This is a genomic window from Mucilaginibacter sp. UYP27, assembly GCF_040547175.1.
Classification (GTDB): Bacteria; Bacteroidota; Bacteroidia; order Sphingobacteriales; family Sphingobacteriaceae; genus Mucilaginibacter.
In genome coordinates, this window is the sequence record NZ_JBEPPE010000004.1 from 230561 (window position 1) to 288231 (window position 57671).

48 protein-coding genes, 1 tRNA gene and 1 pseudogene (2 of these 50 running past the window's edge) are annotated in these 57671 nt (G+C 43.6%); 24 read left to right on the forward strand and 26 right to left on the reverse strand.

Features of this window, described 5'->3' with window-relative positions; genetic code table 11:
• The 6 genes in view from ABIB39_RS15215 to ABIB39_RS15240 are tightly spaced (at most 26 nt apart) and all read right to left on the reverse strand, a layout consistent with a single transcriptional unit that may run on beyond the window.
• Positions 1 to 428, reverse strand: the start of a protein-coding gene (locus tag ABIB39_RS15215) for a sterol desaturase family protein (protein ID WP_354431019.1). Its footprint begins 532 nt before the window's first position; 428 of the gene's 960 nt are visible here — the first part of the coding sequence; it begins with the start codon at positions 426 to 428; its stop codon lies beyond the left edge, outside the window.
• Positions 412 to 618 (reverse strand): hypothetical protein, encoded by a 207-nt coding sequence (locus ABIB39_RS15220; protein ID WP_354431020.1) that lies wholly within the window; start codon positions 616 to 618, stop codon positions 412 to 414. Before ABIB39_RS15220 ends, ABIB39_RS15215 begins: the two co-directional genes overlap by 17 nt.
• A gap of 4 nt (positions 619 to 622) precedes the next feature.
• Entirely contained in the window at positions 623 to 781 is a 159-nt protein-coding gene (locus ABIB39_RS15225) for a hypothetical protein (RefSeq protein ID WP_354431021.1), read from the reverse strand.
• Between the two features lie 26 nt (positions 782 to 807).
• Positions 808 to 2283 carry a RagB/SusD family nutrient uptake outer membrane protein gene (locus ABIB39_RS15230; protein ID WP_354431022.1) on the reverse strand — a complete coding sequence of 492 codons (1476 nt, stop codon included), beginning with the start codon at positions 2281 to 2283 and terminating at the stop codon, positions 808 to 810.
• Positions 2284 to 2294: 11 nt separating this feature from the next.
• Entirely contained in the window at positions 2295 to 4391 is a 2097-nt protein-coding gene (locus tag ABIB39_RS15235; RefSeq protein ID WP_354431164.1) for a SusC/RagA family TonB-linked outer membrane protein, read from the reverse strand.
• Entirely contained in the window at positions 4343 to 5428 is a 1086-nt protein-coding gene (locus ABIB39_RS15240; RefSeq protein ID WP_354431023.1) for a TonB-dependent receptor plug domain-containing protein, read from the reverse strand. The genes ABIB39_RS15235 and ABIB39_RS15240 overlap by 49 nt, the downstream gene beginning before the upstream one ends.
• Positions 5429 to 6305: 877 nt before the next feature.
• Between ABIB39_RS15240 and ABIB39_RS15245 the strand changes: the two genes are divergently transcribed.
• On the forward strand, positions 6306 to 9458 hold the full coding sequence (locus ABIB39_RS15245) for a SusC/RagA family TonB-linked outer membrane protein (RefSeq protein ID WP_354431024.1): 3153 nt from the start codon (positions 6306 to 6308) through the stop codon (positions 9456 to 9458).
• A 28-nt stretch (positions 9459 to 9486) separates the two neighbouring features.
• On the forward strand, positions 9487 to 11064 hold the full coding sequence (locus ABIB39_RS15250) for a SusD/RagB family nutrient-binding outer membrane lipoprotein (RefSeq protein WP_354431025.1): 1578 nt from the start codon (positions 9487 to 9489) through the stop codon (positions 11062 to 11064).
• Between the two features lie 170 nt (positions 11065 to 11234).
• Here ABIB39_RS15250 and ABIB39_RS15255 read toward each other — a convergent pair.
• Positions 11235 to 11321, reverse strand: a tRNA-Ser gene (locus ABIB39_RS15255).
• A gap of 85 nt (positions 11322 to 11406) precedes the next feature.
• Complete coding sequence (locus ABIB39_RS15260; RefSeq protein ID WP_354431026.1) at positions 11407 to 13473, reverse strand: HD family phosphohydrolase; 2067 nt, start codon at positions 13471 to 13473, stop codon at positions 11407 to 11409.
• Between the two features lie 115 nt (positions 13474 to 13588).
• On the opposite strand from ABIB39_RS15260, the gene ABIB39_RS15265 reads away from it, so the two are divergent.
• The 16 genes from ABIB39_RS15265 to ABIB39_RS15340 all read left to right on the forward strand — a co-directional run bounded on the left by ABIB39_RS15265 (position 13589) and on the right by ABIB39_RS15340 (position 33424).
• The gene (locus ABIB39_RS15265; RefSeq protein WP_354431027.1) at positions 13589 to 14446 is read left to right on the forward strand and encodes an SPFH domain-containing protein; all 858 of its coding nucleotides are present in this window, start codon (positions 13589 to 13591) and stop codon (positions 14444 to 14446) included.
• 4 nt (positions 14447 to 14450) lie between these two features.
• Positions 14451 to 14978 (forward strand): hypothetical protein, encoded by a 528-nt coding sequence (locus tag ABIB39_RS15270; RefSeq protein ID WP_354431028.1) that lies wholly within the window; start codon positions 14451 to 14453, stop codon positions 14976 to 14978.
• 6 nt (positions 14979 to 14984) lie between these two features.
• A complete protein-coding gene (locus ABIB39_RS15275) occupies positions 14985 to 15155 on the forward strand; it encodes a type II toxin-antitoxin system antitoxin (RefSeq protein WP_354431029.1) in 171 nt (56 codons plus the stop codon).
• Positions 15156 to 15252: 97 nt separating this feature from the next.
• Entirely contained in the window at positions 15253 to 16431 is a 1179-nt protein-coding gene (locus tag ABIB39_RS15280; RefSeq protein WP_354431030.1) for an acetyl-CoA C-acyltransferase, read from the forward strand.
• Between the two features lie 67 nt (positions 16432 to 16498).
• Positions 16499 to 17419, forward strand: a complete 921-nt coding sequence (locus ABIB39_RS15285) for a hypothetical protein (protein ID WP_354431031.1) — start codon at positions 16499 to 16501, stop codon at positions 17417 to 17419.
• 114 nt (positions 17420 to 17533) lie between these two features.
• Positions 17534 to 19027 carry a POT-type proton-dependent oligopeptide transporter gene (locus ABIB39_RS15290; protein WP_354431032.1) on the forward strand — a complete coding sequence of 498 codons (1494 nt, stop codon included), beginning with the start codon at positions 17534 to 17536 and terminating at the stop codon, positions 19025 to 19027.
• Between the two features lie 120 nt (positions 19028 to 19147).
• The gene (locus ABIB39_RS15295; RefSeq protein ID WP_354431033.1) at positions 19148 to 19879 is read left to right on the forward strand and encodes a polyprenol monophosphomannose synthase; all 732 of its coding nucleotides are present in this window, start codon (positions 19148 to 19150) and stop codon (positions 19877 to 19879) included.
• Positions 19880 to 19994: 115 nt separating this feature from the next.
• Complete coding sequence (gene ruvB, locus ABIB39_RS15300) at positions 19995 to 21017, forward strand: Holliday junction branch migration DNA helicase RuvB (RefSeq protein ID WP_354431034.1); 1023 nt, start codon at positions 19995 to 19997, stop codon at positions 21015 to 21017.
• A gap of 166 nt (positions 21018 to 21183) precedes the next feature.
• Positions 21184 to 21777, forward strand: a complete 594-nt coding sequence (locus tag ABIB39_RS15305) for an RNA polymerase sigma factor (protein ID WP_354431035.1) — start codon at positions 21184 to 21186, stop codon at positions 21775 to 21777.
• Between the two features lie 93 nt (positions 21778 to 21870).
• Entirely contained in the window at positions 21871 to 23067 is a 1197-nt protein-coding gene (locus ABIB39_RS15310; RefSeq protein WP_354431036.1) for a FecR family protein, read from the forward strand.
• Between the two features lie 261 nt (positions 23068 to 23328).
• Positions 23329 to 26736, forward strand: coding sequence for a SusC/RagA family TonB-linked outer membrane protein (locus ABIB39_RS15315; RefSeq protein WP_354431037.1), 3408 nt, complete (start codon positions 23329 to 23331; stop codon positions 26734 to 26736).
• A gap of 24 nt (positions 26737 to 26760) precedes the next feature.
• The gene (locus tag ABIB39_RS15320; protein WP_354431038.1) at positions 26761 to 28263 is read left to right on the forward strand and encodes a RagB/SusD family nutrient uptake outer membrane protein; all 1503 of its coding nucleotides are present in this window, start codon (positions 26761 to 26763) and stop codon (positions 28261 to 28263) included.
• Positions 28264 to 28345: 82 nt separating this feature from the next.
• Complete coding sequence (locus tag ABIB39_RS15325) at positions 28346 to 30628, forward strand: GH92 family glycosyl hydrolase (protein ID WP_354431039.1); 2283 nt, start codon at positions 28346 to 28348, stop codon at positions 30626 to 30628.
• A 16-nt stretch (positions 30629 to 30644) separates the two neighbouring features.
• Positions 30645 to 31775, forward strand: a complete 1131-nt coding sequence (locus ABIB39_RS15330) for a Gfo/Idh/MocA family protein (RefSeq protein WP_354431040.1) — start codon at positions 30645 to 30647, stop codon at positions 31773 to 31775.
• 188 nt (positions 31776 to 31963) lie between these two features.
• Positions 31964 to 32875 carry a polysaccharide deacetylase family protein gene (locus tag ABIB39_RS15335; protein WP_354431041.1) on the forward strand — a complete coding sequence of 304 codons (912 nt, stop codon included), beginning with the start codon at positions 31964 to 31966 and terminating at the stop codon, positions 32873 to 32875.
• A 342-nt stretch (positions 32876 to 33217) separates the two neighbouring features.
• Positions 33218 to 33424, forward strand: a complete 207-nt coding sequence (locus ABIB39_RS15340) for a nuclear transport factor 2-like protein (protein ID WP_354431042.1) — start codon at positions 33218 to 33220, stop codon at positions 33422 to 33424.
• Positions 33425 to 33518: 94 nt separating this feature from the next.
• Here ABIB39_RS15340 and ABIB39_RS15345 read toward each other — a convergent pair whose 3' ends face one another.
• On the reverse strand, positions 33519 to 33752 hold the full coding sequence (locus ABIB39_RS15345) for a hypothetical protein (RefSeq protein ID WP_354431043.1): 234 nt from the start codon (positions 33750 to 33752) through the stop codon (positions 33519 to 33521).
• 13 nt (positions 33753 to 33765) lie between these two features.
• Positions 33766 to 34155 (reverse strand): SpoIIAA family protein, encoded by a 390-nt coding sequence (locus tag ABIB39_RS15350; RefSeq protein WP_354431044.1) that lies wholly within the window; start codon positions 34153 to 34155, stop codon positions 33766 to 33768.
• 128 nt (positions 34156 to 34283) lie between these two features.
• On the opposite strand from ABIB39_RS15350, the gene queG reads away from it, so the two are divergent.
• The gene (gene queG / locus ABIB39_RS15355) at positions 34284 to 35219 is read left to right on the forward strand and encodes a tRNA epoxyqueuosine(34) reductase QueG (RefSeq protein WP_354431045.1); all 936 of its coding nucleotides are present in this window, start codon (positions 34284 to 34286) and stop codon (positions 35217 to 35219) included.
• Between the two features lie 151 nt (positions 35220 to 35370).
• Here the strand turns inward: queG and ABIB39_RS15360 are convergent, their stop codons facing one another.
• Complete coding sequence (locus tag ABIB39_RS15360; RefSeq protein WP_354431046.1) at positions 35371 to 36384, reverse strand: exonuclease domain-containing protein; 1014 nt, start codon at positions 36382 to 36384, stop codon at positions 35371 to 35373.
• A gap of 119 nt (positions 36385 to 36503) precedes the next feature.
• Between ABIB39_RS15360 and ABIB39_RS15365 the strand changes: the two genes are divergently transcribed.
• Positions 36504 to 38474, forward strand: a complete 1971-nt coding sequence (locus ABIB39_RS15365; protein WP_354431047.1) for a DUF3858 domain-containing protein — start codon at positions 36504 to 36506, stop codon at positions 38472 to 38474.
• Positions 38474 to 40381, forward strand: coding sequence for a DUF3857 domain-containing protein (locus ABIB39_RS15370; protein WP_354431048.1), 1908 nt, complete (start codon positions 38474 to 38476; stop codon positions 40379 to 40381). Before ABIB39_RS15365 ends, ABIB39_RS15370 begins: the two co-directional genes overlap by 1 nt.
• Here the strand turns inward: ABIB39_RS15370 and ABIB39_RS15375 are convergent.
• The 8 genes and pseudogenes from ABIB39_RS15375 to ABIB39_RS15410 form a co-directional block, all read right to left on the reverse strand.
• A complete protein-coding gene (locus ABIB39_RS15375; protein WP_354431049.1) occupies positions 40378 to 40500 on the reverse strand; it encodes a hypothetical protein in 123 nt (40 codons plus the stop codon). The two genes, ABIB39_RS15370 and ABIB39_RS15375, sit on opposite strands and share 4 nt — an antisense overlap.
• Positions 40501 to 40535: 35 nt before the next feature.
• Positions 40536 to 41123, reverse strand: coding sequence for a C40 family peptidase (locus ABIB39_RS15380; protein ID WP_354431050.1), 588 nt, complete (start codon positions 41121 to 41123; stop codon positions 40536 to 40538).
• A 144-nt stretch (positions 41124 to 41267) separates the two neighbouring features.
• Positions 41268 to 43877 carry a DNA mismatch repair protein MutS gene (gene mutS / locus ABIB39_RS15385; protein WP_354431051.1) on the reverse strand — a complete coding sequence of 870 codons (2610 nt, stop codon included), beginning with the start codon at positions 43875 to 43877 and terminating at the stop codon, positions 41268 to 41270.
• Between the two features lie 488 nt (positions 43878 to 44365).
• Positions 44366 to 44848: a hypothetical protein gene (locus ABIB39_RS15390; protein ID WP_354431052.1), complete on the reverse strand. Its 483-nt coding sequence runs from the start codon at positions 44846 to 44848 to the stop codon at positions 44366 to 44368.
• Between the two features lie 23 nt (positions 44849 to 44871).
• Positions 44872 to 45132, reverse strand: a pseudogene (locus tag ABIB39_RS15395) (phytanoyl-CoA dioxygenase family protein); the annotation flags it as partial.
• A 15-nt stretch (positions 45133 to 45147) separates the two neighbouring features.
• Complete coding sequence (locus tag ABIB39_RS15400; protein WP_354431053.1) at positions 45148 to 45615, reverse strand: phytanoyl-CoA dioxygenase family protein; 468 nt, start codon at positions 45613 to 45615, stop codon at positions 45148 to 45150.
• A gap of 356 nt (positions 45616 to 45971) precedes the next feature.
• Entirely contained in the window at positions 45972 to 48437 is a 2466-nt protein-coding gene (ccsA, locus tag ABIB39_RS15405; RefSeq protein WP_354431054.1) for a cytochrome c biogenesis protein CcsA, read from the reverse strand.
• A gap of 13 nt (positions 48438 to 48450) precedes the next feature.
• Positions 48451 to 48864 (reverse strand): cytochrome c maturation protein CcmE domain-containing protein, encoded by a 414-nt coding sequence (locus ABIB39_RS15410; protein ID WP_354431055.1) that lies wholly within the window; start codon positions 48862 to 48864, stop codon positions 48451 to 48453.
• Positions 48865 to 49662: 798 nt separating this feature from the next.
• On the opposite strand from ABIB39_RS15410, the gene ABIB39_RS15415 reads away from it, so the two are divergent.
• A complete protein-coding gene (locus tag ABIB39_RS15415) occupies positions 49663 to 50301 on the forward strand; it encodes an NAD(P)-dependent oxidoreductase (RefSeq protein ID WP_354431056.1) in 639 nt (212 codons plus the stop codon).
• A gap of 38 nt (positions 50302 to 50339) precedes the next feature.
• Here ABIB39_RS15415 and ABIB39_RS15420 read toward each other — a convergent pair whose 3' ends face one another.
• The 6 genes from ABIB39_RS15420 to ABIB39_RS15445 form a co-directional block, all read right to left on the reverse strand.
• Complete coding sequence (locus ABIB39_RS15420; protein WP_354431057.1) at positions 50340 to 51101, reverse strand: hypothetical protein; 762 nt, start codon at positions 51099 to 51101, stop codon at positions 50340 to 50342.
• A 97-nt stretch (positions 51102 to 51198) separates the two neighbouring features.
• Positions 51199 to 52635: a Glu/Leu/Phe/Val family dehydrogenase gene (locus ABIB39_RS15425; RefSeq protein ID WP_354431058.1), complete on the reverse strand. Its 1437-nt coding sequence runs from the start codon at positions 52633 to 52635 to the stop codon at positions 51199 to 51201.
• A gap of 158 nt (positions 52636 to 52793) precedes the next feature.
• Positions 52794 to 52994 (reverse strand): CcmD family protein, encoded by a 201-nt coding sequence (locus ABIB39_RS15430; RefSeq protein ID WP_354431059.1) that lies wholly within the window; start codon positions 52992 to 52994, stop codon positions 52794 to 52796.
• A 1-nt stretch (position 52995) separates the two neighbouring features.
• Positions 52996 to 53661 carry a cytochrome c biogenesis protein CcsA gene (ccsA, locus tag ABIB39_RS15435; protein ID WP_354431165.1) on the reverse strand — a complete coding sequence of 222 codons (666 nt, stop codon included), beginning with the start codon at positions 53659 to 53661 and terminating at the stop codon, positions 52996 to 52998.
• Positions 53662 to 53978: 317 nt separating this feature from the next.
• The gene (locus tag ABIB39_RS15440; protein WP_354431060.1) at positions 53979 to 55169 is read right to left on the reverse strand and encodes a carboxypeptidase-like regulatory domain-containing protein; all 1191 of its coding nucleotides are present in this window, start codon (positions 55167 to 55169) and stop codon (positions 53979 to 53981) included.
• 29 nt (positions 55170 to 55198) lie between these two features.
• A complete protein-coding gene (locus ABIB39_RS15445) occupies positions 55199 to 55882 on the reverse strand; it encodes a heme exporter protein CcmB (protein ID WP_354431061.1) in 684 nt (227 codons plus the stop codon).
• A 204-nt stretch (positions 55883 to 56086) separates the two neighbouring features.
• Here ABIB39_RS15445 and ABIB39_RS15450 point away from each other — a divergent pair, with 204 nt between their 5' ends.
• Positions 56087 to 56899 (forward strand): SDR family NAD(P)-dependent oxidoreductase, encoded by an 813-nt coding sequence (locus ABIB39_RS15450; protein ID WP_354431062.1) that lies wholly within the window; start codon positions 56087 to 56089, stop codon positions 56897 to 56899.
• Positions 56899 to 57402, forward strand: coding sequence for a methylated-DNA--[protein]-cysteine S-methyltransferase (locus ABIB39_RS15455; protein ID WP_354431063.1), 504 nt, complete (start codon positions 56899 to 56901; stop codon positions 57400 to 57402). Before ABIB39_RS15450 ends, ABIB39_RS15455 begins: the two co-directional genes overlap by 1 nt.
• Here the strand turns inward: ABIB39_RS15455 and ABIB39_RS15460 are convergent.
• Positions 57386 to 57671: the 3' portion of a hybrid sensor histidine kinase/response regulator gene (locus ABIB39_RS15460; protein ID WP_354431064.1), read on the reverse strand. It continues 1667 nt past the right edge of the window; 286 of the gene's 1953 nt are visible here — the last part of the coding sequence; its start codon lies off the right edge, out of view; its stop codon occupies positions 57386 to 57388. The genes ABIB39_RS15455 and ABIB39_RS15460 overlap by 17 nt on opposite strands.

A 57671-nucleotide genomic window follows, 5' to 3' on the forward strand; every position in this document is an offset into this window, starting at 1 on the left:
AACGTATAAATGGCGTTTTGCCTGCTGGCCATAGCCATGCCCATGTACGATGCCGAGTGGTGCGTACGGTGAAAACGCCATAACCATGGTATCTCATGATGCAGGCGGTGATACCAATATTGGGTAAGATCATCTGCCACTGCTATGATTGCGCAACCCCACCAAAATGGCACCCAGCTAAAGTCGTTTTTAAAAGCAGGTAATACCTGCGGTAAAAATTTCAATCCAAAATAAGCCACCGCAGGGCGAATGATAAGCCGCGGCAAGGTAAAACAGGCGATATCTACAAACCTTTCATTTTTTGGCCATTTGCCTTTGTACAGGCCGAACGAAAATTCGGCTATGCCTATAAAAAACACGAGGAACGGAAACCCGAACCCATTCAGGTTTTCGATCACTTTCTTAAAAAACTCAATCGTTGCTTCCATTTTCTGTATTGCTTTTTTTGTCTATTGATGTGTTAATTTCTTTTGATTGCCCTTTTTTTTGGTGTTCCCAAGGGCGCTCACCGGTAAAGTAAAAAGTGACGAACATGGCCAGGATAGGCAGTATAAAAATGAACAGGCTCAGGGAAACGTTCTTCACTATCCTTTGCCTGGTTGCGGTTTCTATTTGCATAATGCTATGGTTTAATTTGCGTGTGTTGTTTATTATTATCTACTTTACTAAGTAACCTCGGCGTAAGCCACAGCCCGCCAAAAATGAGGATGAAGGGTACTATGGTGACAATGATGCCCACCAGTATCTTCTTTGCTAAAATGTTTACATCTGATAGCGTCATAATATTTAGTTTTAATGAAAAATTTATTAATAGCCGGGGTTTTGTGTGAGTAAAGGGTTTTGCTGAATTTCTACCAGTGTTATCGGATACAAATTATTTTTCGCGCTTGCTGCAGATTTTGCAGGCAGCGTATGCAGGGCATCAACCAGGTAAGTCCCTCCTCTCCTAACCAGGTCAAACCAACGGTGGCCTTCCTGTATAAACTCTTTACGCCGCTCTAAAAACACTGAATCGCGAAAGGCAGATTGGCTTAAGCCAGTAGTAAGCGCATCCACATGTGAGCGGTTGCGAACCTGATCGATTGCCTTGTAAGCATCCGTAGTAGGGCCGTTCAGTTCATTAAGTACTTCGGCATATAGCAGTAGCACATCTGCGTATCTTAATACAGGATAATTTATGCCGCTTTGTGTTTGGGTGGTTAATGGCGATAAGCTGTAATCAACAAACTTGTTAAAGTATGGCGTGTAGGCATTGCTGTAAACCACTGTTTTGCCGGTGGCGCCATTAAATACTTCGCTGTAGAAAGTCACGTCACGGCGGCTGTCTGCTGTAGTAAATAACTTCACCAGGTTTTGGTCTGCCGGGATATCAATTGGCAGTGTGCCCGGGTTGAACGACGAAAAGCTTTGACTCAGGTTTTGGGTGCTGTTAACAGCGCCAAGATTGCTTTCAAACTGTACCGAAAAGATATGCTCTACCCCGTTTTTAGTCGGCTTTTGAAATACATCCCGGTAATTGGTGAACAAAGCATAACCATAACCACCATTAATAACCGTTTCCAACTCTTTTTGGGCTGCGGGCCAGTCCTTACGGGTTACATAAACCTTTGCAAGTAATGTATGCGCTGCACCGCTTGATGCCCTGCCTTTATCAGCCCCGCTGTATGTTTTGGGTAAGTTGGTGGCATCTTTCAGGTCGGCTATGATCTGCGTGTAAACGCCGTCTACAGATGTACGCGGAACCTTCAGATCGCTTAGCTTAATAGATGTAGGATCGTGCAACACAAGCGGCACAGCGCCGTATAGCCTTACCAGATTAAAATAAAGCAAGCCGCGCAAAAACTTAGCTTCGCGCACCAATCTTGCCCTCGTAGTGGTATCAAACTGTATAGCGGGGATCTTATCTACGGCAATGTTAGCCCGGTTAATGCCGAAGTATAATTGCTGCCATACTTTTTGGACCCGGCTATTAGCCGATATAAAGGTTGCGGTGCCCAAGGCCCGGACATCGGGGTTTGTATTGCTTGGGCTATAAACCTGGTTATCGCTCCCGTTCTCTACCAATAAGTTTAATTGGCGGCCATAAAGCGGAAAATCTCCGGCAGGGTCGCTATTTAGTGTGCTATAAGCCGCGTTAACTGCCGATACGGCATCTGATTGTGTTTTATAGAACTGATCTGCAACAATTATGGAATTGGGATCCTCATTCAGTTTTTTGCACGATGTTAATGCAAACGCTAAAGCTGATATTGTAACTACTATATTTTGTATGCTATTTTTCATAGTTGGGCTAATTAAAAGGTGACATTTAAACCCGCAAGAAACGTCCTGACTGACGGGTAACTCCCGTAATCGATACCTTGCTTGGTGTTGTCATTATCATAAAAATTCACTTCAGGGTCAAGGCCGCTGTATTTGGTGATGGTGGCCAGGTTTTGGGCCGATACATAAACGCGAAGCTGCTTGGCATGTATTTTTGAAAGCAACCCGCTGCTAAAGTTGTAACCAAACGATGCGTTCTTTAACCTTAAGTAAGAGCCATTCTCTACATATCTGTCCGTAACCTGTGGTACAGGGGCGTTTGTTGCTCGTTGTACGGTACCGTTAGGGTTGCTTGGGCTCCAACGATTAAGTAACGTCGCCGATGAGTTAAGCGTAAGCGTAGGCCGCTCCAACGTTTGCTGCAACAGGTTAAAAATTTTATTTCCGTATGATCCCTGCAAGTAAACCGAAAGATCTATATGCCCATAGGTGAATGTATTGGTGATGCTACCTGTAAATTTTGGTTGGGCACTGCCGAGGCTGTGGCGGTCGTCGGTTGTAACGGTGCCATCGCCATTGGTATCAACAAATTTGGTATCGCCTACCTGTTGTGGTACGCCGGTAAGCAGCGGTACATGGTTGGTTATATCTGTAGCGGTAAGCAAACCGTTTGTGCCATATCCCCAAAAAGTGCCTACCGGCTGGCCTATTTTAACAATAACCGGCGATTGCCTGCCCGTTGGTGCAAGCGGGAAATAACTGCTAACGTTTGGCCCAAGGTTTAATACTTTGTTACGGTTAGCTGCTATAACAATATTGGTTTTCCACGAAAAAGAATTGGTTTTAATGTTATCAGTATTTAAGCTAAATTCTATCCCCTTGTTTTCTACACTACCCACATTTTGTAACGAACTGGCATAACCTGTATAAAGTGGCAATGGAACATTTAATAGCAGGTCGGTTGTTTTTTTGTAGTAAGCATCAAATACGAGGTTAACGCGGTTATCAAACAAACCGAGGTCGAAACCGGCGTCATATTGGGTAGTAGTTTCCCATTTAAGGTCAGGGTTTGCCAATTGTAAAGGGGCAATACCTGTAACCAGCGTGCTGTTAAAATAATAGTTGGTTGGAGCCAGTGTAACCAGCGAACTATAGGCTGGCACTTCGGAGTTACCGGTTTGGCCCGCGCTTAACCTAAGCTTAAGGTTACTTATGGTTTTGCTTTGCGATAGAAACGCCTCCTTATTTATATTCCACGACACACCGATTGAAGGGAAGAAACCCCATTTGTTATTAGCGCCAAGTTTCGAAGAACCGTCTATACGTTCGGAAATGGTAACATTATACTTATGTTCAAATGAGTAGTTTATTCGCCCCAAATAAGAATTTAACGACGAACTGCGGCCGCTTGATGTTGGCAAATTGGCAACACCGGCATAAGACAGGTTATTGAACGAGGTAAGATCGTTAGGGAATTTTTGGGCGATAGCTACCGATGAGGCTGCCTGCTCATACTGGGTGGTGTAACCTGCCAGTACGTTTAAGTAATGCTTTTCTGCATAGGTATGGTTGTATGTTAAAGTATTCTCATTAAGCCAGCTATTAGCGTATCCTGAGCCTATGGAGGCATAACCTTGCGCGGCATACCCGTTTGAACTGCCGGCGGGCGAGCCAGCATAAGACGGCGCATAATAGTTTTGCGTGGTATTTAACAGGTCGGCGCCAACGGTTACTTTCAACACCAGGTCGCTTAATAGTTTGTATTCGCCTGCTATGTTGCCCAACGTGCGGGTTAAGTACGCCGTATTTATTGTTGATTTAATATCCTGAAGCGGATTGGTTGGTGTAGCATTGAAAGGATTACTTGTATTAAAACTGCCATCAGTATTACGGATGGGCGCGATAGGGCTGGTATTAACTAAATTGGCATACGCGCCTCCAAAACCTATACTGTTGTAGCTGCTGCCATATAATTTATTTTGTGTAGAGCGGCTGGCGAAGATGTTGGCCGATACCAGGAATTTGTCGCTAACATTTCGTTCGACATTTACCCGCTCGCTAAAGCGTTCAAATCCGGTGTTTAAAAGCGTACCATCCTGTTTGAAATAATTGCCCCCGATATAAGGTATCTCGACTTCTCATCACCACCCGAAACGGAAAGCTCAGCATTATACTGCGGGGCATTGCGAAGTGCCGCGCTTTGCCAATCAGATCCGTTCCCAAAGGCAGTAACCTGGGCATCTGTATAGGTTTTAGCAACATTATCACTCAGGTTTATATCGTTTATTAACGATGCCCATTGTGAGCCATTTAACAGATCGAGCTTTTTGGCTATGCGTTGCTGACCCGCGTAGGTGCTGAAGCTTACATTGTTGGTGCCCTTTTTACCACGGCGGGTGGTAATAATTACCACACCATTTGCCCCCCGCGAACCATATATAGCTGTAGCCGAGGCATCCTTTAACACCTCTATCGATTCAATATCACTGGGGTTGATGGTAGATAGCGCGTTAGCGCTTGGCCCGTTAGAACCGATGTTAACGTTATCGTTGTTGTTATAGATAATAAAGCCATCGATAACATACAGCGGCGAGTTACCAAATGAGATAGAGTTACCTCCCCTGATGCGGATAGTTGCCGAGCTACCCGGCTGCCCGGAGTTTTGCGTTACTGCCACGCCGGATACCGAGCCTTGCAAAAGATTATCGAACGATGCTGCAGGTTGGTTAAGCAGTGTTTTAGATACAGATGCTACTGAACCGGTGATGTCGCTGCGTTTTTGGGTTCCGTACCCTACTACAACCACATCGTTCAGTTGGTTAATATTTTCTACAAGACTAATGGTAACTGGGCTGCCACTGGCTATAACTTCGCGGGTTTTGTAACCCAAATAGCTTATAGATAAGGTATAAGGAAAGCGCTGACCGGTAATCAACTGAAATTTGCCATTTAGATCTGTAGCAGCGGCATTGGTAGTCCCCTTGATGCGGATAACTGCACCCGGAACGGGTTGCTTTGTGGTAGAATCGAGCACCGTGCCCTCCAACCGGGAATTAATAGTTGGCTGTGGTTCGGTTTGTGCGAAAGAGGCTATTGGTAATAAGAGCAGTACGAATAATTTGAGAAACTTTAAGGCTCTATTTTTTCCATGGATATAATATTCCATATCTTTAAAAAGTTTATTTGATGTTATGCATTAGTAAACCCGGATGAAGATTAGTGAGTGATTGCCGTTACAGAGCTGATCTTTCATCTACACAACCGGCAAGGCTTCCTTGCCGGTTTTTTTTATAAAAACTTATTTCATTTGTGGTGAGTTCTTGTTTAAGTAGCATCAATCCGTTGGGCTGCGCCCTATTGAAATGCTGAACCAGGAAAAATTAAATGGAAAGGGTTGCGTTTTAACAGCAACAACAGACGCCTGCCTTACTAGGCATTAGCATCGGGGTAAGAATGAAATTTGATCCTTTAAGCGGATGTAAACTGTTCATCAGTGTAGATTTTACACTGCAAATATAAATATCTTTCTAATAACTACAAGTTCTATAGAATTTATATTATAATTTATAATGAAACGGTGATAGTTGTTTACTCTATTACAATTATATGCCGTTAATTCTCTGATTACCGACAATCACCTATAAAATTTGCAGTAAAAAAAAGTTCACAAGCTTAAAATCTTACTAACTCTAATAAACTTATTAAATTTTTTAAAAAAGTTTGGATTTAACATCAATTATTAATTATATTTGGTAATAACGTAAATTTAATGCCAAATTAATACAAATTCTTATCACAATATGTTTAATCTTAGCAGTTTACTAAGGCATTACAGCTTTAAACGAGGCAGTTAACAACAATTAACCAAGCCCACCCGATCAAATTATTACGATGGTTGAGCAATGCTTACCAGTACCAACTTAATAATGGCCTTAAATGAGCCAACAGGGACTTTTTTTGATTTTTTTTTAAAAAAGCGTTGCAACAAACAAATAATCACATACAAAAACTAACAAATCTCTTATCAACTAACAAAACAACAAATGAAAAAAAAATTTTTACTAATCCTCTTTCTTCCCGGGGTTACTTGTGGGGCTTATGCCGCAAACCACAATGTTGGCTCCATTAAGGGAAACTTTGGGTTGCATGTACGTGCAACCGGCAATGCATCAACCGCAGCACCTATTAAGGTAACTGTAAGAGACAACACCGGCCAGCCATTACCTGGCGTAACAGTCAAAATTAAAGGCACAGGTATTGGTGGCCAAACTGATGTAAATGGTGCAGTTACCATAAATGCGCAAATTGGCGATATTTTGGTGTTTAGCTACATAGGTTATGTAACACAGGAAGCCAAATTAATAACCGGCGCTGACCTAAGCATTGCACTTGCCGAAGATTCTAAAGTACTGGGCGAGGTTGTAGTAACCGCGTTAGGCATTAAAAAAGAGCGTCGTTCTTTAGGTTATTCGGTAAGCGAAGTTAAAGGCGAAGACCTTACCAAGGCGCGCGAACCAAATTTTGTTAATGCCTTAGTTGGTAAGGTAGCCGGCGTAAACGTAAGTAACATGTCTGGCGGGCCTGGTGCATCTACAAATATCCTTATTCGTGGCGTATCCAGCATCTCGCAAACAAACCAACCGTTATATGTGGTTAACGGCGTGCCTATTGAAAGCCAGCCGGGTGGTGTTGCAAGTTATCTGTCGGGCAAAGGAAACAACAATGGTGGTAGCCAATATGATAACTCGTCGGACAATGGAGATGCTATTAGTAACATTAACCCCGATGATATCGAAAGCATATCAGTACTTAAAGGTGCAGCCGCGGCAGCATTGTACGGTTCGCGCGCAAAAGCAGGGGTTATACTCATAACTACAAAGACAGCTAAAAGCAATAGTGTAGAATTTAACTCTAACTATGTTGCCGAAACCATTATTGACCCAACCCACTGGCAATACCAATACGGCCAGGGTGCTACCAACACAGCGCCCAAAACCTTACAGGAAGCATTTCAATCAGGCCAATCAAGTTATGGTGCGCCTTTTAGTTCAACCACAAGCGCCGTACAGTTTGATGGCGTTATCAGGCCTTACACTGCTCAAAAAGGCAATCTTGATAAATTTTACAGAACAGGTAACACGTTAACAAACACTGTAGCATTTAATAAAATGTTTGACGGTGGTTCTGTTCGTTTATCAGCCAGCGATATGCATAATAATTCAGTTGTGCCAAATTCGGGGCTTAACAGGCAAACTTTTGATTTAAACGGCAGCTATGATATTAATAAACACCTTGTTATAAATGCAAGGGCCAATTACATATTAGAGCAGGGTAACAATCGCCCGTATGTTGGTGATGGTGCCGGTAACCCTAACTTCAACGCATGGTTTCTACCAACAAGCGTAGATATCAATACCTTAAAAGGTGTTAACAACGGCAGCATTGCCAACGGTAACGAATATGGTTACAGCGCCAACACTTATGCAACAAATCCATGGTTTGCTGCTCAAAATTTTGTTAACAATACTAAAAGGGTAAGGCTGTTATCAAATGTTAGCTTACGCTATAATTTTGATGGCGGTGCCTTTATCCAAGGCCGTGTAGGAAGTGATACTTATAATGATCGTATAACCGGTATCGTACCTACAGGTACAGCTTATCGTTTAAATGGTTCAATATCAGAAGAATCTACTAACGTAAAGGATATTACCGCAGATGTATTAATTGGTAAACCTTTTAAAATAAACAGCGATTTCACCATCACACCAAACGCAGGTGCAAGTTATCGCAGAACACGCTCGGAGTCTATCGTTAACGGTGGCGACAATTTTGCCGTACCATTTGTTTATAATTTAACAAATGCAATCAGCAATAAATCAGTAAGCTATTATCCCGGCGATCTTGAAACACAGGCTGTTTACGGAACCCTGGAGGTGTCATACAAAAACTTATTATACATTACAGGAACAGGGCGCAATGACTGGTTCTCGACATTAGCAACTCCCGGCAAGGATAATAAGTTAGGTAAGTTTTACCCTGCCATAAGCGGTGCGTTCATTTTCTCTGAATTATGGCACCCAAGCTGGTTAAGCAATGGTAAACTGAGGGCCGGTTATGCCGGTGTAGGGCAAGCAACAACGCCGTTTCAAACGCAGCTTAGCTACAATCTAAACAGCGCTATTTTAAATGGTTTACCATTAGGCGGCATTGCCAATGATGCAGTACCAAATAACTCGTTAATTGCATCATATGCTTCTGAGATTGAAATTGGTGCGGAGTTAGGCTTCCTTAATAACAGGATAACAGTTGACATGGCCTGGTATAATAAAAAATCAAAAGATGAGATTGTAAAAGCCCCTGCTTCAGCATCATCCGGCTATAGCGCTGCTGTGTTAAACATTGGTAAATTACAAAACAAAGGTTTCGAATTATTAATTAACGGAACGCCGTTTAAATCAAGCACATTTACTTGGGCTTCCAGCTTTAACGGATCTGTTAACACCAGTAAAGTTATAGAATTAGCCACCGGTACAAACCGATTATTATTGGCAACATCACGTAGCGGTGTTGGTTTTACCCAGCAAGTAGCCGGCTTACCGGCCAACCAGGTAATGGCTTATGATTATGCGTATGATGCAAGCGGCAATATTGCAATTGATCCTAACACAGGGCTACCGTCAAAGGGCGAATTAAAAGCTTATGGTTCTGCTTACGCGAAATGGATAGCGGGCTTTAGCAATACATTCACTTACAAAAGCCTTAGTCTTTCGGTACTTGTTGACGGTAAATGGGGTGGCAAGATCTTCTCTACTACAGATTATTATGGGTACGTTTTTGGCTTGCACGAGGCAACTACTATTAACCGCTTAGGTAACTTTGGCACAACTGCTAAACCTACTAACGCTGCCACCTACTACAATAACCTTGCAAACAATGTTTCGAAATTGTTTGTTCAGGATGCCAGCTTTATCAAATTCCGTTCGGTAACATTGGGTTATACATTACCTGCTAATTTGTTTAAGGGTGCGGTTAAAAGCGCAACGATCAGCTTAGTTGGCCGTAACCTGTTTTACATCATGAAGAAAACAGATAATATCGATCCGGAATCAAGCTATTCGGCTTTTGCACAGGGTATCGAGTCTGGAGGCTTACCTACTACACGCACGTATGGCCTAAACTTAAGTGTTAAATTTTAATGCTGGCTAAATTTTAATTCAAAACAAAATGAAAAAAAATATATTAAAAAATATCGCACTACTTTCTGCGGGGCTTTTGCTTTCTACAAGCTGCACCAAGGATTTTGTGGAAAGGAACACCAACCCGGCTTCCTATAATCAAACTAACTTTGACCCTAACTATCTTTTAACATCTGCGCAATTGGCGTACACGGGCAGTACCGATTTTAGCTACGAAACTTGGCGTGGTAACCTTATATATTGCTCTACCTTTATGCAGGGGTTCTCTACCGTTATAGGTTATTGGGCTGGTGATAAGTATTTGCTGAACGAAGGTTACACCTCTGCATACTGGGGTAATGCTTATTCTGAACAGGTTAAACCAATTGTTGATGTGGTTGAATCTACCAAAGACAAACCTCAGTACAAAAACCTTAACGCTATCGCCCGCATCATGCGTGCATTAGTATTCGAGCGGATAACAGACTTGTATGGTGATGTGCCATACTCTGAAGCTGGCTTAGGTTATTATAGTAAAATATTTTATCCAAAATATGATAAACAAGAAGATATCTATAATGATCTTATTACTCAGGTAACTGCCGCAACAGCTGCACTTGACCCTGCCGGTGATATACCTAAAGGTGATGCTATTTACAAAGGCAATATCGCCCAATGGCAAAAATTTGGGAATACTTTGTTGCTTAGAATAGGTATGCGTTTGTCAAAGGTGAACCCTGATAAAGCAAAAGCTATTGTTACACAAGTAGCTGGCAAAACCCTGACAGAAGCTGATGACGCTTATTTAATTGCTGATGCAACAGGTGGGCGTACCACTATTAACCGTAACAGCCAGGTATTGTTAGGCGATGGCGGCCAGGAAAATTACTATGTAAAATGGTCTAAAACGTTTATAGATAATCTTAAATCTAACAACGATCCCCGTTTATCAGTTTTAGCAGCTACTCAACTGTACGCTAATGATGCTACCAAAACACAAAATCCAAACCCTGTGTTTACAGCTGCTGCACAAAAGGGAATGCCGAATGGTTTAGATTTTGGTACACCGGGCCACATTGTTACTGCCGACCCAAGCTACACAACCTTCCCTGATTATTCGTCGCCAAGCCCTTACATTACCAAAAGGAATGGCCCCACTTTCATTTTAACTTATGCAGAGTCGGAGTTATTATTAGCTGATGCAGCACAACGGTTTAGCGTAGGCGGCGATGCAAAAACACATTATGATGCAGGTGTTAAAGCTGCTATTACCTATTTAAAAGAGTATGATGCCGCAGCTACAATTACCCCGGCAGCAGCACAAGCGTATGTTGATGCACACCCATACAACGCAGCAACCGGCCTACAACAAATTAATACCCAATACTGGATATTAACGAACAGCATGCTTGATTTTTATGAATCATGGTCTAATTGGCGTAGAACGGGCTTCCCTGTGTTAACACCGGTAACATTCCCTAATAATGCTACATCTAATACTATTCCACGCAGGTTCCCATACCCATCCGGAGAAGCAGTAAGCAATCCTGATAATTATACCTCAGCGCATAACGGCGTTGCAGGCGGCGATTTGTTAACCTCACGTGTTTGGTGGGATAAACAATAATATTATCCGCGGCTATTTAAAAGGGCATCCAATATTTGGATGCCCTTTTTTACTTTAAAGATGTATCAGAAAAATGGTTGGATTAGCAATATATAGCGATCTGCAACTACAAATCGCACAAAGCAAAAGCCTGCATATCTTACGATTTGCAGGCTTCTTTTACTTTAAAGCGGTGAAGGAGGGATTCGAACCCTCGGTACAGTTTCCCGTACGTCAGTTTAGCAAACTGATCCTTTCGGCCTCTCAGGCACCTCACCTTAGATTTTTCCGAATTGTCTTCCCTTTTTCAGGGATTGCAAATATAGTAATTAGCTTAAGCTGACAAAAAAATAAATCAGATTTTTAATAATCTATTCTTACATGATAAATACTCATCAGCATCCGCTTAAAAATTTGTTTGATGGTTTCCAGATCTTTCAAAGTTATATTACTGTCATTCAACTGGTTTTGGTCCAGTTTGTATTTTACAATGCGGTCTACCAGTATGCCGATAGATTCTTCGTCGGGTTCTTTTAAGGAGCGTGAAGCAGCCTCCACCGAGTCTGCAAGCATCAAAACACCGGCCTCTTTCGAGAATGGGATAGGCCCGGGATAGCGGAAAATATTCTCGTTAATGAATTTTTCGGGGAAATTCTTCAAAAACGACTGGTAAAAATAATCAACCCGGGTATTACCGTGATGGGTGCGTATAAAATCGATCACGATCTCGGGCAGGTTGGCTTTACGCGCCATCTCAATCCCCTTGCTCACATGGCGAATGATGATCTGCGCGCTTTCTTCATAAGGCAGTTTATCATGCGGGTTAAAGCCCGAACTTTGATTCTCAATAAAAAACAGCGGGTTTTGAATCTTACCGATATCATGGTACAATGCCCCCGCCCTAACCAGTAAAGCATTACCGCCAATAGCAAAAATGGCGTTCTCGGCAAGGTTAGCTACCTGCAACGAGTGCTGGAAGGTTCCCGGCGCACTAAAGGCCATCTCGCGAAGTAGAGGCGCATTGGTATTGGTTAGTTCGATAAGGGTGATGTCTGACGTGATTGCAAATACCTTCTCGAACAAGTAAATTAACGGGTAGGCAAGTAAAGTAAGCAACACACTTACAGCAAATGGTATAAAATCCACCCAGTCTATAGTAGTAAACGTCCCCTCACGCACTAAGGAAATCCCCAGGAAGGAAACGAAATAGGTGAACGTGATTATGAGTGCAGAGATCAGGAATTGTTCCCTACGGATAAGGTTTTTGATGCTATAAATAGATACCATGCCCGCGGTGATCTCATAAAACGCAAACTCAAAACTGTTAGGTACAAAAAAACCTGCTATCATTACCACCAGCAAGTGGATATTCAAAGCCAAACGCGTATCAAACAATATGCGGATGATGATAGGTACGATACAATATGGTATGTAATAGAAATTCGGCAGCTCCAGCTTTATAGCCAGCGAAAGGGTAGCCAGCATGGCGGTAATAACCAGCAATATTAAACTCACTAAACGGTTATCATCATATATATCCCGCCTAAAAAGGTACAGGAACACCATTAATAAAGTTATGGTAATGCCTACCAACAGGAATTGCCCTAACAGCACCAGGCTTCGGTTTCCGTTAGTACGCGCGTTATCTTCAAATGCTTTTTTGTAGGATGCCAGCTTTTGGTAGGCTTCATCGTTTATTACGGATCCTTTGCCTATGATAACATCTCCCTTTTGCACCATGCCACGGGTGGTAGACAAGTTCTCGATCACCTCTTTCTCTAATCGCGCGGTTAATTTGGCATCGTAAGTGAGATTATTTTGTAGTCTATCCTGAACGAGGTTCAGCAAAAACGCTTTATCAAGAGCGGGCACTTTGCTTATTTCAAAATCGCAATAGGCAATAGCACGTTCGCGGGTAAATAGGTCCGATGTGTTTTTATCAATGGCAACATTAGCACTTAAAACTGTAACCGGATAGTTTTTGCCGGCGGTTTGGTACTTTGGGTTAAGTTTAAGTATCCCTTTATCATAGGATGCCTTTAGTATATTATAGCCTGTTTGCAGGTAGGTGTTTTTTAACCGTTCGTTTAAACCGGCATTGTGCCATTTTACTTCAAAGTCGCTTTTAAAACCTTCCTGCTGTTGCAGGCTCATCTCGTCGTCTTTTTGATAGATGGGCGTTACAGTGGCAAGCGCGGCTTTTTGGTCGGTCTCTATCTCGGTATTGGTTTTCAGTATGGCAAAATTGTAAGGCGATACCAGGTCCTTTTGGTTCCAGATCCTGCTCTTCTCGTACTCGTACCCAAATTTTGCTTGCTTAGGCAAAGCATATACAATGATGGCAACGCAAACCAGCATCATAAAAAACTTAACATTTAACGCGTATTTACGCAGTAATGCCTTTTGCCGGGACGATGAAAGTTTTGCCATAGCGCGTGTTAATCCAATCAAAAATAATATAAGTTTCGGTTATCTATTATTTTTCTTGTTTTTGTCAAATCAAAGTTGATATCTTTATGATATCATTTTAAAATCTAACAATATCATGCAAACCGAAAAAATCACCACAGCGCCATCAGGTTATTTAGCCTTTGTTTTAGTACTTGTGCTTATTGCCGCAGCAGCCCTTTCATTCTATTGGGAAGAGCCCGTTGTAGGCGCTATATTATGTGTAGTAAACTTTGTATTTATACTGCCGGGGCTGGCGATAGTAAACCCTAACGAATCTAAAGTGCTTACCCTTTTCGGCAAATATCAGGGCACCGTTAAACAGGATGGCTTTTTTTGGGTGAACCCGTTCACTGTAAAAAAGAAGATATCGCTTAAGGCATTTAACCTTAACGGTCAGCAGCTAAAAGTGAATGATAGCGTTGGTAACCCCATAGAAATCGCCGCTGTTATTGTATGGCAGATAAAAGATACCGCTAAAGCGGTTTTCGCGGTAGAGAACTACCTGCAGTATGTAAATATCCAAAGTGAGGCTGCAGTGCGCCATTTGGCTAACTCGTTCCCTTACGATCATATCGAGGATGAGAATGCCAGCATTACCCTGCGTGGCGGGTCTGAGCAGGTAGGCATCCTGTTGGTACAGGAACTTAACGAGCGCCTTGACCGTGCAGGTATCGAAGTACTGGAGGCACGGATCTCTCACCTGGCTTACGCGCCGGAGATTGCACATGCCATGCTACAACGACAACAAGCATCGGCCATTATCGCCGCCCGCCGCCTTATTGTTGAAGGCGCGGTTGGTATGGTTGAAATGGCCCTTACCAAAATGAAAGAGAAGAATATCATCGAGCTTGACGAAGAACGCAAAGCCGCTATGGTAAGCAACCTGCTTGTTGTGCTTTGTGGCGATAAAAGCGTATCGCCTATTGTAAATACAGGTACTTTATATCACTAACAGTATGGACGAATACAGAGATATAAACCAACTGCGCACTTTTGAACTAACGGTTAACAAAATAGGTTTCTGGAAACCCGAGTTTGAACTTACCGACGGGCAATTTGTATATGCCAAACTGAGGTTCCGCTCAAACTTTAAACGCGATGCTATTATAGAAACCCCGCAAGAAACTTTTACTATTAAACGTAAAGGCTGGTTTAACCGCACAGTATTGGTAAATAAAGGCGAAGACGAAACCATCGGCACTTTGGTGCCCGAAATCTGGAAACGCGATTTTAATCTAAAGATGGACAACGGCTTCGAGGCGACATATCTGTATAAAAAGATGTTTTCAAAATCATTAAGCCTTATCAACGATACGCAGGGTAATATTTTAGACATCACCCAAAAGGCGTTTAGTTTTAAACAACCATATACCGTTACACTTAACCAGGCTGCGCAACAACCCAACACCCCACCCCTGCCATTGCTGGCATTTATGGGCCTGGTAATTATTATGCTTCGGCAGCAGCAGGCTGCAACCCAATAATATAACATGGCAGAAAAAAAAGCTTTTATATTAAGGATAAACCCGGATGTACTCAAGGAGATAGAAACATGGGGTGCCGATGAATTCCGCAGCACCAACGGGCAGATAGAGTATTTGCTGCAGGAGGCCCTCAAAGCACGCAAAAAAACATCCCGCAAAAAGAAAGATTCAGAATAGAAAATACTATGCATGCATAATATTTTCTATTTCTATCGTTACTATTCAAAGTAAAATCTAAATTTGCTTCACCATTATAATAAAACGCACTTTTCTTATGAAAGAAGTATATATCGTATCGGCCACCCGTACCCCTATTGGTAGTTTCGGCGGCAGCCTTGCATCATTATCAGCAACGCAATTGGGCGCTGTGGTTATTAAATCGGCAATTGAAAAGGCAGGTTTGCAACCAACCGATGTGCAGGAAGTATATATGGGCAACGTGTTATCGGCTAACTTAGGCCAGGCGCCTGCAACACAGGCAGCGATATTTGCCGGCTTGCCCTATTTGCCCGCTACAACTGTGAACAAAGTGTGCGCATCAGGTATGAAGGCGATTATGCTGGCAGCCCAAAGCATCGCCAACGGCGATAACGATATAATACTTGCGGGCGGTATGGAAAGCATGAGCAATGTACCTTACTACCTTGATAAAGCCAGAAACGGTTACCGTTTGGGTAACGGGCAGGTCATAGACGGGCTTGTCAAAGATGGTCTTTGGGATGTTTATAACGATTACCACATGGGGGCGGCGGCAGAACTTTGCGCGGTGGACTGCAATGTTACCCGCGAGGAGCAGGATGCCTTCGCTATTGAGTCATACAAACGCGCTCAGGCATCGCAGGCCGATGGTAAATTTAAAACAGAGATAACGCCTGTTGAACTGAAAGATAAAAAAGGCGAAGTAACTTTGTTCAGCAATGACGAAGAACCCGCAGCGGTAAAATTTGATAAGATCCCTACCCTTAAACCGGTGTTTAAAAAAGACGGTACCGTTACTGCGGCCAATGCATCAACCTTAAATGATGGCGCGGCAGCATTGATATTAATGAGCAAAGAAAAAGCCGACGCAATGGGCATTAAGCCCTTAGCTAAAATTATTTCTTTTGCCGATGCACAACAAGCGCCCGAATACTTTACAACCGCCCCCGCAAAGGCTATTCCGTTGGCGTTGCATAAAGCAGGTATTGAAGCCGACCAGATAGATTTTTTCGAGATAAACGAGGCGTTTTCGGTAGTGTCATTAGCTAACAATAAGATCCTCCATTTAGATCCTGCCAAAGTGAACGTGAATGGTGGTGCTGTGGCAATTGGCCACCCACTGGGTGCATCCGGTGCGCGTATAATTGTAACGTTGATACATGTGCTACAGCAAAACGGTGGCAAATTAGGCGCGGCAGGCATTTGTAACGGAGGCGGTGGCGCCAGCGCCATGGTTATCGAAAACTTGTTATAACATGCGTATTTCTTTTTTAATAATTTAGCGGCTTGTTTTACGTTAATATTTATTATAAAAATATTTGATGAAAGGTATATTTATTGCCATTTTCCTACTTTTTACTTTCAGCGCATTATTTGCACAGCACTCTGACGAGGCCAAAGACCTTAAAGAGCTAAAAATTTATCAGGACAGCCTTAAATCGCTCGGCAAAAAATTCATCAATGACCCTGACGACATGGAACGCAAGAACGCCAACTATCGGTTTATCCGAATGCTGGTAGCAGCGCTTAAAGTGCCGCATTCGTTTAATTACCCTTTCGATTCGGTAAAGGCAGTAAGCATTGTTAACTCGCCCGATAACCGTTTCCGCATACTAAGCTGGCATGTAATGAACCAGGACGGCAGCTACCGGTTTTACGGTACAGTGCAAATGAACACCGGCAACAGCTTGTTGATGCATCCGCTGGAAGACTACTCTCCTTTTCTGAAAAATCCCGAGGATTCTGTAACAAACTCAAGTAAATGGTATGGCGCGCAGTATTATAAGATCATCCGTGTAGCATCCGCAAAGCCCTATTACGTTTTATTGGGGTGGAAAGGTAATAATGTAAAATCAACCAAAAAAGTGATAGAAGTTTTATCATTTGATAGAGAGGATAAACTTGCTATGGGTATGCCTGTATTTGACGGCAATAGCAAAACCCGCAAGCGCGTTGTTTTTGAATATACCAGGCAGGCATCAATGCTGTTGCGTTACGTGCCCGATCAAAATCTGATCGTATTTGACCACCTCTCCCCCCCGGATCAGAAACTGAAAGACCGCCCAGAAACCTTTGGCCCCGACCTGAGTTACGATGGATACAAATTAAAGAACGGCCGCTGGGTGTATGTAGAAAACCTGGATATGCGCAACATCCCCGAGGATAAAGACTTAGGTTACGTTGACCCTAAGGCACAGGCAATTATAGACAGAAGCAGTATTCCGATCCGTAAAAAGAATTAAATTTTATTCCGGCGCACAAATCAATACATTGGGGATACCCTGTGTAATAATTTCGGTATAAAATATCGGAATGACTTAATAATAGTATTTTAGACAAAAATTAGTTTTATAAGTATGGCAGAAAGCTTACAAGAAGCCACCCCGGCAAAATCAAAGTCGAGATTCCCAAGGAGTGTTCCATTTATCATCGGTAACGAAGCAGCAGAGCGGTTTAGTTTTTACGGAATGCGGTCTGTACTTACACTGTTTTTAGTAAAACAATTTTTTAATCCTGAAGGTAATGCCGCGTTAACGGATCAGGCAAATGCACACGCCAATAAGTTACACCACCTTTTTGTAATGGTGGCTTATGCTTTGCCTTTTGTAGGTGGTATGATAGCTGATTGGTTTACAGGCAAATACAAGCTTATCCTGTATGTATCAATAATTTACTGTATAGGGCATCTAATGCTTGCCACATTTGATGGTGGCCTTAGTGGTTTTGAATTAGGTTTACTTGTTGTTGCAATTGGTGCCGGCGGTATAAAATCATGTGTATCTGCTAACGTTGGCGATCAGTTTGATGCTACCAACCAGGATCTGCTTTCAAAAGTTTATGGCTGGTTCTATTTCAGTATCAACGCCGGTTCAATGATCTCTACCGTTGCTATTCCCTGGACCTATGAGCACTTTGGGCCTAAATGGGCTTTCGGTATCCCTGGGCTTCTGATGGCACTGGCTACCATCATATTTTTCTCGGGACGTAAAAAATATGTAAAAGTTCCGCCACAAGGCGTTAACCGTAACAACCTGGTATTTATTACCTGGTATGCACTAACGCACTTAAGCCAACGCAAACCGGGGCAGCAAGTGCTTGATATTGCCAAAGAAAGCTACGACCCGGAACGCGTTGAAGGTGTAAAAGCAGTGTACCGGGTTATGACGGTATTCTTTTTCGCGCTGGCATTTTGGGCTGTTTGGGATCAATGTTTGTCTGAGTGGACATTGTACGCCGAAAAAATGGACCGCGTAATTAACCTTGGTTTTACATCATTCACCATATATCCTGGTCAGCTGTCAACTTTTAACACTATATTCCTGCTGCTGTTTATCCCGCTGTTTAACTACGTAATATATCCATGGCTTGATAAACGCGGACTAAAAACAACACCACTGCGCAGGCTTGGTACCGGCCTCGTGTTAACGGCGTTAGCGTTTGTGGTAATCGGCGTTATCCATACCAGCCTTGATCATGGCGGCTCGCCTTCTATTTGGTGGCAGGTATTTGCCTTTATGGTACTTTCGGCAGCCGAAGTGCTTGTATCTATCACAGGTTTGGAATATGCCTATACACATTCACCAAAATCAATGAAAAGCACCATGACAGGGATTTGGTTCCTGGTGGTATCGTTCGGCAACCTAATTACTGCCGTTGTTAACGGGCTTATTGAAGATGGCGGCTGGTGGGCAACCGCTTTAAAAGGCGCCAACTACGAATGGTTTTTTGTGGCATTTATATGCGTGTTTATAATCGCATTCTTAATTATTTCACCGCGCCTAAAAGAACGAAACTACATTACCGACCCTGTTATATTAAATCAGGTAGCATCGGAGACCGAACGACTGTAAGCAAAATATTACTTTTAAAAACAGGAAAGTATCCCACTTTCCTGTTTTTTTATTTTAAAGCCGTTTAAAATTAAATTATTTTAGCAGCGTCCTTAAGAAAACCCAAAATCTACAGCTACTGTGCCTGATAGTATTGTCATTATTCCTACTTACAACGAGAAAGAAAATATCGAGCGAATGATCCGCAAGGTGTTTACACTTCCTCATGATTTCCATGTGCTTATCATTGATGATGGGTCGCCAGATGGTACAGCAAATATCGTAAGGCAGCTTCAACAGGAATACAACGGCAAATTATTTATTGAGGAACGATCTGGCAAGCAGGGTTTAGGCACTGCTTATATCCATGGTTTTAAATGGGCTATTAGTCACCATTACGATTTTATTTTTGAAATGGATGCCGATTTCTCCCACAACCCTGATGATCTTTTACGCCTGCGCCAGGCTTGTATAGATGGAGCGGATGCTGCCATTGGCTCGCGCTACATAAAAGGTGTTAACGTGGTAAACTGGCCCATGAGCCGCGTGCTAATGAGTTTTTTCGCATCGGTTTATGTGCGTTTTATTACGGGGATTGATGTGCAGGATGCCACCGCCGGATTTATGTGTTACAAACGCAAAGTGCTGGAAACCCTAAACCTGAATAAAATAAAGTTTGTGGGCTATGCCTTCCAGATCGAGATGAAATACACTTCAATAAAGCACGGCTTTAAGGTAACCGAAGTACCCATCATATTTACCGACCGTACCGCTGGCACCTCTAAAATGTCTAAAGGTATTTTCAAGGAGGCATTCTTTGGGGTTATCCAAATGAAGATCAACAGCATTTTCAGGAAGTATCCTGAAGGGTGATTAAATTCGAATTTCGGGATGTTCGACTTCGAATTTATTTTCCGAAACCCTAATTTAACTTAACTTTACGCTAACCAAATCCGAAATCGAATATCTGAAATCCGAAATAAATAGCATGAACGAGAACCTCGACCCGGATAGCGAACGCCTTTCTCCAACCGAACGTGATATAGAAAAAGTATTACGGCCTCAGGCGTTTGAAGATTTTACCGGTCAGCATAAAATAATGGCAAACCTGCGCATTTTTGTACAGGCTGCCCGCCAGCGCGGCGAAGCGTTGGATCACGTGCTATTGCACGGCCCTCCGGGGTTAGGCAAAACCACCTTATCTAATATCATCGCTAACGAGATGGGCGTGGGTATTAAAATAACATCCGGTCCGGTGCTTGATAAACCCGGCGATCTTGCAGGCTTACTTACAGGATTAGAAACCGGCGACATACTTTTTATTGATGAGATCCATCGTTTAAGTCCGTTGGTTGAGGAATACCTGTACTCGGCGATGGAGGATTTTAAGATAGATATTATGCTCGAGAGCGGCCCTAACGCACGTTCGGTACAGATTTCTCTTAATCCATTCACACTTGTTGGTGCAACTACACGGTCAGGTTTATTGACAGCCCCCTTACGTGCACGTTTCGGTATTAACAGCAGGCTGGAATATTACGATGCCAAATTACTTACTACAATTGTATTACGTTCAGCCACCATTTTGCGTACCCCTATCAGCGATGAGGGCGCTTACGAAATTGCCCGCCGAAGCCGTGGTACGCCACGTATTGCCAATGCCTTGTTACGCCGCACGCGCGATTTTGCTCAAATAAAAGGCGATGGTAACATTGATACCGCGATTGCCAAGTATGCTTTGAACGCATTGAATGTAGATGAACATGGTTTGGATGAAATGGATAATAAGATCTTATCTACCATTATCGATAAGTTTAAAGGCGGCCCGGTTGGGTTAAAAACCATTGCCACCGCCGTGGGCGAAGAAGAAGGCACCATAGAAGAAGTTTACGAACCTTTTTTGATCCAAGAAGGCTTTTTAATGCGCACAGCCCGGGGCCGCGAGGCCACCGAAAGCGCTTACAGGCATTTGGGCAAAATAAAAATGGGTGGAAACCCCTCATTATTTTAACAAATTAAATCTTCTCTCACCCTTTTATGCTATGATTAATTAATTAAAAATCAAGCAATTACGAATGTGTCATTTTTACACCGGGTGATAATTTTTTAACATTTAAGCATTATTGAGTTGCAGTTGTAGTATATTTTCCATTATTTGCCAGCACCAATTAAGGCCTATGTCTGACTTGATTTTACCTTGTGAAAAAGAGTTACTTTTGAAAGTTGCCGGCGGCGATGAACATGCGTTTAGTGAACTGTTCAACACCCATCATCAACTTTTAGGTACACACATTTACCGCATTACCGATTCTATTGAATTGGCCGAAGAGGTGGTGCAAGATGTATTTTTAAAGATTTGGATAAGCCGCGAAACGCTAACAACCATCCACAATTTCCGAGCGTATTTATTTGTTATCTCCAAAAACCATGCGTTAAACTGCCTGCGCAAATTGGCAAAGGAACGTGTACACCAAAAAACCATAGAAGAGAACGCCGCTAACCTGGTACCCGAAGAAAACCCGGGGCTGGAGGGTTATTACAGTTTATTGGATCAGGCTATCGACCACTTGCCCCCACAGCAGCAAAAGGTATATTTGCTTAGCCGCCACAGCCGATTAAAGTACGATGAGATAGCCAACCAAATGGGACTCTCGCGCGAAACTGTAAAAAAGTATTTACAGGGTGCCACCCATTCGATCACCAGTTTTGTACAGTCGAATATTGATATTTCGGCTATAATTATACTGGCCGCGATGTTTATTAAAAAATAACCGCGAAGCAATACCCCCTTTTTTAACTCCGTTGGTGTCATATAACAAAAGTTCCCCGGCTTTTATACACTACCAGTTATTGAATAACATTTAATGAAAACATCCAGGTTAAGGTTGAGATACCTTTTTGATCACTATTATAGCAAAACGGCCACTCCAAAGGAGCGCGACGAACTATTTGCTGTAATAAATGCCGGCGCAAGCGATGAAGAGCTTTCAATGCTTATCCGCCAGGCCTGGGATGATCTTAGACCCGATGCCCCTTTGTTCAATAACAATAAAACAAGCCAGATGCTCAGTAATATTTTAGGCGCTGAAGGATTGAACAAACAAGTAAAAACTCACAACAATATATTTCTTTGGGGTAAAATATCCACGGCAGCTTTATTATTGATCGTTGTAACGTTTGGCGTTTACACCCTTCTGCACCCACAAAAAGCAGCGCAGCAACCACAAATAGCAAAAGTAAAACGCCCGCATAATGATGCCCTGCCCGGCGGTAATAAAGCATTGCTGACCCTCGCAAACGGCAAAACCATTATTTTGGATAATGCCGAGAACGGCACCCTCGCTAAACAAGGCACAACCCTGATTAAGAAAACTGCTGATGGACAGGTAATTTACAACACAACAGCTTTGGCCGATGCCGGAACTTTACCATCGATAAATACGATTACCACCCCACGTGGCGGCCAATACCAGGTGGTTTTGCCAGACGGAACCAAAGTTTGGTTAAACTCAGCATCATCATTAACGTTCCCAACCCGTTTTACCGGCAAAACAAGGCAGGTAGAAATTACCGGCGAGGCTTACTTTGAGGTAACCAAAAATGCTGCTGTGCCTTTTAAGGTTAAAACAAACCGCGCGGATATAGAAGTTTTAGGCACGCACTTCAATGTAATGGCCTATGATGACGAGGCAACCATGAAAACCACTCTGCTTGAAGGTGCGGTAAATATTACCAGCGGCACTTTCAGCGCGCTACTTAAACCCGGCCAGCAAGCCCAGATCAAAAGATCAGGCCAAAACAAAGTGGTTGACGGTGTGGACGTAGACGACGAAACCGCCTGGAAGAACGGCATTTTTCAGTTTCGCGAAGTTGGTATTGACGCCATACTGCGCCAGGCCGCCCGCTGGTACGCAGTAGATGTTACGTACAAAGGCAAAGTGCCTGATAAGGTTTTTACCGGCCGGATATCGCGTAATGTAAAGGCTTCAGTACTCTTAGATATTTTGAAATACACCGGCATTAACCTAAAAATTGAAGGAAACGAAATTATAGTGCTGTAAAGCCATTAAACAAGCCAAAAAACAATATCAATATACTCAATTATTCACCTCACAAAAACTCCATTATGATGAAAAAAATACACCCCAACAGCTAAGCACGAGGTGGCCCCGATAGCAGCGGTGCATTAGCGAGCTGCAAATTTCAAGCATAAAAAAAACCGGGAAGTGTTTCGACCCACTTTCCCGGCTAAAATGCCTGGGCCCCATAATCATGCAATCGACGAATTGAAAGTTAATGTTTAACCCAAACACAACAAACTTATGAATTTTAATTCTAAGGCTGTGCCTTTGGCATGGTCTAAACTATCCAAAATAATATTGGTTATGAAACTCACTGCCATTTTAATAATTGCAGCCCTTACCAATGTGAGCGCAAAGACATTCAGCCAGACTGTTTCCTTGCGCCAAAAGAACGCTTCTGTAGAAAAAGTTTTACGCCTTATTGAGAAACAAACAGGCTATCATTTCATGTATGATAAAAACGATGTATCAAAAGCAGGCGGCATCAATATCGATGTTGACAAAGTAAGCGTTGACCAGGCATTGGTTATCGCGTTTAAAGATCAGCCCCTCACCTACAAAATTTTCCAGGAAACTATTGTAGTAAAAAAGAAGGACGCTGATAACAACGCTGTTGAAATTAAAGCTGTTGACGTTACCGGTACCGTAAGTGATGCTAAAGGCCCCCTGCCGGGCGTAAACGTTAAGTTAAAAGGCACCACAACGGGCACTACTACGGATGTTAACGGTAAGTACAAGTTAACCGTACCGGAAGGTACCGGCACATTGGTGTTTAGTTTTGTAGGTTATACAACCCAGGAACAGCCAATTAACAACCGCACTGCTATTGATGTGGTTTTGGTGGAATCGCCAAAAGCATTAAGCGAGGTAGTGGTTGTAGGTTATGGCACTTCAAAACGTGTAGACCTTACCGGATCGGTAGGTAGCGTAGGCAGCAAGGCATTGCAGGAAAGGCCTCAAACCAATCTTGAGCAGGAGCTTGCAGGTAAAATTGCCGGCGTAAACGTATCCAGCAACTCGGGTGCACCGGGCGGCGCTACAAAAGTCCGCATCCGTGGTTATACGTCCCTTAACGCAAGCACAAACCCACTTTATGTGGTAGACGGCGTGGTTTGGACAGAAGGCGGTAACGCTATTAATCCAAATGATGTAGAGTCTATCGACGTGCTGAAAGATGCGTCATCAACCGCTATTTACGGTACACGTGGTGCAAACGGCGTTATTTTAGTTACCACTAAACGTGGGACAAGAGGCGGCGCGGGTACTGTTAGCTATGATAGCTACGTAAGCGTTAGCAAAATGGCTAAAAAACTGGATGTGCTTAATGCTAAAGAATTTTTAGCTATTGAAGATCTGGGCTACGCCAATATCCAAAAGTACGATCCTACGGGTTGGGCAGCAGGTAATTATGCATCTAAAGATCCAAAAGTTATCCGCACAGCGCTTATTGGTAAGCTGTTTGACGCTAACTTGCAACCACTTTATGACGTAGACTGGCAGGATGCCACTACCCGTACAGCGGTTAGCCAAAACCATAACCTGGGTTTTACCGGCAATAGCGAAAAAATGAACTACGGTTTCTTTTTAAACTATGCTGATGATCAAGGTATCATTCTTAATAGTTATTTAAAACGTTACAACGCGCGCTTAACATTTGATAACCAGATAAAATCATGGTTAAAAGTAGGCGCTACTTTAAACTACAACGCCCAGGAAGGCCGCGCGCAGGATAACGGCACAGGTGGTAATAACATACCACGTATGTTAGTGGAGATGCCTTCTATCATTCCTATCCGTTACCCTGATGGCAGCTATGGTAAACGTACCGACTACCCTAACCTTGAAGGTGGCGACAACCCGGTTGCACAGGCAAACGAGAATATTCAATTAACCAAAATTCGTGTATTTAGCGGCAACACTTATGCAAACATTAACATTTTGCCAAGTTTACAGTTCCGCAGTGTGTTGGGCGTTACTACATCAGCGAACTACTATCCAAGCTCGCAAACAGGTTTAGTGGGTGGTGCATCTGCAAGCCAGGATTACAGTTCGGCATCAATAAGCGAAGCCAACAATGTATTCTGGCAATGGTCAAACTACTTCACGTACGATAAAACCTTTGCGGGTATCCACAAGATAAACCTTGTAGCGGGTTTCGAGCGTCAAAACTTTAAACAAACAGGTTTTGGTGCATCAACCAGCACATTGTCAGATAATTTTTATAGTTATTACAACCTTGCCGCCGGACAAATCCCCGGCATCCCTACTTCAAACTATGATGCATGGCAAATGCAATCGTTTTTTGCGCGTTTAAATTATAATCTGAAAGAGAAATACCTGTTAACTGTAACAGGTCGCCAGGATGGTTCATCGCGCTTGGGTAAAAACACCAAAAACGGTTTCTTCCCTTCGGCAGCATTGGCCTGGAGGGCATCGCAAGAGTCATTCCTTAAGGATAACAAAACCATTTCTGACCTTAAATTCAGATTAAGCTATGGTTTAACCGGTAACACCGAAATTGGCGAATACCGTTCAACTGCCAACATCGAGACCACCCCTTATGTATTTGGTGGCGCGCAGGCTATTGGTACCCACCAAACCTCTATCGGTAACGAAGAACTTGGATGGGAGAAAAACTCTGAAGTAGATTTTGGTGTATCATTAGGTTTATTTAACAACCGTATTAACATCGAGGCTGACGCATTCCTGAAAAAAACACAAGCGTTATTACTTGATGCACCAATTCCACAATCGAGCGGTTTTGGAAGTGTTTTTAAAAACATTGGTAAATTGCAGAATAAAGGTATCGAACTTGCCATTAATACTACCAATATTAAGTCAAAAGACTTCACCTGGACATCTAACTTTAATATCACGTTCCTAAACACCAAGATCTTAGCGCTTGGCCAAAACAATGATGATATTTTCCTTTCTCCCGGTTTCTTATCAAACTTTAATCTGATGAGAGTTGGTTTATCACCGGGTAGCTTTTACGGTTACACCGTGTTAGGTACATGGAGCACATCAGAAGCCGCGCAGGCAGCCTCTTATAACGGCCTTAAGCCGGGTGACCTTAAAATAAAAGACCTGAACGGCGACGGAAAGATCACCGCGGATGACCGCGAGGTGCTGGGTAAATCAACCCCGGATGGCTTTGGTACATTCAGCAACAACTTCCGTTATAAAGGAATTGAGCTTGGTATCGAGTTACAGTTTAACTATGGTAACCAGATCATGAACCTAACCAAACACTCTGGCCAGGACCGTACAGGCCAGGCCAACAGCTATGCCACTGTATTAGATGCATGGACACCTGATCATCAAAACACATCAATAGCTGAAACCCGCCCTGCTTACGTAGGTTACCAAACTGAGATCTACTCAACTAAGGTAGAAAACGGCAATTTCATTCGCGGCAGGTCAGTTACTTTGGGCTACAACTTTTCTGACAACATCTTAAAACGTTTAAAAGTTAGCCGGTTAAGAGTTTACGCGCAAGCCCAAAACCTGTTCATCATAACCAAATACACAGGTTACGATCCGGAGGTTTCTACCTATAACGGTAGCAGCAATTTTACCCAGGGCATCCAGTTTTACGATTATCCAAAACCAAGGACATTCCTGCTTGGTGTAAATGTTAGTTTCTAATTAAACCATTTAATATATACTATTATGAAGTTTAACTTAAAAAAATACAGGGCCGGTATATTATTACTGATCCTTACAGCATCTGCAAGCAGTTGCAAAAAATACCTCGACGAAGAAAGGCGAGATAACTTTAATAACGAAAACTACTTTACCACAGCTTCGCAAGCGCAAACATTTGTAAACGGTATTTACTCATCGTTATACATGTTTCAAAATGGTGATGCTTACGGCGAGAGCCCGTTCATTACTTTAGAGCTTTTTGCAGGCCATGCAACAACGCTTGGGCAAAGTGTGAATAATAAGCAGGTAATAAACCAAACTACAAGCCCCACAAACCCGGGTTTTGAAACAGTGTGGTCAAACAGTTACGCAGCCATTGCAAATGCTAACGTAGCGCTTAAACGCATTCCCGCCATTACAATGCCGGATGCTGATAAGAAAAAATTGCTTGGCGAAGTTTACTTCATGAGGGCTTTCTTTTACTTTCATTTAGTAAGGTTATACGGCGATGTGCCATTGATAACAGAACCGGTTACCATCACCAGCGAAACCCTTTATCCTGAGCGTTCGCCTATCGCTTCTGTTTATGACCTGATCGTAGCAGACCTTAAAGCCGCTAAAGACTCAGGCTTACCCGATACCGAGCAAACCGGCCGTGTGTCGTTGGGTGCAGTGCGTACGTTATTAGGCAGTGTTTATTTAACTATGGCAGGTTATCCTTTGCAAAAACCAGAGAACTACGCGTTAGCTGCTGCAGAAGTGTTACCAGTTTTAACACAATACAGCTTATTTAACGATTATGCATTTTTGCATGATAACGCCCACAAAAATCAAGGCGAGCTGATCTTCCAGATCAATTACCTGGTGGGTGTTAAAGAAAACGCCATACCGCAGTTAACTATTCCTTTTAACTTACAAGTTGGTGCTTATGGCGATCACTTGGGCGCTATGCTCCCTACCACTCAATTTATTGCCAGCTACCCTGCCGGTGATAAACGCGCTAAAGAAAGAGAGTTTTTCTACAGCAGCTATCCGAAAGATAAAGACCCCTCAACAATAATTACGTTTGAGAAACCCGCGCTTTACAAATTTTTCCATGTAGAGAGTGCTTTAGGTAATGGTAAAAGTGACGAGAATTGGACGCTGTTCCGTTTACCCGAAGCCCAGCTAATTTACGCCGAAGCGCAAAACGAAGCAGACGGCGCCCCTAATGCGACAGCTATTGCCGCGCTCGAAGCTATCCGCGGCCGCGCACAACTTGCTCCGTACGGCGCTTTGTCTCAAACAGCGTTCCGCGAAGCAGTTTGGAAAGAACGTTATCTTGAACTTTGTTATGAGGATAAAGCCTATTTTGATATCCAGCGTACGCATAAGATCTACGTTGTACCAGGCGGTACATTTGCTGAAGCTACATCAACGGCAAATGAGCAGGGTATTACCATGAAATCTCAATATTACCTGTGGCCAATACCACAACGCGAAATTAGCACCAACCCTAAGTTGAAACAAAACGCCGGGTGGCAATAATTTTACAATATAAAAGACTGGCAATACCCGCCAGTCTTTTATATTTACGGCCGGTTTACATCTATTATACTTTAACTGACACATGAAAAAAAGATTTCTTTTTTTAAGTACCTTTTTGTTTGCAGCCTCTTCATTTGCACAGCAGGTAGCCAAAGTAACTGATCCGGTAGAATGGATCAACCCGCTGATGGGAACACAATCAAAATACGACCTGAGTAACGGCAATACCTACCCTGCCATTGCCTTACCATGGGGCATGAACTTCTGGACACCTACTACAGGTAAAATGGGCGACGGGTGGCAGTACACCTACGATGCCTACAAAATAAACGGCTTTAAACAAACCCACCAGCCATCCCCGTGGATGAATGATTACGGGCAGTTTGCTATTATGCCGGTAAGGGGCGAGTTGAAGGTTTCGCAAAAAGGCCGCGAAAGCTGGTTCTCGCACAAGGCAGAAATCGCTAAACCATATTATTACAGCGTTTACCTTGCCGACCATGATATTACTACCGAGATTGCCCCTACCGAGCGTAGCGCGCAATTCAGATTTACTTATCCCCAATCAAACAACTCGTACATTATTGTTGATGCGTTTGATAAGGGATCATACATAAAAGTTATCCCGGGCGAGAAAAAGATAGTTGGTTACTCTACCAAATACGCGCGCGGCCCGCTTAAAAACTTCAAAAACTACTTTGTTATATATGTAGATAAGCCAATTACCACGGCCCAGGTTTACAGCGATACCACACTTAAGGACGGTTTAGAACTTGATGCCAAGCACGCTATGGCTGTTATTGGTTTTAAAACTGCAAAAGGCGAAAAAGTAAACATGAAGGTAGCCTCATCATTCATCAGCATTGAGCAAGCTGAAATAAGCCTTAACAGGGAAGTAGGTAATGATAACTTCGACCAAACCAAGCAAAAAGCAAAAGATGTTTGGAACAAAACTTTAAGCAAACTTGCTGTTGAAGGTGGTTCGGTAGAGCAGGTAAAAACATTTTACTCTTGCCTTTACCGCATGCTGTTCTTCCCAAATAAAATGTACGAACTGGATGCCAAGAACCAACCAATACACTGGAGCGCGCAAAACGGCCAGATATTACCGGGCTACAAATTTGCAGGTACAGGCTTTTGGGATACCTTCAGGGCCTTATATCCGTTCCTGAACCTCGTTTACCCATCTATCAACAAAGAAATGCAAGCCGGATTGGTTAATGATTACAAAGAAGGTGGCTGGCTGCCAGAGTGGAGCAGCCCCGGTTACTCTGATGTAATGGTGGGCAACAACTCCGCCGCCGTAGTATCAGATGCTTACCTAAAAGGTGGCCGCGGTTACGATATCCAAACATTATATCAAGCCCTGTTACATGGCGCCAATAACGATGGCCCTGCTGCTACCGGCCGAGATGGTGTAAATTACTACAACACTTTGGGCTACGTACCTTATGATGTTAAAATAAACGAGAATGCTGCCCGTACATTAGAATATGCTTTTGACGACTTCACTATCTACAAATTGGGTAAGGCATTAAACCGCCCAACAACCGAAACGGAGATTTACCGCAAACGCAGCATGAACTACAAAAACCTGTTTGATGAAGAAACCGGTTTAATGCGTGGTAAAAATAAGGATGGAAAATTCCAGTCGCCGTTTAATCCGTTTAAATGGGGCGATGCCTTTACCGAGGGCAACAGCTGGCACTACACCTGGAGCGTTTTCCATGATATACAAGGCCTGGTTGACCTGATGGGTGGCAAACAAAAATTCAGTGCTAAACTGGATTCAGTTTTCAGTCTTCCCCCTATTTTTGACGATAGCTATTACGGTGAGGTTATCCACGAGATCCGCGAGATGCAGATAGCAGGCATGGGCCAGTACGCGCATGGTAATCAACCCATTCAACATATGACCTACCTGTACAACTACTCGGGCGAGCCATGGAAAACCCAATTGCACGTACGCGATGTGATCAACAAAATGTACCACTCGGCACCAGATGGTTACTGTGGCGACGAGGATAACGGCCAAACCTCTGCCTGGTACGTATTTTCGGCAATGGGCTTCTACCCGGTTACCCCATCCACAGACCAATATGTGTTAGGCGCGCCGCTCTTCAAAAAAGTGATCCTAACTTTAGAGAACGGCAAAACTGTTACTATCAACGCGCCAAAAAACAGTCCTGCAAACAGGTTTGTAACCAGCCTTACAGTTAACGGTAAACCATATACAAACAACTGGTTAAGCCACAAAGCGCTACAGCAGGGCCAGGTTTTAAACTTTGACATGTCGGCTGTGCCTAACAAGGCAAGAGGTACTAAAGCTGCAGACGTGCCTTATTCGCTGTCAAATGAGAAGTAATTCTATCATAAAATTCATGAAGCTTATAATGTGCCTGATACTTGTATCGGGCACATTTATGTCGGTTGCGCAGGTAACACCTACCATTAAACCTGTAACGCCAACAGCAACTGTTACGCCTGTTTTACTTAGCACCCAAAAGATAGGTATAGCAGGTTTGGCTCATGATCATGTACATAACATCCTTGGCGATTACCGCGACGGCAAAGTACTTATTGTAGGCATTGCCGAGGCTGATAAACAACTGCGTGCACGCTACCAAAAACAATACAACCTGCCCGATTCAATTTTTTTCGACGACCTAAAAAAATTGGTCGCCATCAAAAAGCCGGATGTGGTTTTGGGCTATAACCCGGTTGCCAAACACATCGACATTGTTGAGGTTTGCGCACCGCTGGGCATTTCGGTTATGGTAGAAAAACCTTTGGCAGCTACCCTTGCGCAGGCCAGCCGTATGGAATTTTTAGCTTTAAAATACTATATAAAGCTAATGACCAATTACGAAACCACGTGGTACCCATCTTACCAGCACGTGTACGATATAGCCAATATGGATAGCCTTGGGCAGATCCGCAAGATGGTGGTGCACGATGGGCACCAGGGGCCAAAAGAGATTGGTTGCAGTAAGGATTTTACCAACTGGCTTACCGACCCCGAAATGAATGGTGCAGGTGCCCTTAACGATTTTGGCTGCTACGGCGCCGACCTGATGACCTGGTTAATGAACGGGCAAAAACCCATTGCGGTTACGGCTGTAGCTCGCCATTTTAAACTACAAACCTACCCAAAGGTAGAGGATGATGCAACCATCATTGTAGAATACCCAACCGCGACAGGCATTATTGAGGCATCCTGGAACTGGCCATTCTCTATTAAAGATTTGGAAGTATTTGGGGATGAGGGATATATCCATGCTTTAGACAAGGACAATGTAATTACCCGGATAGATAAACATCCTACAACCACTACAGTTGCTCCGCCATTGTTAGCGCCAAATGACCACCCTATCTCCTATTTGCAACAGGTGGTAAATAACAGGCAGCGGGGTATCGCCGACAGGTCTTCACTTAAATATAATATGATAGTGATGCAGATACTGGATGCGGCCAAACGGTCTATTGCAGAAAATAAACGGATAGTACTTTAGTACTATCTTCGAAAATAAAGCCCGCTACTCGCGGGCTTTATTGCTTTTTGGAGCTAACAATGACGACGTTTTTTCACTAAAAACGACTTCGCTTTTCCAAAATACGTATTGTAATAAAATTTATTAACAGTTAATAAATCCCCTTTAGAATTATACTATTTTAGCGGCTTATAAATCATCATTCTTATATGTTAAAGCAATTTTCGGCAGTATTGCCACTTGTACTTTTGGGCATGGTATCGTGCCAGTCAAAACCAACATCGACAGATAAAACTACTGCCGATAGCGCTAAAACAACAACCGAAGAATCTGCATCGGCGCCGGTAAAACTGTCAACCACCCCTATCGATAAAGCTGCCATTTTAGCCCGTAAACAGGTGCCTATAGTTTGTTACCACCAAATCCGCGACTGGAAGGCAACCGACTCTAAAAACGCTAAAGATTACATTGTACAAATAGCTGCTTTTAAAGAGCACATGAAAATGTTGGCAGACAGCGGTTACCACACCATCCTGCCAGATCAATTGTACAATTACCTGGTGGCTGGTGCGCCGCTCCCTAAAAAACCCATCATGTTAACATTTGATGATACCGATGTTGATCAATTTACTATTGCCGCGCCCGAGATGAAGAAATACGGTTTTAAAGGTGTTTTCTTTGTGATGACGGTGTCTATAGGGCGCCCGCATTACATGACCACCGAGATGATCAAAAAATTATCTGATGATGGTAACGTAATATCAAGCCACACCTGGGACCATCACCGCGTAGACAAATACTCGCATAACTCTAACCTGGTGATCAAAGGCCTTAATGGTAAGATCACTAACCGCCCTGTTGACGACTGGGTTACCCAGATAGATAAGCCTACCAAAAAGCTGGAAGAAATTACCGGTAAAAAAATCCAGTACTTTGCCTACCCGTTCGGCGTTTGGAAAAAACCGGTATTGCCGGAGCTTGACAAAAAAGGCTTTAAAATAGCTTTCCAGTTAGCTGATAAACGCGACCCTGATTACCCGTTGCTAACAGTTCGCCGGATCTTGGATAGCGGTTACTGGAGCACCAAAACGTTTGGCAATAGCGTAAGAAATAGTTTCTAAACTTACAAACCGATATTTTAAACCCTCTTTTTCGTAACAGAAAAGAGGGTTTTCTTGTTCATATAAATTCTTATTTATAAAGGATGACAATTACCCTGCGCTCCTGTACATAACGTTGGCTACCGCTTTTACAGCCTGCACAATAAGCCCCAAACAAATGCAGTTAATCAAACCGAGATATCTAAACAGGTTATTAATGAGCATTTCCGTTACCTAAACGACCATGACCTCTAGAGCCTCGTTGCCCAATATGGCGATAAAGCCAAGATAACTACTACTGATTGGGATGGTGAAAGTATTGGCCCAAAAGGCGCCGATGAGATCTTCCACCAGGTATTGTATGTGTCGCCAGATGCCAGGTATTTGGTTGATAACACCATCAATACAGATTCGAGTGTGGTGGTGGAGTATGATGTGGTTGGCCTAAAAGAGAAAGCCGGCAGCCCCGTGCGTTACGATATCCACAGCGCCAGTATCTTTAAGATAAAAGATAACAAAATTGTTGGAGAGGCTACTTATTCAAATTCAAAGTTATATAATAACAGGTAGTGCCATCATAATATTTACACGGTATACCGAGAAGCAACAGCTACGTGGGATTTAAAACAAGAAAGCCTTTCCAAAATGGAAAGGCTTTTCTTTTTTATAAATTCTCGCCTGCGGGGCCCTGCCCTTTATTTGAAGGGTTTTCGTCTGACGGGTTCTCTAACTCTTCGTTATCATTGTCGGGTGTAACGGTCGGTATCTCTTTGGCAAGGTCGTTATTATCCGTTTCCTGCTTTAGGGTATCGTTACCTACATTAGCAACATTTCCTGCTGTATCATGATTCTGACCCTGGCCATTGGCTCTGTCAAATCCTTCTGGTTTATTTTCCATAATATATAAGTGGTTATTTAGATTCTACTGTTTCTTCTTCTTTAGCGGTTACAAAGGCAATGGCCTCATCCAGTTGATGTAAGCTATAACCTTTTGATTTGCCTGGCACAAAGTAGGTAAATGCGTTAGTAAACCATTGTACGCTTTTTTGGTCGCTCACTACGGCTATTTTGTTCCATTTGGTCAAGTTTTTCAGGCCCATTTTAATATCGTCCCACCAGGCACCGGCGGTCCAATTTTGCACGTCTGTTTCCAGTACAAGCAAGTAGTTGATCTCACCCTGTCGCGCCACTAGTTCTTCGATGCGGGGTAATAAAACGGTTTCCAGATCTTGTTTGGTCACCTCGCCTATGGCATGTATGCCAACTACGTGAGGTTCCAGGTCATTTATAAATTGTAGCATGATAGTTTCGTTTACGTAATCCTACCAAAAGCCATACCATTGTTTAAAAAGAAATTTATTTAATGCCTATTTAAAGCGCGCAAGAGCAGTACTATCTTCAAAACAATGGTTTATATTATCTTTGTGCCATGCAGCAAAACCTGTCGGCATATTCGCAAATGATAAAAACCGAGGCTAAAAACCTGGGCTTTTTGTTTTGCGGCATAGCGAGGGCAGCGTTTTTAGAAGATGAGGCCCCACGGTTGGAAAACTGGCTCAACAAAGGTATGCACGGCGAAATGAAGTACATGGAAAACTACTTCGATAAACGCCTGGACCCGCGTTTACTGGTAGATGGCGCTAAATCTGTTATCTCCCTTGGGCTAAATTATTATACCGATACCGCGCAGTTAGACCCATTGGCACCAAAGATCTCTAAATATGCTTACGGTGCTGATTACCATAGTGTAATTAAGGATAAGCTAAAACAGTTACTGGAGATCATTAACCAAAAAATTGGCGAGGTTGGCGGCCGGGCGTTTGTAGATTCGGCACCTGTTTTGGACAAGGCATGGGCTAAAAAAGCAGGCATGGGATGGGTTGGTAAAAACAGTAACCTCATTAGCAAGCAGGCAGGTTCATTCTTCTTTTTAGCAGAACTGATCATAGACATCGAACTGGAGTACGATATTGAGCCTACTGCCGACCATTGCGGCACCTGCACTCGCTGCATAGATGCCTGCCCTACCGATGCCATAGTTGGCCCTTATGTGGTTGATGGCAGCAGATGTATCTCATACCTCACCATCGAATTAAAGAACGAAATCCCTCAGGAGTTTAAAGGCAAAATGGATAACTGGATGTTCGGCTGCGACATTTGCCAGGACGTTTGCCCCTGGAACCGCTTCTCCGTCATCCACAGCGAACCTTCTTTTACTCCACACCCAGAACTTCACGGATTAAAAAAAGAGGACTGGGAGGAGATCACCACCGATGTCTTCCAAAAGGTATTTAAAAATTCGGCCGTAAAACGCACCAAATTTGAAGGTCTAACGAGGAATATTCAGTTTTTAAAAGAAATATAATTAATAACCGTTATTGCGAGGCACGAAGCAATCTTTTTAGGACGATTATACGCCATGCAAAACGGACTTGCTTAAAGAGATTGCTTCGTACCAATGACGCGAATGATGGAGGCGAGCGGAGAAACTAATCACTATTGCCTACCGCTAATCTCTATTTTCCTTTCCCAAACTTCATGGCCAGCTGTGCCAGCATATCTTCATCCACCGGTTTGGCGGGTTCTTCTTTCTTTTTAAATGGCTGCGCGTTTAGCTGCGGGCTGCTTTTTGGGCTATTGTTTTGGAAAGCAGGCTTTGGTGCTTGTTGCTGCGCGGGTGCTGCTGCAGGTTGCGCAGGTTTGGCTTGCTGGCGCTCGGCTACCCTTTTAGCGTTCCAGCGTTTGTAGATCTCTTCCAGCTTACGCTTGGTGTACAACGGAAAATCGCCCTGCATCATCCAGGAGTAGTAGCTTGGCTCTGCGGTAAGTACATCCTCTACCCTTTTACCTTTGTGCTTGCCAAAGTTTATGGTTTCTTCGCCTTGCTCGTTATAAACCATGCGGCCGGCAAAATCAACCGGGCGGCTTAGGTTTGTAAATTTGTGTAACGCCTCCACATCACCTACTACAGGTGTGCTTTTGTTGCCCTTTTTATCTTCCCACTCGTGGTTCTCGTAACGCTCTATCTGCGCAAGCAAAACTTCCATTGTTGCGCGGGTATCAGCCTCGGCCGAGTGCGCGTTGATGATCTGCTTATCGCAATAAAATTGGTACGCTGCCCTCAGGGTACGCTGCTCCATCTGGTGGAAAATGTTTTGCACATCCACAAAATGGCGGTTATCAAGGTCGAACTGTACGCCTGCGCGTAAAAATTCTTCCATCAGCATGGGTATATCAAACTTGTTAGAATTGTATCCCGCAAGGTCGCTATCCTGTATAAAATCGGCTATTTGCTGGCCAAGTTCATGAAACTGTTTTTCCTCTTTAATGTGCTCATCATAAATACCATGTACTAACGATGATTCTAAAGGGATGGGGATACCCGGGTGTACACGCAAGGTTAGTACATCCTCGCTGCCATCGGGGTTAAGTTTAATAACAGAGATCTCTACTATACGGTCGGCGCCAATATTGGTACCGGTAGTTTCCAGGTCGAAAAAGGCCAGGGGCCGTTTTAATTGTAATTTCATTTTTGCTTATCAGTAGTACAAAGGTGGTAAAACTCTTAAAATTATCGGCACACTATTTTTGGTGTAATATGTCGGGATAATTTCTTATTTTCAGGTCAAGAGAATACAACCTGAACTACATGAACAAATTTTTACTTAACCTGCTGGTATTCATTTCATTTGCAACACTGGCATCCGCTCAAGACTTCTCTTATGGTAAATTCACCATCGAGGATGTGCACCTTAAAAATTACAAAAACGATACATCAGCCCATGCTTTTGTACTAAACGAGTTCGGCTCATCACGCATTGATATTGCTGCCGATGATCACCTTAAGATTTTTTTTAAGTATCACACCAAAATAAAAATACTGGATACCAAGGGTTTTAATAAGGGCAACGTAGCTATCTCGTTTTATGATAGTGATGATACACACGATGAAGTTATTGATATTAAGGGCGTAACTACTTACACAGATGAAAACGGCGCGGTGCAAATCGCCGAACTGGAGCATTCTAAAATATACACCACTACCGATAATAAATATTGGAAAACCATGAAGTTTGCCATGCCAAACCTACGCCCCGGCTGTATAGTTGAATATACTTACACAAAATTGATACAAGGTTTTGGAAGGCTGCCGTCATGGGATTTCCAGGATGATATCCCAAAAGCATATTCTGAGTACGAAGTGCATATCCCAGCTTTTTGGACCTTTAACGCCATGATTCGCGGCCCTCTAAAACTCACCAAAAGCAAGGCCGATATTGAAAAGGAATGCTTTAGCAGCCACGGTTCTAAATGCGATTGTTCGTATTTAACTTATGGCATGGCCGATATCCCGGCATTTATCGAAGAAGATTTTATGACCTCGTCAAAAAACTTTTTGTCGGCCGTATATTTTAACCTGGAGGAATGGACAAACCCTTACAGCGGGGTAAAAATTAAAGAAACCAAGGAATGGAAGGACATCGATTACAATTTTAAACACGGCGATTACTTTGGCTCGCAGATAAAAAAGAATCTCCTAAATCCTTACATAGGCCCGGTAATAGCAGGCAAAACCACCGAGGTGGATAAAGCCGTAGCCATTTATCGATACATCCAAAAAAACATAAAGTGGAACGACATTTATTCCCGCGGCAGCGATGGTGTGAAAAAAGCCCTTGATAAGCACACCGGCGATGTAGCCGATATAAACTTAGCGCTGGTAGCCGCGCTAAATTCCGCGGGGATAAAAACGGATGCGGTTTTACTGTCCACACGTGGCAACGGTTTGCTAAACACGCTTTACCCGGTAGAGAATGAGTTTAACTATGTGATTGCCAAAACCACCATAGGTACCGAAACTTACCTGCTTGATGCTACCGACCCCCTGCTTCCGTTTGGGATGCTGCCGGTGAAATGCCTTAACGATAAGGGCCGTGTAATGAGCCTTGATAAGCCATCTTACTGGATAGACCTGGTTGCAAAACAAGCTCAAAACACCACAAGTAATTTAGACCTTACCTTGCAAGCCAACGGTAAACTTAAAGGTACTATCACCACCTATTCTATGGGTTACGCTGCTTACAACAAGCGGAAAGAGATCAAAAAATTCAACACCGCCGACGAATATGTAGAAAACCTCGACGAAAAACTGGTGCGGACGAAGATCCTGAAATCGACCCTTACCAATGTAGATAGCCTTGATAAACCACTTGGCGAGATCTACGAGGTAGAGATTGACGTGTTTGACAACCTTAACCATAACCGCCTGGCGTTTAACCCGGTTTTGTTTGACAGGCATACCACCAATCCTTTTAAATTGCAGGAGCGCACATACCCGGTAGATTGGGGCGTATCATCAAACGACAGGTACACCCTAACCATGGCACTACCCGCGGGCTATGCAATTGAAAGTTCACCGCAACCTGCAGGTGTAGCACTTCCTAATAACGGCGGTAAATTTTTAACGGAGTTTAGCGGCGCCGATAATGTATTCACTTATTCTAATGTCATACAGTTCACCAAATCTGTTTATGCGCCCGAAGAATACCCGTATCTGAAGGAATTATACAATAAAATAATATCATCTGAAAAGGCCGAGATAGTGATCAGAAAAAAGTGATGAAAAAGGTTTTCACAGTACTGTTTTTATTAGGATGCGCCATTGGGTCGAGTGCACAGTCAAGTTATGAAGTAAGCAAAATCCCGAAAGAGCTGCTGCCCTATGCAAGCGCCATTATCCGCGATGAAAATATTTATACCCAGGTTGATGGCGGCAACACACTGTACCATATTAAAAAAGCCATTACTGTATTAAACAAAAATGGCAACGACCTTGCACATATTGTAGTTTGGTACGATAAAAGCAACGTGATAAAAGGCATTAAAGGCACTGTTTATGATGAGTTTGGCAAGCTTAGCAGCAAATTCTCTGAAAAGAACTTCGAAGACCAGGACGCCTCTAACGATTTCTCGTTATTTGAAGATTCGCGGGTGAAGCATTATATCCCGTCTATTGGCTCATATCCTTACACCATTGAGTATGAGTATGACCTTAAATCAAAACAAACTTTAAACATCAGGGATTGGAAGCCTAACCCATACCCGGGTTTGGCGGTAGAAAAAAGCTCGTACACATTTGCTTGCAAGCCCGATTTTACAATCAGGTATAAAGAAATTAACATGCCTGCAAAAATGGTAGCTGGCTATACCAAAGATGGAATTAAAACCTACACCTGGCAGCTAAACAATCTTAAAGCTGTACGTAACGAACCCTATAGCCCTATCAAAGACACCTACCTGAGCACCGTAAAGATAGCCCCAAAAAGCTTTGTTTACGCAGGCATCAGCGGCAGTTTCATCAACTGGGAGCAACTTGGCCGCTGGAATTATGAGAAGCTATTAGCCAACAGGCAGGCACTTCCCCCCGCTACCATTGCACAGGTAAAAGAACTTACCAAAGGCATTACCGATGTTAAGCAAAAGGCAAAAAAGATCTACGAATACATGCAGGGTAAAACCCGCTACATAAGTGTACAGGTGGGCATCGGCGGCTACCAACCATTTTTAGCAGGCGATGTAGACAGGCTTAGCTATGGAGATTGTAAAGCCCTGGTGAATTATACGCAGGCACTGCTAAAAGCGGCGGATATTCCATCCTGGTATTGCGTTGTAGAGGGCGATAACTCCAAAATAAGTATGCTTGATGATTTTGCCAGTATGGGCCAGGGTAACCATGTGATACTATGCATTCCTTTAAAAAACGACACCACATTTTTGGAGTGCACCAACCAAAAGATCCCCTTTGGCTTTTTGGGCGACTTTACCGATGACCGCACTGTGCTGGCCTGCACACCCGAAGGCGGCAAACTGATACATACACCCAAATATACCGCGGCTGAGAACTTGCAAACCCGCAAAGCCAACCTTGTAATTACAGCAGATGGCGAACTTAGCGGCAACATGGTTACCATATATAAAGGCACGCAATACGATAATCCCGAAAGTTTAGTTGACGAAACGGCGAAAGAACAAGTAAAGGCACTGCAAAAGATGTACCCGCATATCAGCAACCTTAATGTAGAAAAACTGGACATTAAGCAGGATAAAAAAGAAATGCCCGTAGCTATGGAAACAATCCAACTAAGCGCCCGCGATTTTGCATCGGCAGATAACGGGAAGCTTTACTTTTCGCTTAACCCGGTAAACCGCAGCGGCAGTATCCGCGATGTGCGCAACCGTACAAATCCTGTTTATATTAATCGTGGTTATGTAGATGAGGATGAAATAGTTTACACCCTGCCCGCAGGTTACAAACCCGACATGGAGCCGCTTAATGTAAGCATGAGTAAAGCATTCGGTAAATTCAAGATGAGCACTGTATTTGCGGATGGCAAGCTAACCTTTAAGCGCCGTGTGGAACTGATTGATGGAACCTATACTAAAGAAACCTATCCCGACCTGGTAACTTTTTACCAGGAGATTGCCGATACCGACAATTACAACATGGTGCTGGTGAAAAGCAATTAACTAAATATAATGATACCCAAGATTATACCCACTATCATGATCACATATAATAGGATCTCGTTACCGGCGTAACGCTTATATTTAGTCCAGAAAGAGTAATCGTTTTTAGGCTCTGCCATCGGCACAAAAATATCAATTATAATTTAAGCAATGGCTATTCATCTACCTGCGCCGTAGTTGTATGGCTGATAGACCCACCCCGCGAAAAGAATTTATAGATGCCATTATCATGCAGGCGGGCTACCAAAACGCCCTTGCGGGTACTGGCGTGCACAAAATAACCGTTTTGCAAGTACACCCCAACGTGGCTAAACTGCTTGCCGTCAAAATCAAAGAAAACAAGGTCGCCTTCTTTTAATTCTTCTTCAAATTTACGTTTGATAACATTTACTTGCATGGCGCATGTACGTGGCAAGGGCTGGTCGTAAACCTGTAATTGAAGCAGCGATACCAAGCCCGAGCAATCCACACCATCCTTACCCATACCGCCAAAACGGTAAGGGGCGCCATACCATTCTTCTATAAAGCTATATAGGCGGCCATTCTGGATCTCGTTGCGCTTTACGCCCATTAATTCCGAATACTTCTCCGCTATTTCCTTATCAGGCTTCACCATTACATAGGGGCCGTTTTGGGCAAGGTCGGCGGTATTCCTAACCGTTAATTTTTTGGAGTGACAGGCCGATAAAATGATAGCAGCGACAAAAAATAGCAAGAAGCGCGAATGGCGTGGTTTCAGCATAGCCTAAAGATATTCGTAAACACTTACACGTTACAAGCGGATGTTATAAACATATTAACAGGTGAATGTGCGGATGTGCAAATATGCAGATATGCAAATGAGCTTTATCTGCATATCTGCACATCTAAAATCCGCACATCTAACCTATCCCTTTATCACCCTTTGTATCTCATCCAGTTTCATCAGGGCTTCTACCGGGGTTAGGGTATTTACATCAAGGTTGTTCAGCGTATCGCGGATCTTTACCAATACCGGGTCATCTATCGAGAACATTTGCATTTGCACAGCTTGTTTCTGCACTTTGCGGATGCTTTCTTTGATATGCTCGCCGCCGGTGCGTTCATTTTCGAGTTTTTTCAAGATCTCATTGGCGCGGTTCAATACCTTTTGTGGCATCCCGGCCAGCTTAGCAACATGGATCCCGAAGCTATGCTCGCTGCCTCCGGGTACCAGTTTGCGTAGGAAGATGATCTGCTGCCCAACTTCCTTAACCGATACATTGAAGTTTTTGATCCGGTTGAAACTGTTGCTTAGTTCATTCAACTCGTGATAGTGGGTTGCAAACAGCGTTTTTGCCTTCGCTGTCGGGTGGTTATGCAGGTATTCACCTATCGACCAGGCGATGGAGATCCCATCATAAGTTGAGGTGCCGCGGCCTATCTCGTCCAGCAGGATCAAACTGCGGTCGCTTAAGTTATTGAGGATGCTGGCGGTCTCGTTCATCTCCACCATAAAGGTAGATTCGCCCGACGACACATTGTCCGATGCCCCTACCCTTGTAAAGATCTTATCTACCAAACCAACCGACGCGGCCTTAGCAGGCACGAAACAGCCCATCTGCGCCATGAGTACAATAAGGCCTGTCTGCCTTAGCAAAGCCGACTTACCCGCCATGTTGGGCCCGGTAATAATGATGATCTGCTGCGAATCTGAATCCAGGAAAACATCATTAGTGATATATTCCTCGCCCAACGGCAGGTTTTTTTCAATCACGGGGTGACGGCCACCTTTTATATCCAGCACGCGGCTCTCGTTCACATCCGGTTTAACGTAATAGTTTTTGATGGATATGGTGGCAAAATTTAGCAGTACATCCAAACGGGCTATCAGGATAGCGTTCAGCTGAATGGGTTTAATATATTCTGCAAGAGCATACAGCAGGTCGTTGTAAAGCTTGGTTTCCAGCACCAGGATTTTTTCTTCGGCGCCTAAAATCTGCTCCTCGTATTCTTTAAGTTCGGGTGTAATATAACGTTCGGCATTTACCAAGGTTTGCTTGCGGATCCATTCTGTAGGCACCTTTTCGCGGTGAATGTGCGTTACCTCCAGATAATATCCAAACACATTATTGAAAGAAACTTTAAGCGATGGAATGCCTGTAGCCTCTGCCTCTCGTTTCTGGATCTCCAGCAAATAACCTTTACCACCGAAGGCGATCTTGCGCAAGCGGTCCAGTTCCTCATTAATGCCCTCGTTCATTACCGAACCTTTTACCATCATTACAGGTGGCTCGGGGTGCAGTTCGCGGGCTATCTTTTCAGATATGGAAACACACGGGTTTAGCTGCTCGCCTATCGCCCGCATCGGCTCGCTTGCCGATTCCATCGTGAGTTTCTTAATGCTCTCGATAGCGATCAATGCTTTTTTTAGCTGGCAGACTTCGCGAGGGTTAGCTTTTTGCAGGCCTATTTTAGAGATCAGCCTTTCCAGGTCACCAATCTGGCGGATCTGATTTTGCAGGTCTTCGCGCAGTTCTTCCTGTGCTATCAGATACTCTACCACGCCAAGGCGATCTTGTATGGGCTTAATTTCTTTGAGCGGCATCACTATCCAGCGGCGCAGCATCCTTGCGCCCATCGGCGAACAGGTATGGTCGAGCACATCAACCAAAGTCAACGCGTTCTCATTGCTCGAGCCTACCAACTCCAGGTTGCGGATGCTGAACCTATCCAACCACAGGTAGCGGTCTTCCTCTATCCTGCCAATGGCCGAGATATGTTGCAGGTTGCGGTGCTCGGTCTCGTTCAGGTAATGCAGCGCAACACCGGCAGCCACGATTCCCAAATTAAGTTTATCGATACCAAAACCTTTCAGCGATTTTACACCGAAGTGCTTTAGCAACGTCTCATGAGCGTAATCGCCACTGTAAGGCCATTCGTCGAGGGTATAGGTATAGAAGCGGTCGCCGTAGGTATCCTTAAAGTCGTGCTGACGGCTTTTTGGGAAGATGATCTCGCTGGGGCCGTAGCTTTGCAGCAATTTATCGATATAACTTGTACTACCCTGTGCCGCCAGGAACTCGCCAGTCGAAATATCTATCAGAGCGATGCCAATGCTGTTCTTCTCAAAGTACAGCGAAGCCAGGTAATTGTTGCTCTTTTGCTGCAGGATGTTATCGCTGGTGGCGACGCCGGGGGTAACCAGTTCGGTTACGCCACGTTTTACAATGGTCTTGGTGGTTTTAGGATCTTCCAACTGGTCGCAAATGGCGACACGCTGGCCGGCACGTACCAATTTTGACAAATAGGTATCCAGCGAATGGTGCGGAAACCCTGCCAGCTCGATATGCGTTGCTGCGCCATTGGCACGGCGGGTAAGCGTAATGCCCAAAATACCCGAAGCTTTTATGGCATCGGCACCAAAGGTTTCGTAAAAATCGCCCACGCGGAACAGCAACAGAGCACCGGGGTACTTAGCCTTTATGGCGTTGTATTGCTGCATTAAGGGGGTTTCTTTGGTTTCGCTCTTGGCCAAGGGTGTGTGCTTTTTTAATAATCTGCTAATTTAATTCATTGCCCTCGTAATACCGGGATTGTGGAAAAGTTAAAGAGATGTGGAGAGAAGAAGTTGAAAGTAAAAAGTTAAAAGTCGAAAGTTTTGTACTGTCCCACTTTTTATGACAAGTGAGTGGGACAGTCATTTATTGTGCTAAAAATCAACACGTTACGAAATATCAAATTTAGCACTTAGTTAAAGTACAGGTTTATATTAAATATTTAAAAAATTTACAGTCAGGTATTTAAACAAAATCCTTAGGGTGTCTCACTTGCAAAAAAATGGTACAGCGTGGGACAGAGTGAGACACCCCCAATTACGGTTTAGACGACGACCATTCGTGTTAGATATTTTTCGCCTTTGTTGGTATCTCACCAAAAAACTAAGGACGAGCCTTACACATGCATGGCGGCTTGTTGGTGACACACCAACAAGAGCTCTGTAAATACCTAAAATCTAACTCTCCGTTAGCTATTCTCCAGTTCCGCCTTTTCTTCATAGGTAAGGTTTAGTTCCTCGGCTATGGTATCAACCTTTGGCCTAAGTATTATAAAATATACGATGATAGCACCCGATATCAACAGGAATATAAAATTGGACGTCAAGAAATAGCATACGATGCAAAAGAGAGATGCACCTTCTAACAACGCGTACCGTATGATCAATGCCGATTGGTAAGCCATCATTTTTTCGACAAAGGTTTCCTTTTTGGCAGCAACGTTTACCACCTGTTTATAGATCAGGTTACCAACAAAGAAACCCATTATAGCCAATATCAGCGCGATGATAAGGAACTGGTTATCCCTGGATGTATCTACCTTAATATTTTTATTAATGAAAAGGGTTACCCCGGCAAACAACACCTGGCCGGCAAGCAATGCCAAATGAACAAGCCTGGCTATTTTAAAACTTGGTTTTAAGTTGTTTTGTGATGTTTGGTTATAGTTCATGAGGTTTGGTAATTTAACGCAGTTTAAGCAATTGAAGGGGAAGTTGCAAGTGCTCCCAACCTCTCCGACCAATTTATTCCCTCCGGCAGTTCAGCGTTGCTAAATTCAATATGGATTACCTTACGGGGCTTGTTATTGGTTGTTCGGTTCGACGCGTGCAATAACAGCGGGCGCAGAACCATTACCCCGCCTGCTTTTACATTGCAGGTGTGTTCAGTTTCTATATTCCAGTCGATAGTTTCGGGGCGATAGATCTCTTTTAATTGCGAGCCGGGTATAACCTTTAACGCGCCGTTGCCTTAGTCAGTATCATCCAGGTGAATGCGGATAGTGAAGTTATTTTGCAGGATGTTCAACGGTGGCTGTACGGCGAATTGGTTTTGTTTAACCGTCCACGGCCCATAGCCGGGCAGTTCTGCTTTTTTATCTACCGATATGGTCAGGTCCTGGTGCCAGGCAACAAACCAGTTGGACTTTTCGGGCTTATCAAAATAAATAGATTTAACGGCGAAATAACCATGGCCAAAAAGACTGTTAATGATCGCTTTCAGCTTATCGTTAAAAACGATATCATTCACCGTTGGGATCTCTTTTAGGAACTGCCTGATGGCAAATAGGTCGTCCGTTTTACGGAAGGTGCTTTTATCAGTATTGGCTTGGTTTATTTCGGTGAGGATGGCAGTAATTTCATCATGGGTATAAATGGCTTCAATAATGGTAAAGCCACTTGTTTCGATTGCTATTTTGTTATAATAGGTATTATCCATTTGAGTGTAAAGGAACAAAAAATTGGATAATAACCACGCGTTATTGAGCGATAGCTACGTGGCATCTTCGATAGAATTGTCTACGGCTCTGTAAGTAAGGGATTGCCACGCTACGCTCGCAATGACGCGGAGAGAGATGAAATTGCGTTAAGGATAGCAGTGGAAACCCCGGGAAAGAAGGGCTGCCCCTATCGGCAGGCCGGAATGAGGAGTTGTAACGGATAGCCTGGTCGCTTCTATCAGCGGAAACGCCCGGGTTCAGTTTGCAGTTGATAGTTTGCAGTTGCAAAAGCACAAAGGGCACGAAGTATTTGCTCCGTGCCCTTTGTGAAAATATTTTGTCCTTCATTATAAAATTACACCACCTTAACCTCTTTGCTTCTGCGTAATATCGACATGAAGAAACCGATAACCATGATGATGGTACCCGCCCATAAGAAGTTGATGTATGGGAATTCGATGGCTTTCAATACGATGAATTTCTTTTTGCTTTCGGGCTGTTGATAAACGGTTATTTCTACCTTACCATCGGCCATGGTTTTGCCGGGGATGATTTTGGTGAAACGCAGTTTTAAGCCTGCATCTTCCAGTTTTTTACCAAAATCAAACACGGCGCGGCCTTTAATCATATAAACGGGTTCGCTTTGGTATTTTTTACCGTGGGTAGTAATCTCCAGTTGCGCGCCTACGGCTATGTCTTTATCTGTAATGGGGATATTTTGAAGTTTAACATTCTTATTTAAGCCTTTCAGCACAATGATACCGTCGCGGTAAGCCATGGTATCGCCAACGGCTATTTCGTGGGCCACAGGGGCATCGTATTTCTTATCGTCGTTTTCATCGCCATGCTGTCCTTCTTCCTCTTTTGGCCCGGTGGTGATCACGTTTGTCATGGTGATGTGGGTGTACAGGTCATGGAACAGGTAATGCTTGGTATCCGGCGTTGACGACATGCCGCCCTGCGCCTGGATCACGTTAGGCCTAAGCGTAAAAGCTTCGGTTTGCTTGCCATCTTTGAGGCGCTTGTAGTCGATATTAAAGAAATGGCTTGCTCCTTCAACGGTATCGCTGGTAAAAGTTACCATATATTCGCCCATTTTAAGGGGCTCGTTCTTGTAGAGCAGGATATTTTCTTTAGGGTTTTCGTCTTTAGCAAAATCCGCGCTATATTGCTCGCCGGTAAGGTTTTCTGATACAACGCTTTTTGTACCTGCGGATATCAAAGCGCCAACCAATAACAGGCCGAAACCAATATGCGCAACTGCCGAGCCGGCCAGTTTAAACTTTCCTTTAACAGCATCAGCCAGGATCTTCCCGTTACCTACAATGGTATAAACCGAGCAAAGCATCACAATAATGAATACGAAATGCAATTTGTAAAAGCCGGTTGCATATACGATCAAAGCGGTGATTAGCGCGGCAAAACCGAAGTACACCAACGTGGTAATGAAGAAACGGGTAGTATCGGTCTTTTTATATTTCAGGAACTGGGCAAAGCCGCTTAACAAAGCGATGATCACCGCGAACGATGCCTGGATAACGTTGTAATGTTTAACGGGATCTGTTGGCGGGGCAAGCTTGGTGCCAAACATCAGGTTCCAAACCGGTACCGAAGTTACGATCACCAGGTGGAAACACGACAAGCCAAGGAAGATAGCACCAACGAACATCCAAAACTCGCGCGAGTACGTTTCTTCGTCCTTTTTGGTGATAGGCATTGCCTTAAAGCGGCTAACCAACAGGTAAATGGTGATACCCAGGAAAACGAATATGCCGATAACCAACTGCCAGAACAGGCCAAGATCGGTAAAGGCGTGTACAGATGATTCGCCCAGTACCCCGCTCCTTGCCAGAAACGACGAATACCAAACCATTACAAATGCTACCAGCGTTAAAAACGTGGCAGTAAAGTACGAGTGGCCTGTATTTTTATAAACGATCATGACGTGCACTGCCGCAACCAATATCAACCAGGGGAAGATAGAAGCGTTCTCTACCGGGTCCCATGCCCAAAAGCCACCAAAGTTTAATGATTCATACGCCCAAAACGAGCCCATGATAACGCCCGTGCCCAACACCATACACGAGAACAAAGCGTAAGGGATAGCAGGCTGCACCCACTCTTTAAAGCGCCTTGTCCACAAGCCGGCAACCGCGTAAGCGAATGGCACAACCAATGATGCCGAACCTAAGAACAGCGTTGGCGGGTGGATGATCATCCAGTAATTTTGCAGCGAAGGGTTCATGCCCTTGCCGTCTTTTATAAAGCTAAGGTAATTTGGATTTTGAAAAATAGGGCCTTCGATGCCCGAGCTGCGCAGCAACATAAACGGCGAACTGCCAATATGCGCGCTGCCAATTTGCAGGCCCAGTATCATGGTTCCTAATACCACCTGCGACAGGGCAAGCGTTGTCATCACCGGTTTCTCCCATGATTTTGCTTTCCAGATCAGGATATTACCCAATACGGCTTCCCAAAACATCCATAGTAAAAAGCCACCCTCTTGTCCGTTCCAAAAACCCGAAATAAGGTAGTAAACAGGCAACTCTTTAGAGGTGTATGACCATGCGTAGTGATATTCAAAATAGTGATGGTAAAGGATATAGAACAGGCAAACACCCATGCCTATAATAGCTACGGTATTTAACAGGTAGCCTATGCGGCCAAGTCGCAACCAGGAGTTATCACTATTAGCAACTTTCTCTTGCGTGGCGAAGAAATAACAGATAAAAGAAAAAAGGGCTGCCCCAAATGCAAGTACGACAAAAAACTGGCCCAGCTGCCCGGGTAACAGGTGCTCGCCTTTAAAAACTATATCCATTAAAAAATTCTAATTATATATTGGCGCTCTTTTTGGCGCTCACTTCGGTAACATTCAGTTTATTGTCTTTGTATTTAGACGGGCACTTCATCAAAATTTTTGAAGCATGAAACTCGCCGCCGGTCATTTTACCGGTAAGTACAATCTGCTCCGAACGCTCAAAATCTTCAGGCTTGGTACCGCTATACACTACCTTGCATTCCTCGCCTTTGTTATCTTTCATGTAAAAAGAGAAGTAGTTGGCATCCTTGGTTGCATCGTAAAACAATTCTTTAGTTTTGTTTAAACGTCCAACCACATGCAATTCACTTTTAGTGGTTTTTGCATCGTTAAAAGACCCGTAAGTACTTGTATTTGAATAGGTGCTGATAATAACCGCGATAGCGATAGCAATAACAACGATACCTATAATTGAGCTTTTCTTCATTAATTGATATTTTCCTGTATTACAGGTTACAAAAATACAAAACGCAAAGCTAAATAAGTTTATTACACGGGATATATGTTATTTAGAATTATTATTGATAATTAGTGGTTAGTGGTTAGTGGTTAGTGGTTAGTGGTTAGTGGTTAGTGGTTAGTGGTTAGTGGTTAGTGGTTAGTGAGGAATGCTTAATATGTTTGTTTGTTTTGATTTAATCTGACCAGTCTCTGTTCACTATTCACTAATTACTAATAATGGCGTTGCCTATGGCCCGGGCTATCTGCTCATACGCCTGCAGGCATTACGCTTGAGGCCGGTATCCGCTTTTATCCCTAACGCAAAATTGTCTGAACCGGGGATTTATAGGATTATTACGATTTATTTGAGCCTGATGAACCTAACGTTAACTCTCCTAAATGCGGCCTTAGCGCCTTGCGGATAGCACAGGCACTGCCTCACCACGCCCTTTAACAGCGACGCGGTACAGCCGCGTGTTTTTTCTTTGGTTCGTTTCTTTTTTGCGACAAAAAAGAAATGAAGATCCACAGGCTTAGCAATAACTCACTGCCGCACCTAACTAAGAAGTGATTTACGGCTCTGTACAGCAAAGAGATTGCTTCGTACCAATGACGGGCTTATAGATTTCTCATACTTTAATCTCTAAATAATGCTACCTTTGCCCTATTAAAATCTCTTTATAAAATACCCACACATACAGTGCTATTAAAAGCAATGTACCTTTTGTGCCAACCCATCCGGCACCAACCATCAATTACTATTTACAATTTATAAAGAGAACACATGAAACCTATTCATACCGTCGCCCTTATTGGCGGCACCGGCAAGGCGGGTAAATACCTGCTAAAGCAACTATTACTTCAAAACTTCCGAATCAAATTGCTGCACCGCAAGCCCGAAACGCTCGACTTAAATAATTCGCTTATCGAGATCATCAAAGGAGACGCCCGCGATTATAACGCCATCTATACCCTGCTACAAGGGTGCGATGCAGTGTTAAGCTGCTTGAGTCAGCCCGTTGGCGAGCCGACTATCTTCAGCGATGCCACACGCAATATCCTGCAGGCGATGCAAGCCCATCAAATCAGCAGGTACATCACTATGGCAGGACTAAATGTTGATACCCTTACCGACCAAAAAAGCGAAACAACCCAATTCGGCACCAAGTGGATGTACGAGAATTTCCCGACTACAACCAAAGACCGTCAGGTAGAATACCAGCTGTTAGCAGATAGCGGAATTGACTGGACAATGGTGCGCCTCCCCCTCATCCACCAAACAGATGATATAAGCGAGATTAACGTCAGTTTGGTTGATTGCCCCGGCAACGGCATTAGTGCAACTAACTTGGGGTTGTTTATAATAGCGCAGTTGAGGAGTAAAGAGTTTGTAAATCAGGCACCTTTTATTGCCGATAAGTAATTCTATTGCCAACAGGGCGCCCTTTAAGCGCTCTGTTGTTATTTGAAAAGCCTATAATTTTTATACCAGTAACTTTTTATAAACCCCCATTTATAATCTTTGTAACTATAAATGGTTTTTATACTTAGCTGCTTTATTTCAATCTCTTTACCCCCAACAATCTTATAGATATAAATGCCATCTTTTATTCCACTATCGCCACATTCGTTTCCATTGATCGTACCCAATTTTACAGCTTTATAATTTTCGATGCAAAACAAATCGCTTGTCCAGTTCATATCGGCACAGCCATTGCGGTGGTAGGAGTAATAATATTTAGTGCCATTTATTTTTAATGAAGACGGAAAATCGTCAAACCCAATAACTTTTTTAAATTTTTTTTCAGTTTTGTCGTATAGCAATAGGTCTTCAATCCCGGGCACATTCGTCGTATATTCCAACTTAATGTCCTTATAACCGTCCCTATCAAAATCCTGGAATATTATCCCTCGTGTAAAATTAGAATCTCTAAAAATCGTATCTTTCTTTCCATTCACAACAAATACGTTTCCTTGTATTGTGCGTTCAACATCAAAATGCCTACCATCTACAAAGCCTTTGGTTATCGAAAGGATGGTATCTGGGCCTTTTGTTTCTAACTTTCGTTTAGAAACAACTTTACTGTGCCTACTTGTTTTCGTTTTCCATGCGATCTTATTGTCTGCTGGGTTTTGCTTACATGAAATAACAGCAATAATAAAAAGGAGGATAAGGACTTTAGCCATAACACTATAATTTTGCTTAAGGTAATCTAAAATCACTTTATATGGCCAGCCGCAGTAAAAAAAATTGACAAAAAAAGAGCGCCTTTCGGGCGCCCTTTTTAATATTATTAATGGAGATACTATCCCCAATACATCACGGCCAAACACCAAGGTTTTGATATGATACCGCTATTTTGTTGATAGCGCCTATCATAGCTGCATTACGCAGGGTACCAATGGCAGGGTTGCTCTTGTAGATCTCGCGGATCTCATGGTACGAGCGGATCATGGTATCTTCCAAACCGGAGTTCACTAATTCTAACTCGGTTGCACCCTTAACAATTGTTGAACGCTGTATCGGCGTCAATGGCACACCGGTAATACCTTCTACCATGTTAACCAGGTTCAGGTTCGAGTTTTCCTCGAACCTGCGGTTAATACGGCCAAATGCTACGTGGCTCAGGTTTTTCAACCACTCAAAATATGATACGGTAACACCACCGGCGTTGGCATACATATCCGGGATAATCATACCACCTGCTTTGTAAAATGCTTCCTCAGCCTCCGGCGAAGTCGGGCCGTTTGCACCTTCAGCAATAATTTTCGCTTTAATGCTGCCAATGTTTTGCGCTGTTATCTGGTTCTCTAAAGCGGCAGGTACTAAAATATCACATGGCTGCTCCAGGCCGTCCATGGTATTTTTAAATTCCTTTTTAGCACCCGCATATCCTAAGATAGACCCGGTTGACTTACGGTGCTGGAACACAGCTTCGACATCAAGGCCATCCTCGTTATAAATAGCGCCCTCAAACTCGCAAAGCCCAACGATGATAGCACCAAATTCGGCCAGGAATTTTGCAGAGTAGTAACCCACGTTACCTAAACCCTGTACAATAATCTTTTTGCCCGATAAGCCGGTGGTTAAACCAATTTTTTGCATATCCTCGCCAAAACTAACACACTCGCGTACGGCGATAGCTACACCACGGCCGGTAGCCTCGCGGCGGCCTGCAATACCATGTAAAGAGATCGGCTTACCTGTAACCGCGCCTAAGGCATCAAGCTGGCCCGGGTTCATAGTGGCATATGTATCGGCTATCCAACCCATTTCGCGCTCGCCAGATCCATAATCCGGGGCAGGTACGTCAATGCTGGGGCCTATAAAGTTTTTCTTGATAAGCTCTACCGTGTAACGGCGGGTTATGTTTTCCAACTCGCTAACGGTATAGTTTTTTGGGTTGATCTTGATACCGCCTTTAGCGCCACCAAATGGTACGTTTACGATGGCACATTTGTAGGTCATCAGGGCAGCAAGGGCCATAACCTCATCCTCGTTCACCATTTCGCTGTAGCGGATACCGCCCTTTGTTGGCGATTGGTGGTGCGAGTGCTCTACACGCCAGGCATCTATAACTTCAAAGCCATTGCCTTTGCGTATCGGGAAACGGAAACGGTAAACGCTATTGCATGATTTGATCTGGTCTAACAAACCGGCATCATGCTGGGTGAACTGCGCCGCATGATCGAAGTTTTTACAAACATCACCAAAAAAGTGAGTATCCTGATCTGCAGTCGGATTATTGATATTCATAATTTAGAATTGGATAAATAATTAATTCCTTAAAAAAGTGCACAAATTTCGTATATTTTTTATCAATAATGCAATTTTAAAAAGTTAGTGTATCCGTTACACGTATTATAAAACCTCACCCTAATCTGCGTTTAAACAGTATCGGCCAAGCTTTTGATTTAATTTTCTTTCTCGATTTTTTTTAATCTCCTGTCAATCGAGAACAGGTAAATAGCCAGGCCTGCAAACACTATTACAATGGTGCCTATCACCACATAAATTTTGCCTTCGCTGCGCATTTTATCGGCCATCTCTACATCTTGTGCTTTTACAGCCACGAAACAAAACAGCATTAATATCAGGGAACTTAGTTTCTTCATCTTAGTTGATAGCGTTCTTTTTATATTCAATTAAACGGATACGGTAGCGGATAGTTGCTATCCACACCGCCATTAATGCCCAGGCAATAAACGCGGGGTATAATACAGCGCGCATGCGGTTATCCATATCCAGTTTGCCAAAGGCGGGGTTACCACCGTTGCCGGGGTGCAAAGAGTCCGTTAAGCGTGGCAAAACCATGATCAGTACCACCATAACCGGGAAGGCGAAGATGTTGTAGATGGCCGAGATCTTGGCGCGTTTCTGCTCCTCGTCTATAGAATTGCGCAGCACCAGGTAGGCGCAATAAAGCAAAAAGGCAATGGCTGCGCTGTTTTGTTTAGGGTCGTTGCTCCAGTATTCGCCCCAGGTATAGCGCGCCCAAAGCATACCTGTTATCAGCCCTAAAACAAAAAAGAAAATACCCGTATTAGCCGCCTCTACAGCAATGAGATCATACTCCTCTTTACCCGTTTGTAAATATTTTATGCTATAAATTACCGATATGGTGAACACCGTGAACATGGCAATCCACATAGGCACGTGGAAGTAAGTATTACGGATGGTTTCGTGCAATATTTCTAACCTTGGCACGCCAAGCAGGAAACCGGCAACAAGCGTGTAAAATACCATTACAACCGCTAATACTTTCCACCAGGTTTGATAAATGAATTTCATATATAAATTATGCCGCAAATGTACTAATTAGATGATTTGATTTATGCACCGCACGTTATTATTAGCAATGTTTCATTATGCATGCATATCAATTATGATTGTTATTTTCATAACTAAGTTGAATTGAAAGATTGATAGGTTTTTTTCCTCGCGTCATTGCCAGGAGCGATAGCGAAGTGGCAATCTCTTTAAGCATATCGGTCATTTAAGGAGTATAATTACCCCAAAGAGATTGCTTCGTACCTCGCAATGACGCGCGTTGGACAAGCACCAATGAACATTTGAATTAATGAACCAATAAACCACCCTTAATTTACCATTTGCTCAGACGGTTCATAATCAACCGGCAGCAGGTTAGCTAATTTGGCTTTACTCCATGTACCCTCATACAGCGGACTATCGGCCACTACCGTACCATTCAGGTCGAAATATACGGCAGGGCTAAGAAGGGTTATTACACTGGTTTCAAAATTTTCCATATCCAGCGGGCGGTACAGGTCTTTAAAATCCTGGGTTTCGCGACGTTTGTTGTAAACTACATACAGGTAATTAGGGAAAGTCATCACAAAAAGCCCTTCTTGCGGTGGTTTACGGATGATCTGGTAAGCGGTTAATGCAGGCTTGGTCAGCTTTTCCTTATACCAGCGGGGCATTGCCTGCTGACCTAACCAATACCTTGTAGAATCGCGGTTAACCATCTGGAACATCTTTAGCTTTCGTTGTATCAGCAGGTCGGGCGCACGGTTAGGGTCAATAGTGCGGCTAAAATCGTAGATCTCGAATCCCTCCTGCTTTAACCGGTTTTTATACAACGACCTGTAAAAATGCCTCGCTGAACCATAGTAGGCCTCATCGCGCTTTTGTTTCCATTTGGCTTTTTGCGTGGCGGTGCCGGGCAGTTCCTCGAAAAGGGCGCGGCCGCTGTAGCTGGTGGTATTGTTCATGCTGCTGCTTAAAAACTCCTTTAGCAAAAACTTAACCCTGTAGCCAAGGGCATCGTTCTCCATCACCAAAAATTCATCGGTGGATGCTTCCAATTCAAGTTTTTTGCGGCTGTATGATAGGTTCAGGATGCGCGGGTTATTGATCTTACAGAACTTAGCGTTCTCGGTACCACCTATAAAATCTTTCTTAAACTGTTCAAAGTTCTTCTTCCAGTCGGCGTTGCTGGTAATAATTACCTCGCGCATCATCATCACTTTTGGGGTAAGGGCTATATTGACGTTTGCAGCCGCCGAGCCGACCATTACTTTTTGGGTGTACTCTTCAAAGCCAAGTACAGAAACGATCAGGTCATATTGGCCGGGCTTTACACCGCGCAGGCTAAACGTACCGTCGTCATTTGTAGCGGTGCCAAATGTGGCGTTATTTAAAAACACGCTGGCCTTGGCTACCGGGCTGTTACTGCCCGATGCTACCACTTTACCACTAATAACGCTTTGCGCGGTTGCCGTAAAACTTAGGGTTATGCAAACGAATAAAAAGCACCAGCGGCGCATAGTAAATTTATATTTAGACGGTGAATACATTAATCGCGCCACAAGTATGGGAAAAGTATTAATGATGACGCAATAACGATCACATTTATTGCTAATAACACACCAATGTTACCAAAGCTAAGGCTGCGGTCTATGCCATCCATGGCTGCTTTGCTAACTTTAACCAATAATAATATTACCGGGATAATGACCGGGAAGCTCAGGATAGCCATTAACGTGCCGTTATTGCCCGCCTTAGATGCGATGGCGGAGATCATGGTAAACACCGTCGAAAAACTGATGGCACCCAGCAGCACGGTTATAAAGTAAAATAGCGTGTCGCCAACCGGGTTGGGAAAAAACAGTTTGTAAACCAGCAAAGCCAATACGCTTAGCAGCGACATCAGCAATGTATTATAAATAGTTTTTGATAGGATGATTGCCTGCGGATGCGCGATGGAATAGTAATAAAGCAGCCTTGCCTTACTCTCCTGCAAAAAGCTTTTGGCAATGGCATTCACCGATGCAAACAGCATGATGATCCAAAACAGGATGTTCCAAACGATGGGGTAACCCTCACTCCCTTTAAACCCCGGGTTAAGGTTAAAAGAAATATAGCACACAAACACGGTAGAAACAATGTAAAGCAGGATCCCGTTGAAGGCGTATTTGGAGCGCCATTCCAGGATGATTTCCTTCTTTAAAAGTTCAATAGTTTGCCCCGCAAGTTTCATACTGCAAAGTAAGCTAAAAAGTCCGAAAGTCGGGATGTCCGAAAGACCGGAAGAAATACAGGACATAATAAGAAGATCTCTTTTTAATGGTGCAATGCTTTCTTGCTGAAGTTACAGATTCTGTACTTTATAACCGTCACAAGTTTCTATCTTTCAGACTTGCGGACTTTTCCGACTTTGCGACTAAAAATATAACTTAGCACCATGAAAAAGCTGCAGCTAAATAATAAATGGGTATTGGTAACCGGCGCATCCAGCGGCCTTGGGCAGGAGATGGCCCGCCAGCTGGCTACCGTGCATAAAGCCAACCTGATCATAGCTGCCCGCCGTGCCGATAAACTGAACGAACTAAAGGCCGAACTGGAAAAAGCAGCGGGCATACAGGTAAAAGTTATTGTTGCCGATCTGTCCATCCCCGAAGAGGCCGACCGTGTAATTGCCGAAAGCATCGCCGATGATAACCTCTACGCGGCCATCCTAAACGCGGGCGTAACCTATTTTGGACGCCACACCGACCTGGCCTGGGGTAATTTTGAAAACATCCTTAAAACAAACGTTATTGGCGTGGTACGCATGACCAACGGCTTGCTGCAGTACTTTGACAAACCCGGCAAACAGGGTGGCGTTATGCTGGTGTCAAGCATGGCGGGTTTTTTCCCGGTGCCCTACCAGGCGGCGTACTCGGCAACAAAGGCATTTATTACCGCGTTTGGCAATGCCCTGCATAACGAGCTTACCAACCCCGAATTTTCGATAACCGTGTTCGCGCCCGGCGGCATAGCTACCGAAATGACCCACGGCGCAGAATTTAATGAATTGCAAGCATGGCTGATGCCCGTTAAACAAGCGGCTAAAGAAGCCATCCACGCGCTTGTAAGCCGCAAATATAATTATGTACCGGGCTTGCTTAACCGCCTGGGCAACGTGTTCATGAACTTTTTGCCAAGCAAATTTATTGGTGGCAAAATGAGCAGGGTTTATTTAAAATCGCTTAATAAAGCGCAGCAGGGATCATAATGTATGAGGCTTATCACCGTACACCCGTTGGCGTGGCCTTATTGGTTGCGGATGATACGCATTTAATAAAAGTATCTATCCTTGATGAAGAAGTGGACCTTGATGAAGAAGTGGAGCAAACCACGACTATCTCCCCTATCCTGCTGGAAACCATCAAACAACTGAACGAATATTTCGCCGGCGACCGCAAAGATTTCGACCTGCCGCTAAACCAGCCGGGGTCAGATTTTCAGCAGACGGTTTGGCAGGAACTATCGCGAATCCCGTACGGGGCTACCATCACCTATAACCAGCAATCGCATAAAATGAAAAATCCGCTGGCTATCCGCGCGATAGCGGCAGCAAATGGAAAAAATAATTTATGGGTTGTTGTGCCCTGCCACCGTGTTATTGGCAGTAATGGAAGTTTGACAGGTTATGCAGGCGGCCTGTGGCGCAAGCAATGGCTATTAGAGCACGAAGCCCGTGTAACGGGCACCGGCCAAACTAAGCTGGCTTTTTAACCTCTTTTTTACCTTTTAAAAGCTTTAACATTTTGGCATGTAGCTCATGGGCCGCAAATGGTTTCGTCAATACATCGTTCATCCCTGCAGATAATGCTTCTAACTGCTCATGCTCAAACGCTGATGCAGAAAGGGATATGATAGGCACACTCCTCATGGGTTCCTCAAACTCGGTACGGATGATGCGGGCTGCCTGGTAACCATTTAAGCCCGGCATGTGGGTATCCATCAATACCAGGTTATATTCGTTATTCTTTAGCATCTCTACG

Coding starts and splice junctions, on each gene's coding strand:
- ABIB39_RS15285 (WP_354431031.1), top strand. CDS start 16,499: ATGAAAGGTATATTTATTGCCATTTTCCTACTTTTTACTTTCAGCGCA.
- ABIB39_RS15240 (WP_354431023.1), bottom strand. CDS start 5,428: ATGGAATATTATATCCATGGAAAAAATAGAGCCTTAAAGTTTCTCAAA.
- ABIB39_RS15390 (WP_354431052.1), bottom strand. CDS start 44,848: ATGAACTATAACCAAACATCACAAAACAACTTAAAACCAAGTTTTAAA.
- ABIB39_RS15445 (WP_354431061.1), bottom strand. CDS start 55,882: ATGAAACTTGCGGGGCAAACTATTGAACTTTTAAAGAAGGAAATCATC.
- ccsA (WP_354431054.1), bottom strand. CDS start 48,437: ATGGATATAGTTTTTAAAGGCGAGCACCTGTTACCCGGGCAGCTGGGC.
- ABIB39_RS15305 (WP_354431035.1), top strand. CDS start 21,184: ATGTCTGACTTGATTTTACCTTGTGAAAAAGAGTTACTTTTGAAAGTT.
- ABIB39_RS15425 (WP_354431058.1), bottom strand. CDS start 52,635: ATGAATATCAATAATCCGACTGCAGATCAGGATACTCACTTTTTTGGT.
- ABIB39_RS15345 (WP_354431043.1), bottom strand. CDS start 33,752: ATGGAAAATAAACCAGAAGGATTTGACAGAGCCAATGGCCAGGGTCAG.
- queG (WP_354431045.1), top strand. CDS start 34,284: ATGCAGCAAAACCTGTCGGCATATTCGCAAATGATAAAAACCGAGGCT.
- ABIB39_RS15365 (WP_354431047.1), top strand. CDS start 36,504: ATGAACAAATTTTTACTTAACCTGCTGGTATTCATTTCATTTGCAACA.
- ABIB39_RS15415 (WP_354431056.1), top strand. CDS start 49,663: ATGAAACCTATTCATACCGTCGCCCTTATTGGCGGCACCGGCAAGGCG.
- ABIB39_RS15330 (WP_354431040.1), top strand. CDS start 30,645: ATGAAGCTTATAATGTGCCTGATACTTGTATCGGGCACATTTATGTCG.
- ABIB39_RS15265 (WP_354431027.1), top strand. CDS start 13,589: ATGCAAACCGAAAAAATCACCACAGCGCCATCAGGTTATTTAGCCTTT.
- ABIB39_RS15320 (WP_354431038.1), top strand. CDS start 26,761: ATGAAGTTTAACTTAAAAAAATACAGGGCCGGTATATTATTACTGATC.
- ABIB39_RS15310 (WP_354431036.1), top strand. CDS start 21,871: ATGAAAACATCCAGGTTAAGGTTGAGATACCTTTTTGATCACTATTAT.
- ruvB (WP_354431034.1), top strand. CDS start 19,995: ATGAACGAGAACCTCGACCCGGATAGCGAACGCCTTTCTCCAACCGAA.
- ABIB39_RS15380 (WP_354431050.1), bottom strand. CDS start 41,123: ATGCTGAAACCACGCCATTCGCGCTTCTTGCTATTTTTTGTCGCTGCT.
- ABIB39_RS15275 (WP_354431029.1), top strand. CDS start 14,985: ATGGCAGAAAAAAAAGCTTTTATATTAAGGATAAACCCGGATGTACTC.
- ABIB39_RS15250 (WP_354431025.1), top strand. CDS start 9,487: ATGAAAAAAAATATATTAAAAAATATCGCACTACTTTCTGCGGGGCTT.
- ABIB39_RS15375 (WP_354431049.1), bottom strand. CDS start 40,500: ATGGCAGAGCCTAAAAACGATTACTCTTTCTGGACTAAATATAAGCGT.
- ABIB39_RS15410 (WP_354431055.1), bottom strand. CDS start 48,864: ATGAAGAAAAGCTCAATTATAGGTATCGTTGTTATTGCTATCGCTATC.
- ABIB39_RS15455 (WP_354431063.1), top strand. CDS start 56,899: ATGTATGAGGCTTATCACCGTACACCCGTTGGCGTGGCCTTATTGGTT.
- ABIB39_RS15335 (WP_354431041.1), top strand. CDS start 31,964: ATGTTAAAGCAATTTTCGGCAGTATTGCCACTTGTACTTTTGGGCATG.
- ABIB39_RS15270 (WP_354431028.1), top strand. CDS start 14,451: ATGGACGAATACAGAGATATAAACCAACTGCGCACTTTTGAACTAACG.
- ABIB39_RS15450 (WP_354431062.1), top strand. CDS start 56,087: ATGAAAAAGCTGCAGCTAAATAATAAATGGGTATTGGTAACCGGCGCA.
- ABIB39_RS15360 (WP_354431046.1), bottom strand. CDS start 36,384: ATGAAATTACAATTAAAACGGCCCCTGGCCTTTTTCGACCTGGAAACT.
- ABIB39_RS15245 (WP_354431024.1), top strand. CDS start 6,306: ATGAAAAAAAAATTTTTACTAATCCTCTTTCTTCCCGGGGTTACTTGT.
- ABIB39_RS15400 (WP_354431053.1), bottom strand. CDS start 45,615: ATGGATAATACCTATTATAACAAAATAGCAATCGAAACAAGTGGCTTT.
- ABIB39_RS15225 (WP_354431021.1), bottom strand. CDS start 781: ATGACGCTATCAGATGTAAACATTTTAGCAAAGAAGATACTGGTGGGC.
- ABIB39_RS15220 (WP_354431020.1), bottom strand. CDS start 618: ATGCAAATAGAAACCGCAACCAGGCAAAGGATAGTGAAGAACGTTTCC.
- ABIB39_RS15280 (WP_354431030.1), top strand. CDS start 15,253: ATGAAAGAAGTATATATCGTATCGGCCACCCGTACCCCTATTGGTAGT.
- ABIB39_RS15370 (WP_354431048.1), top strand. CDS start 38,474: ATGAAAAAGGTTTTCACAGTACTGTTTTTATTAGGATGCGCCATTGGG.
- ABIB39_RS15325 (WP_354431039.1), top strand. CDS start 28,346: ATGAAAAAAAGATTTCTTTTTTTAAGTACCTTTTTGTTTGCAGCCTCT.
- ABIB39_RS15350 (WP_354431044.1), bottom strand. CDS start 34,155: ATGCTACAATTTATAAATGACCTGGAACCTCACGTAGTTGGCATACAT.
- ABIB39_RS15290 (WP_354431032.1), top strand. CDS start 17,534: ATGGCAGAAAGCTTACAAGAAGCCACCCCGGCAAAATCAAAGTCGAGA.
- ABIB39_RS15230 (WP_354431022.1), bottom strand. CDS start 2,283: ATGAAAAATAGCATACAAAATATAGTAGTTACAATATCAGCTTTAGCG.
- ABIB39_RS15440 (WP_354431060.1), bottom strand. CDS start 55,169: ATGCGCCGCTGGTGCTTTTTATTCGTTTGCATAACCCTAAGTTTTACG.
- ABIB39_RS15430 (WP_354431059.1), bottom strand. CDS start 52,994: ATGAAGAAACTAAGTTCCCTGATATTAATGCTGTTTTGTTTCGTGGCT.
- ABIB39_RS15260 (WP_354431026.1), bottom strand. CDS start 13,473: ATGGCAAAACTTTCATCGTCCCGGCAAAAGGCATTACTGCGTAAATAC.
- ABIB39_RS15315 (WP_354431037.1), top strand. CDS start 23,329: ATGAATTTTAATTCTAAGGCTGTGCCTTTGGCATGGTCTAAACTATCC.